Origin of the sequence: Colwellia sp. 75C3, from assembly GCF_002836255.1 — a bacterium.
GTDB lineage: Bacteria > Pseudomonadota > Gammaproteobacteria > Enterobacterales > Alteromonadaceae > Colwellia.
The window spans coordinates 115343-173013 of the sequence record NZ_PJAU01000047.1 but is presented as its reverse complement, the minus strand read 5'-3'; the positions used below and the strand labels follow the sequence as shown (position 1 = coordinate 173013).

The 57671-nt window shown below is 37.9% G+C and carries 48 protein-coding genes (1 of these 48 cut by a window edge); 31 read left to right on the top strand and 17 right to left on the bottom strand.

What is annotated here, in order from left to right; all coding sequences use genetic code 11:
- Positions 1–88: 88 nt before the first annotated feature.
- The 4 genes from CXF85_RS10060 to CXF85_RS10045 form a co-directional block, all read right to left on the bottom strand.
- Positions 89–697 (bottom strand): YqiA/YcfP family alpha/beta fold hydrolase, encoded by a 609-nt coding sequence (locus CXF85_RS10060; RefSeq protein ID WP_101228392.1) that lies wholly within the window; start codon positions 695–697, stop codon positions 89–91.
- 115 nt (positions 698–812) lie between these two features.
- Positions 813–1628 carry a metallophosphoesterase gene (locus tag CXF85_RS10055; RefSeq protein WP_101228391.1) on the bottom strand — a complete coding sequence of 272 codons (816 nt, stop codon included), beginning with the start codon at positions 1626–1628 and terminating at the stop codon, positions 813–815.
- Positions 1629–1646: 18 nt separating this feature from the next.
- Positions 1647–2141 (bottom strand): DUF1249 domain-containing protein, encoded by a 495-nt coding sequence (locus CXF85_RS10050; protein WP_101228390.1) that lies wholly within the window; start codon positions 2139–2141, stop codon positions 1647–1649.
- Between the two features lie 59 nt (positions 2142–2200).
- Positions 2201–2848 (bottom strand): NUDIX domain-containing protein, encoded by a 648-nt coding sequence (locus CXF85_RS10045; RefSeq protein WP_101228389.1) that lies wholly within the window; start codon positions 2846–2848, stop codon positions 2201–2203.
- Between the two features lie 184 nt (positions 2849–3032).
- Here CXF85_RS10045 and tolC point away from each other — a divergent pair, with 184 nt between their 5' ends.
- Positions 3033–4391: an outer membrane channel protein TolC gene (tolC, locus tag CXF85_RS10040; protein WP_101228388.1), complete on the top strand. Its 1359-nt coding sequence runs from the start codon at positions 3033–3035 to the stop codon at positions 4389–4391.
- Positions 4392–4582: 191 nt separating this feature from the next.
- Here tolC and CXF85_RS10035 read toward each other — a convergent pair whose 3' ends face one another.
- Positions 4583–5677: a glycosyltransferase family 4 protein gene (locus CXF85_RS10035; protein WP_101228387.1), complete on the bottom strand. Its 1095-nt coding sequence runs from the start codon at positions 5675–5677 to the stop codon at positions 4583–4585.
- A gap of 147 nt (positions 5678–5824) precedes the next feature.
- On the opposite strand from CXF85_RS10035, the gene lpxL reads away from it, so the two are divergent.
- Both lpxL and CXF85_RS10025 read left to right on the top strand, forming a co-directional pair.
- Positions 5825–6763 (top strand): LpxL/LpxP family Kdo(2)-lipid IV(A) lauroyl/palmitoleoyl acyltransferase, encoded by a 939-nt coding sequence (lpxL, locus tag CXF85_RS10030; protein ID WP_101228386.1) that lies wholly within the window; start codon positions 5825–5827, stop codon positions 6761–6763.
- 168 nt (positions 6764–6931) lie between these two features.
- Positions 6932–7630, top strand: coding sequence for a TcpQ domain-containing protein (locus tag CXF85_RS10025; RefSeq protein ID WP_101228385.1), 699 nt, complete (start codon positions 6932–6934; stop codon positions 7628–7630).
- 142 nt (positions 7631–7772) lie between these two features.
- Here CXF85_RS10025 and glnE read toward each other — a convergent pair whose 3' ends face one another.
- On the bottom strand, positions 7773–10619 hold the full coding sequence (gene glnE / locus CXF85_RS10020) for a bifunctional [glutamate--ammonia ligase]-adenylyl-L-tyrosine phosphorylase/[glutamate--ammonia-ligase] adenylyltransferase (protein ID WP_101228384.1): 2847 nt from the start codon (positions 10617–10619) through the stop codon (positions 7773–7775).
- Positions 10620–10760: 141 nt separating this feature from the next.
- Between glnE and CXF85_RS10015 the strand changes: the two genes are divergently transcribed.
- The 8 genes from CXF85_RS10015 to CXF85_RS09980 all read left to right on the top strand — a co-directional run bounded on the left by CXF85_RS10015 (position 10761) and on the right by CXF85_RS09980 (position 17501).
- Positions 10761–11738, top strand: a complete 978-nt coding sequence (locus CXF85_RS10015; protein ID WP_101228455.1) for a hypothetical protein — start codon at positions 10761–10763, stop codon at positions 11736–11738.
- Positions 11739–11780: 42 nt separating this feature from the next.
- Positions 11781–12683: a DUF350 domain-containing protein gene (locus CXF85_RS10010; RefSeq protein WP_101228383.1), complete on the top strand. Its 903-nt coding sequence runs from the start codon at positions 11781–11783 to the stop codon at positions 12681–12683.
- A gap of 134 nt (positions 12684–12817) precedes the next feature.
- On the top strand, positions 12818–14539 hold the full coding sequence (locus CXF85_RS10005; RefSeq protein WP_101228382.1) for a polyamine aminopropyltransferase: 1722 nt from the start codon (positions 12818–12820) through the stop codon (positions 14537–14539).
- A gap of 205 nt (positions 14540–14744) precedes the next feature.
- The gene (locus CXF85_RS10000) at positions 14745–15158 is read left to right on the top strand and encodes a YjfI family protein (protein ID WP_101228381.1); all 414 of its coding nucleotides are present in this window, start codon (positions 14745–14747) and stop codon (positions 15156–15158) included.
- Positions 15159–15218: 60 nt separating this feature from the next.
- Positions 15219–15908, top strand: coding sequence for a PspA/IM30 family protein (locus tag CXF85_RS09995; RefSeq protein WP_101228380.1), 690 nt, complete (start codon positions 15219–15221; stop codon positions 15906–15908).
- A gap of 132 nt (positions 15909–16040) precedes the next feature.
- A complete protein-coding gene (locus CXF85_RS09990; RefSeq protein WP_101228379.1) occupies positions 16041–16682 on the top strand; it encodes a hypothetical protein in 642 nt (213 codons plus the stop codon).
- An 86-nt stretch (positions 16683–16768) separates the two neighbouring features.
- A complete protein-coding gene (locus CXF85_RS09985; RefSeq protein ID WP_101228378.1) occupies positions 16769–17107 on the top strand; it encodes a hypothetical protein in 339 nt (112 codons plus the stop codon).
- Positions 17108–17222: 115 nt separating this feature from the next.
- Positions 17223–17501, top strand: coding sequence for an Lpp/OprI family alanine-zipper lipoprotein (locus CXF85_RS09980; RefSeq protein WP_101228377.1), 279 nt, complete (start codon positions 17223–17225; stop codon positions 17499–17501).
- Between the two features lie 90 nt (positions 17502–17591).
- On the opposite strand, the gene CXF85_RS09975 is transcribed toward CXF85_RS09980, so the two are convergent.
- The gene (locus tag CXF85_RS09975; RefSeq protein WP_101228376.1) at positions 17592–18503 is read right to left on the bottom strand and encodes a L,D-transpeptidase family protein; all 912 of its coding nucleotides are present in this window, start codon (positions 18501–18503) and stop codon (positions 17592–17594) included.
- 5 nt (positions 18504–18508) lie between these two features.
- Positions 18509–20116 carry a CYTH domain-containing protein gene (locus tag CXF85_RS09970; RefSeq protein WP_101228375.1) on the bottom strand — a complete coding sequence of 536 codons (1608 nt, stop codon included), beginning with the start codon at positions 20114–20116 and terminating at the stop codon, positions 18509–18511.
- A 292-nt stretch (positions 20117–20408) separates the two neighbouring features.
- Between CXF85_RS09970 and CXF85_RS09965 the strand changes: the two genes are divergently transcribed.
- Positions 20409–21014, top strand: a complete 606-nt coding sequence (locus CXF85_RS09965) for a TIGR04211 family SH3 domain-containing protein (protein WP_101228374.1) — start codon at positions 20409–20411, stop codon at positions 21012–21014.
- A 244-nt stretch (positions 21015–21258) separates the two neighbouring features.
- Here CXF85_RS09965 and CXF85_RS09960 read toward each other — a convergent pair whose 3' ends face one another.
- Positions 21259–22386 (bottom strand): hypothetical protein, encoded by a 1128-nt coding sequence (locus tag CXF85_RS09960; protein WP_101228373.1) that lies wholly within the window; start codon positions 22384–22386, stop codon positions 21259–21261.
- 229 nt (positions 22387–22615) lie between these two features.
- Between CXF85_RS09960 and CXF85_RS09955 the strand changes: the two genes are divergently transcribed.
- The 8 genes from CXF85_RS09955 to leuD all read left to right on the top strand — a co-directional run bounded on the left by CXF85_RS09955 (position 22616) and on the right by leuD (position 33791).
- On the top strand, positions 22616–24157 hold the full coding sequence (locus CXF85_RS09955; RefSeq protein WP_101228372.1) for a capsule assembly Wzi family protein: 1542 nt from the start codon (positions 22616–22618) through the stop codon (positions 24155–24157).
- Positions 24158–24291: 134 nt separating this feature from the next.
- On the top strand, positions 24292–25185 hold the full coding sequence (locus CXF85_RS09950) for a glycosyltransferase family 2 protein (RefSeq protein WP_101228371.1): 894 nt from the start codon (positions 24292–24294) through the stop codon (positions 25183–25185).
- 33 nt (positions 25186–25218) lie between these two features.
- Positions 25219–26328, top strand: coding sequence for a glycosyltransferase (locus CXF85_RS09945; RefSeq protein ID WP_101228370.1), 1110 nt, complete (start codon positions 25219–25221; stop codon positions 26326–26328).
- 59 nt (positions 26329–26387) lie between these two features.
- Complete coding sequence (locus CXF85_RS09940) at positions 26388–28430, top strand: acyltransferase family protein (RefSeq protein ID WP_101228369.1); 2043 nt, start codon at positions 26388–26390, stop codon at positions 28428–28430.
- Between the two features lie 388 nt (positions 28431–28818).
- Positions 28819–30408 carry a 2-isopropylmalate synthase gene (gene leuA, locus CXF85_RS09935; RefSeq protein WP_101228368.1) on the top strand — a complete coding sequence of 530 codons (1590 nt, stop codon included), beginning with the start codon at positions 28819–28821 and terminating at the stop codon, positions 30406–30408.
- A 133-nt stretch (positions 30409–30541) separates the two neighbouring features.
- Positions 30542–31645 carry a 3-isopropylmalate dehydrogenase gene (gene leuB, locus CXF85_RS09930; RefSeq protein WP_101228367.1) on the top strand — a complete coding sequence of 368 codons (1104 nt, stop codon included), beginning with the start codon at positions 30542–30544 and terminating at the stop codon, positions 31643–31645.
- Position 31646: 1 nt separating this feature from the next.
- A complete protein-coding gene (gene leuC, locus CXF85_RS09925; RefSeq protein WP_101228366.1) occupies positions 31647–33062 on the top strand; it encodes a 3-isopropylmalate dehydratase large subunit in 1416 nt (471 codons plus the stop codon).
- 132 nt (positions 33063–33194) lie between these two features.
- Complete coding sequence (gene leuD, locus CXF85_RS09920) at positions 33195–33791, top strand: 3-isopropylmalate dehydratase small subunit (protein ID WP_101228365.1); 597 nt, start codon at positions 33195–33197, stop codon at positions 33789–33791.
- Between the two features lie 80 nt (positions 33792–33871).
- On the opposite strand, the gene CXF85_RS09915 is transcribed toward leuD, so the two are convergent.
- The 3 genes from CXF85_RS09915 to CXF85_RS09905 form a co-directional block, all read right to left on the bottom strand.
- Complete coding sequence (locus CXF85_RS09915) at positions 33872–36082, bottom strand: GGDEF/EAL domain-containing response regulator (protein ID WP_101228364.1); 2211 nt, start codon at positions 36080–36082, stop codon at positions 33872–33874.
- A complete protein-coding gene (locus CXF85_RS09910) occupies positions 36075–38105 on the bottom strand; it encodes a sensor histidine kinase (RefSeq protein ID WP_101228363.1) in 2031 nt (676 codons plus the stop codon). Before CXF85_RS09910 ends, CXF85_RS09915 begins: the two co-directional genes overlap by 8 nt.
- 143 nt (positions 38106–38248) lie before the next feature.
- Positions 38249–39922, bottom strand: a complete 1674-nt coding sequence (locus CXF85_RS09905; protein ID WP_101228362.1) for an AAA family ATPase — start codon at positions 39920–39922, stop codon at positions 38249–38251.
- 171 nt (positions 39923–40093) lie between these two features.
- Here CXF85_RS09905 and CXF85_RS09900 point away from each other — a divergent pair, with 171 nt between their 5' ends.
- From CXF85_RS09900 to CXF85_RS09885, 3 genes are all read left to right on the top strand, one after another.
- Positions 40094–42268, top strand: a complete 2175-nt coding sequence (locus CXF85_RS09900; RefSeq protein WP_101228361.1) for a TonB-dependent receptor domain-containing protein — start codon at positions 40094–40096, stop codon at positions 42266–42268.
- 155 nt (positions 42269–42423) lie between these two features.
- On the top strand, positions 42424–43761 hold the full coding sequence (locus tag CXF85_RS09895; protein WP_101228360.1) for a multifunctional CCA addition/repair protein: 1338 nt from the start codon (positions 42424–42426) through the stop codon (positions 43759–43761).
- 562 nt (positions 43762–44323) lie between these two features.
- Positions 44324–44899: a hypothetical protein gene (locus CXF85_RS09885; protein ID WP_101228359.1), complete on the top strand. Its 576-nt coding sequence runs from the start codon at positions 44324–44326 to the stop codon at positions 44897–44899.
- 57 nt (positions 44900–44956) lie between these two features.
- On the opposite strand, the gene CXF85_RS09880 is transcribed toward CXF85_RS09885, so the two are convergent.
- The 5 genes from CXF85_RS09880 to CXF85_RS09860 all read right to left on the bottom strand — a co-directional run bounded on the left by CXF85_RS09880 (position 44957) and on the right by CXF85_RS09860 (position 50463).
- The gene (locus CXF85_RS09880; protein ID WP_232771147.1) at positions 44957–45139 is read right to left on the bottom strand and encodes a hypothetical protein; all 183 of its coding nucleotides are present in this window, start codon (positions 45137–45139) and stop codon (positions 44957–44959) included.
- Positions 45140–45352: 213 nt separating this feature from the next.
- Positions 45353–45985, bottom strand: coding sequence for an alpha-ketoglutarate-dependent dioxygenase AlkB family protein (locus tag CXF85_RS09875; RefSeq protein ID WP_101228358.1), 633 nt, complete (start codon positions 45983–45985; stop codon positions 45353–45355).
- A gap of 79 nt (positions 45986–46064) precedes the next feature.
- Entirely contained in the window at positions 46065–46478 is a 414-nt protein-coding gene (locus tag CXF85_RS09870; RefSeq protein ID WP_101228453.1) for a VF530 family DNA-binding protein, read from the bottom strand.
- A 162-nt stretch (positions 46479–46640) separates the two neighbouring features.
- Positions 46641–48449 carry a NapC/NirT family cytochrome c gene (locus CXF85_RS09865; RefSeq protein ID WP_101228357.1) on the bottom strand — a complete coding sequence of 603 codons (1809 nt, stop codon included), beginning with the start codon at positions 48447–48449 and terminating at the stop codon, positions 46641–46643.
- A 385-nt stretch (positions 48450–48834) separates the two neighbouring features.
- Positions 48835–50463 carry a cytochrome D1 domain-containing protein gene (locus CXF85_RS09860; RefSeq protein WP_101228356.1) on the bottom strand — a complete coding sequence of 543 codons (1629 nt, stop codon included), beginning with the start codon at positions 50461–50463 and terminating at the stop codon, positions 48835–48837.
- Positions 50464–50882: 419 nt separating this feature from the next.
- Here CXF85_RS09860 and CXF85_RS09855 point away from each other — a divergent pair, with 419 nt between their 5' ends.
- From CXF85_RS09855 to cobA, 8 genes are all read left to right on the top strand, one after another.
- On the top strand, positions 50883–51449 hold the full coding sequence (locus tag CXF85_RS09855) for a bacteriohemerythrin (RefSeq protein ID WP_101228355.1): 567 nt from the start codon (positions 50883–50885) through the stop codon (positions 51447–51449).
- Between the two features lie 195 nt (positions 51450–51644).
- Positions 51645–52016, top strand: coding sequence for a c-type cytochrome (locus CXF85_RS09850; protein WP_232771146.1), 372 nt, complete (start codon positions 51645–51647; stop codon positions 52014–52016).
- 103 nt (positions 52017–52119) lie between these two features.
- Entirely contained in the window at positions 52120–53373 is a 1254-nt protein-coding gene (locus CXF85_RS09845; protein ID WP_101228354.1) for a cytochrome D1 domain-containing protein, read from the top strand.
- Positions 53374–53491: 118 nt separating this feature from the next.
- A complete protein-coding gene (gene ahbB, locus CXF85_RS09840; RefSeq protein WP_101228353.1) occupies positions 53492–54607 on the top strand; it encodes a siroheme decarboxylase subunit beta in 1116 nt (371 codons plus the stop codon).
- Entirely contained in the window at positions 54600–55157 is a 558-nt protein-coding gene (locus CXF85_RS09835) for an Lrp/AsnC family transcriptional regulator (protein WP_232771145.1), read from the top strand. The genes ahbB (CXF85_RS09840) and CXF85_RS09835 overlap by 8 nt, the downstream gene beginning before the upstream one ends.
- A gap of 138 nt (positions 55158–55295) precedes the next feature.
- Complete coding sequence (gene ahbB / locus CXF85_RS09830; protein ID WP_101228352.1) at positions 55296–55862, top strand: siroheme decarboxylase subunit beta; 567 nt, start codon at positions 55296–55298, stop codon at positions 55860–55862.
- Between the two features lie 59 nt (positions 55863–55921).
- A complete protein-coding gene (gene nirJ / locus CXF85_RS09825; protein ID WP_101228351.1) occupies positions 55922–57163 on the top strand; it encodes a heme d1 biosynthesis radical SAM protein NirJ in 1242 nt (413 codons plus the stop codon).
- Positions 57164–57275: 112 nt separating this feature from the next.
- A protein-coding gene (gene cobA, locus CXF85_RS09820; RefSeq protein WP_101228350.1) for a uroporphyrinogen-III C-methyltransferase crosses the window boundary here: on the top strand, positions 57276–57671 show its beginning. The gene runs 492 nt beyond the window's last position; the window shows 396 of its 888 coding nt (coding positions 1–396); it begins with the start codon at positions 57276–57278; its stop codon lies beyond the right edge, outside the window.

Sequence of the window (57671 nt, the reverse complement as noted above, 5' to 3'; positions counted from 1 at the left end):
ACTCAATTTAATCGTGGTTAAAAGGTCTAAATATTATTTTTCGTATTCGCGACAGCATATAAAACAGAGTTGAGTCGATTTGATGTGTCTAATCAAGTTGAAAATAGTCACTGATGGTAGGTAAGCAATTATCAAAGTTGATAAAGCTATGATCACCACCTTCTTGTACTATTAATCGACAATGTTGATATTTTTCCACAGCTTGTTGGTAATTTAACACTTCATCGCCCGTTTGTACCATAACTAGGTAATTATTTTTTTCTTTACCATCAACTGTTGGTGCCAATTGCTCAAGTGCTTTCAACTGCTGGATATGATCTTCAGTGACTTGATACACTTCTTTAGTATAAGGATTAACTTGCTCGCCAATATAGTCATGCAAGAGTTCATAAGGCCTTATTGCTGGATTCACTAATACCGCTGCACAGTTATACTTTTTAGCTAGATAACAAGAAAAGTAACCGCCTAATGAGGAGCCTATTAAATACCATTGTGTCTTTGAGCCATTTGCCTTCGAGCTATGTTTTTCAATAAGTTGCTCTAATTGAGTAATCGCTTTTTCTGGCGTTGATGCTAATTGTGGACAGAAGAATATAACCTCAGGATAGTGCTTTTCCAAGTATCGACGGGTTTGTTCTGCTTTTAACGACAGTGGCGAAGAGTTGAACCCATGAATATAGAGAATGTTTTTTTTCATTAGTAAGCTTTTATAATTATTATTTAAGTGAGTAATTTCAGGTGTTAAATCGATACTATTTAAAAACGATTAACAGTAACTGCTTATCTTGTTAAAAGTAACATTAAGAGAAATTTTATAGCGTTACAACGTCAGTGTTTAGTTGACCATCAGCATATAAATAGAAAACTCGATATCCGGGCCCTTTCGCTAACGCCGCAACCCCATCAACATTGGGGTCAAATTGTATTGATGTGGCGGGACATGTATATAAAACCACGGGTTCTTTTAGTTTTTGGTTTAGTGGCTTACTTAAAAGGTTACTGACAGGATTAGTCAACTCCATAGCACTATGAACATGACCACAAGCAATAGCTTTTATATTATTGTAGCCATTAATAGCTTGCCAGAAATCAGCTTTATTTTGTAAACCGTGTTTATCAATGAAATACCCTACATCTATGGGATGATGATGCATCATCAGTAACTGATGTTTACCTGGCATGATAGCACTTTGCAACTTTTCTAATACTGGTTCACTAACATAACCTGCAGGTGTCGCACTTTTACTGTCTACTAGTTGAACTTGCCAGTGAGATAAACTAATTTCTTTACCTGCGAGAAACGGCGACACTGAAAAATACTTAGCCAACAGCTCAGGTTCATCATGATTACCGGCCAAATAATAAATCGGCACAGTAATATCGCATTCATGCACACAATCGACAAAATTCTGATAAGACTGCTCAGTATGATCTTGTGTTAAGTCACCGGTAAAAACGACATAGTCTATTTGGGCGTTGTTACGAACACTCAGTAAAACGTTCCTAAGATTGTCGAATACGTTATGCCCGTGATGTAAGCCATCAAGAGATGAAAATAAATGACTATCAGTTATTTGTGCTAAAACAATTGGCTTGTGCTTTACAGGGTAAGACTCTGTCTCGTTCATAAGTTAATACTTCATAGATTAAGAATGTAACTCAACATTCACTTGCCCTAAACGCAAACATAGATGTAGCCATTCATTTAAAAACTGATTGGTTTGCTGCTTTTCATCTTGCTGATGCATTTGATTATTAGGGTAATCATAGCGAGGTTTCACTTGCCTGATGTCTTGTGTAGATAATACTTCAGCCATACGAGCATCATGATATAAACGAATAGTCATACGAGGATGTAACGCGCTGACAACAATGCCTGGAATGTTTTTAAGTGAATGACTTAAACTTTCTTGTTCAAAGCTAATGACAGAGGTATAGCGAGTCACTTCCTTTATCGTTACATTATATGCAAGGAAGTCACTGATAAAAAAATGACGCCTCTCTCCTAGCGCTGTTTTATCCGCTAATACTTTCAGCAATAACATATAGTTGTTAGCACACAAGGTCATTAAACTAACTAAGTTAGGTCGATAATTGTTTCTAGTACCATTTACTAATGCTTTATTAGGGAAAAAACTCATGGGTGCCTCTTAACCGTCATTTTTAGAACTAATAGCTTGAGTACTTGTATCTTTAATACTTATACCTGTAAACATATGGATTGATAGTTCAGTGCCAGCCATTGTAACCCGATAATTGTGGCCGCGTTAGTGATTTTACCCTGAGCCAATAATTCTAGAGCATGAGTTCGACAGACTAAATGCAACAAAATATCTTCATTTTCTTCAGGTAAACCATGAATAGTCCCATCATTTATTTTAGTACTATCAAAATGCGCTAAATACAGATGAATACGCTCACTCATGCCACCAGGACTAGAGAGGTATTGCATGATAGGGACTAAATCATTACTGCAAAGGGTTAAATCAGTTTCCTCTTTGGCTTCTCGTATCGCTACCTCAATGGGGCTTTCATTAGCATCAAACATACCTGCAATAAATTCTAATAACCAAGGACTATCATCCCCCCTTAAAGCGCCTGGCCTAAATTGCTCTATCAATAGTACCTTATCTAATTTCGCATCATAGGGCATAACAACCACAGCATCACCACGTTCAAATATTTCTCGGGTAAATAACTGACTTTGCTCTCCCGAGAAAAGTTTGTGCTGCAGTGAGTATTCATTCATCTTAAAAAAGCCCTGATACTTGGTCACAACTGAGTGTACAGATACCTGTTCATTATTGAATTTCAGCATTGATAACGGCTTTTTTTTAACATTTTTCATCAATTGTCTCTTTTTAATAATAATTTGTTACACTAGTAAACAGTTATTTTATTTGGTTAATTTAAAAATCCATGTAGGATACCCTACCAGTGAATATCAATAAATAAAGCATATACTCGCTCCAGCTGAATCCTGTATTTTCAACTAGAACGGGTATAAGAGTAATCCAAGGAATTCCTTACTCATGAATAAAACACTAAGCACACTAATTATAGCGATAACTGCAGCTATTAGCAGTACACAAGCCCAAGCTGATAATTTATTAACAGTCTATCAGCAAGCTTTATTAAACGATCCTGTGGTACTTAAAGCACAAGCGCAGTTTATGATAGTTAAAGAAGATATCGCACAAGCTCGTTCGGTCTTATTACCACAAATTACTGCAAGTGGTGGATATAACACCGGTGAGCAAGAGTCTTACCAAACCCCTGAGAACTCACCTGCTTATGTAGGAACCTCTGAGTTTTCCAGCTTAACGTATGGCGCCAACTTAAATATGCAACTTTATCATCATGATAGTTGGTTGCGTTTAGGTAATGCAGAAAAAGCAGCCCATCAAAGTGATTTGACTTACCAAGTAGCTAAACAAGATTTAATTACCCGTGTTGCCAAAGCTTACTTTGATTTACTCAGTACTAAAGATGACTTAGTTTTTGCTACTGCCGAAAAAGATGCCATTGCGCGTCAACTTGAGCAAACTAAACAACGTTTCTCAGTAGGTTTAACCGCTATCACTGACGTTTATGAAGCACAAGCGCAATTTGATAGTGCAGTTACTGAGGAGATTAGAGCGGAAAATGCTATTTTCCAAGCCGAAGAAGAGTTACGTGTTATAACGAATACTTACCCTAAAAATGTCAGTGTCTTAAATACTGACCGTTTTAGTACCAGCACTCCTATGCCAAATAGCGCCGATGAATGGCAAGTTACCGCAGAAGCTAAAAATCTAGATTTAATTACCGCTAAAGTAGGTATTGATATCGCGCAAGATAATATTGATATTGCCCGCTCTGGTCATTACCCTACTCTTGACCTTGCGGCTAATTATAACGGTAAAGATGAAGAATCAACATTCAATGATAACCCAACTGTAGATGCCCCTGGTGTTAATGGTTACTCTATTGGCGTGCAATTAAGTATTCCAATTTACTCAGGTGGTGCAATTCAAAGTTCAGTGCGTAAAGCACAAAATAGCTTTGTACTTGCCAGCCAAGACTTATCTTTAACACATCGTGGTGTGGTTCGTACTACACGTAATGCCTATAATACGGTTATTGCCGCGATTTCAGCCATCAAAGCGTTTGAGCAATCAGTATTAAGTGCTCAAAAAGCATTAGAAGCAACTGAAGCTGGTTTTGAAGTAGGTACACGTACTATTGTTGATGTATTAGATAGCACGCAGAATTTATATAACGCTAAACGTAATTTATCTACAACACGTTATGCTTATATTCAAAACGTTTTATTATTAAAACGTGCTGCAGGTACTATTACTGATGAAGATATAAGTGCTATCAACTCAGGTTTAATAGCCGTAAATTAGTTCATTTTATAACTAATTGATTACCGATTAAAAAGCCCTGAGCAATGATATTGCTTAGGGCTTTTTTGTTTCCACTTGCATAGCGTTTAACAATACTAAAAAATCTAGTTAATAAGATTAAAAATCTCAATGAATTAAACTGAATAGGTATCTTATGTTAATTATTGAGTAAGCTCACCTAGGTATGTGAATTAGACTAGAGTTTTAATGAAGGCGGTAAGCTCGGTAGCTTCACGTTCAGCAGAGTAATGCTCTTCTACACGTTGGCGACCTGACACCCCCATTTGAGCAAGCTTTTTTTCATCACTCAATAACAACGCCATTTTATCTTTTACTGCCGCTAAATCATTGACCGGCACGACGTAACCATCGATCCCTTGACGAATGACTTCAGGCCATGCGCCTGCTTCACTGGCAAGCACTGCCGCACCGCTGCTCATTGCTTCAAGAATAGTTAAACCAAAACCTTCCTTTTCACTTAAAGCGACGACAAGAGACAAGCTGCTAAATATTTTGGGGATATCAGAGAAATCCTGTTCCCCCACAAAAATGATACGCTCAGACAGGCCTGCCTGAGTGATGCTATCACGTAACTCTTGGGTGAATTTGTTATGTTTAGCAGCAATGCCACCAACAATAACTGCGGTGTAATCAGGGTAGTCATTTAATAGGGAAATACAGCTTTGAACAAAGAGGTGAACACCTTTTTGTTTTCTTACTCGTCCAAGAATAGCAATACCATGCTTACCTTTTTGTTGAGTAGGAGGCAATAAATCAAGCGCTTGCCAAGCTTGTTGTTTATCTTTATTAGCCTTATAAGCGGAGGTATTAACACCATGATAGATAACAGCACTTGGCGGATTTTCTAAATAACTGGCTGAAGCGTTACACATGGCAATAACCGCATCCATGTGTCTTGTTAACCAGTAGGTAAACTTAGCGCGTTTACGTTGAGCTGCAGAACTAAAAACCAGTTTTATCTTAGCTCTAAAAAAATATTTTAAGACCACGCCTTGAATCATTTCATCAACACGACGGGCATGAAACACACGAAATTTACCATTAGCAAGAGGACTTTGGCACATTTTTACTACTTGCCAAAAACCAATAGCTAAACTTGCATCTGTTAAGTTATTCTTCCCCATGACGCGCAAAGGAATCATATGCTTTTGGTAAGATACTACTTGCAACATTGTTGAGGTAATACCTGAAAAACTCCGTTTTGAATTTCCAATGATAAGCTCAATTTCTTTATTACTTACCTCTTGGTCAACCACTGCTTCCATCAAAAAGTCTCAAATACCGATTATTAATTTATTGGGCGCCATTCTACTGCAAAATAGGCCTGAAGGGGTAAATAACTTCATTGCCCAAGACAAACTAACTTGCGTATAATCAAGCATAGTTAAAATAAAGGTCTAAGAGAAAATACATTGAGCAAAAATAAAGTGTTACAAGCTAACTTTAAGTTATCTTTTTTATTACCCAAATACTGGTTAACTTGGCTAGGTGTTTTTATTCTCTATAGTGTTTCCTGGTTACCTTTCAAACTACAACTCGCTATGGGCCGCGTTTTAGGCCGATTAATATTCAAGATGGCTTCAAAACGAAAGCATGTAGCATTGACCAATTTACGCTTATGTTTTCCTAATAAAAATGAGGCTGAACTTCAAAGCATCCTAAAGAAGAATTTTGAAAATACGGGGATTGCACTGTTTGAAACCGGTATGGGTTGGTGGTGGCCAAACTGGCGTGTAGCGAGAAAAGTAAAGGTTACCGGAGCACATCATATAACTGATGCACAAGCACAAGGCAAAGGTGTACTTGTTTTAGCTATGCACAACTTAAGTTTGGAGATGTGTGCCCGTGGTGCAGGATTAGATAATCCATTGGTCGTTTTTTATCGACCTCATAACAACCCCTTAATGGAGTTTTTTCAACACCGAGGCAGAGCTCGTTCTAATAAATACATGTTAGGCAAGCGTGATGTTAAAGGTCTATTACGCGCTCTGCATGATAAAGATGCTTGCGCCTATTTACCTGATCAAGACTACGGTCGTAATAAAAGTCTATTTGTACCTTTTTTTGCGGTAAAAGAGACAGCTACCACAACAGGTACGTTAATTTTTGCTCGTAAAAAGAACACAAAAACTGTGATGATGATTCCACGTAGAAATGCCGATAATAGTGGTTATACTGTCGAGGTTTCAGCACCACTAGATAATTTCCCGACAGATAATGATGAACAAGATTTAATTAAAATAAATCAAAAATTAGAAGAAGCTATTATGGTACAACCTGAGCAATACATGTGGCTGCATAGACGTTTTAAGACCAGGCCTAACCCAGAAGATGCTTCATTGTATAAATAAAGTAACAATTGAGCTTAGATCTACAATAGATTTATTGATGTTCAAATAGCCGTGGTGAAGTTTTCGAGCAAAATAAAAGGGATAATTTGTATAAATATTATTCTTTGAGTAAAATAAGTTAACTTCCACTATAATTAAAGTGATGATAACCAAGGTATTAATTAACCGATGAACTTTTGGCTACGAAACATTATTTTAGCGATTTTTCTCACTTCATTAGCGGTGGCATTTTTAGCGAATCAAGACTTCTTGCTTTCACTAGATGGATCGTTAGGGAAAGTTGATGAAAGTACAATACAAGGCTCTCAGCTCACTTTGAAGGCATCATCTGAAGAAGCTAAAAATATAACATCAACGCCTAAAAAAAGCAGGACATCAAGTAATGCGGCAGCTATTGGCTTATCTAAGTTTTATGCCAATTTGCATGGTGATATGAATGGCAAGGGCCCAAAGATTCGTAATAATATCGTTTACCTTCCCGATCCTAAAGGTGACTTAGCTAAAATATTGCAAGCGAGAGAAATGGTAGTACGGCCTTATCGAGATAATTGGCGTGGCAGTATTGAGTCTAGGCCTTTTAGATCTGGTGAAACCTTAAATCAAAAACTAGCTGAGTATTCTGAAAAGGATGGCATAGATTTAATTTGGTGGCTAAATCGTGATTATGTAGTGAAAGACCCGTTTAGAATTGAAAAAGACATTTTAAAAACCTCTTTTCAAGTAGCTAAAGCCATTGAAGGACATTTTGAGTCAGGCCTTTCTATTTTCTTTTGTAATCGTCAGCGCGCTATCGTAGTCATTGAAAGTGCCCCTCACCCCTTTTTGGATGAGGAATGCATTTCTCTTGCAGGTGAAAATCCTTATTAATTGACTTTATCGATTATTTTCCTATTATCAAAAACATTAACCGTCCTAGTTAATTGTTTATACACATTACCAATCAAGAGGCATTTTTCATAGTGCTGAGCGATTTCAATGCTAGGCGCTATGATGAAATAAGGGTATATTACTAATCAATAAGGCATTTGTGCCAAATATCAGTAATAGCACTTTGCCCCGTTACCTTTTGCCTATCAATTAATTGACCTTCATTTTGCATTGTCGCTTGGTGCCCTAGCGCTCTTAATTTTTGATACATATAACTTAATTTCTGCTGTTCTACTGCTTCTAATAAATCCAGTTTCAATAAACGTTTAAATATTCCTAAATTATCACAAAAAAGCATCAAATCATGATGCTGATTCGCATAGGCTAGCACTAAAAACTGCGCAAGAAATTCAATATCAACTAACCCCCCCGTGCCCTGCTTAATATCAAAATGTGATTCACTGGATTTACTCAAATGACTACGCATTTTTTCCCGCATAGTAATAATATCGTTTTTGAGTTCAGTGAACTCTCTTGGTTGAGACAAAACGGCTTGCCGAACATTAATGAACTGCTGGCGAAGTTCATCATTACCAAATATCATCCGAGCTCTAACTAACGCCTGATGTTCCCACGTCCATGCATCTTCATGCTGATATTGAGCAAAGGTATTTAAATGAACTACCAACAAACCTGAGTTACCTGAGGGGCGAAGGCGCATATCCAGCTCATATAAAATACCGCTATTCATACGAGTATTAAAAATATGCATAATACGTTGCGCTAATTTCATATAAAACTGGCTTGCTGGTACTGATTTACTGCCGGTTGTCACTTCATCGGGCTGACTATGATGAACAAAAACGAGATCTAAATCTGAGCTATAACCCAACTCTACCCCACCAGTTTTTCCGTAAGCAATAACGCCAAATCCTTTTTCCTTTAAGCCATCTAAACAAGAAGTAGGTACGCCAAAACGTTCACTCACTTGCTGCCAAGCAAGGTTTATCACTTCTGATAAAATAGCTTCAGCTAAGGCAGTTAAGTGCTCACTGATTTGTGCTACTGGTAATACATCAGCAATTTCAGCGGCAGCAATACGTAATTGTTGCGATTGTTTAAACTGACGTAGCGCTTCCATTTGTGCTTCAAGGTCTTCCTCTGGAATTCTTAACATACGTTCACGCAACTCTACCGCATAAGACGAAAGTTGTGGTGGGTTATGCAGTAACTTAGGATCAATAAGCTCATCAAGTAAAATTGGATATTTAGCAATATAATCAGTTACCCAACTGCTAGCTTGGCATAAATGAATCAGCTGCTTTAACGCGCCTTCATTTTCAAATAGTAGTTCTAAGTAGGCGGTACGTGTCACTATTTTACTAAAGACTTGCAATACTCTAGCTAACACTTGTTCTGCCATTTCATTTTTCTGTAATCTACATAAAAGTAATGGGATTAATTTATCTAAAACCTGTCGCCCTCGGTTACCTAAACTACGCTTTCCGGTATCTTCTCGAAAATCATGTAGTATTTGCCAAACCTTATCACTCTGCCAAGCAAGGGCTTCTTGGTCCAACCAAGCAATAGACTCTTCATCACTCCATCGGCTATGCCAAAGCGTTACCCAGTGCTCGTCTGCTGCTTGATGATTTGGACTATCAAGCCCAATGAGTAAATCAAATTCTTGGTGAACGCCATTCATATGCTTGGCTAACAAGGCTAAAAAATCATGCCATGTTTCAATGGCGAGTACCGCTAACAATCGCTGCTGATCCAGTTCATTATCAGGTAATGTTTGTGTTTGTTTGTCAGCTAAAGCCTGAATAATATTCTCTACACGTCGTAAGAAGCGGTAAGCACTTTCTAATACGTCTTTGTTCGTCTCATTAATTTCACCCGACTCAACCAGTTTTGGCAAAACAATTAATAAACTACGCTGTTGCAGCTCTTTTACCCGTCCGCCCCGAATCAACTGAAAGACTTGTACAATAAACTCAATTTCGCGAATTCCCCCTGCCCCAAGTTTTATATTATTGATTAATTGCTTGCGGCGTACTTCTTGAGCAATCATCATTTTCATGCGGCGCAGACTATCAATGACACTAAAATCAATATAACGACGATAAACAAAAGGTCTGAGCATACTTGATAACTGCTCATGGTATTTGGATTCACCAATAACTCTGGCTTTCAACATGGCATAACGTTCCCAATCACGCCCTTGCTCTTGGTAATAATCTTCCATCGCATTGAAAGTAAGAACAAGTGGACCACTGTCACCAAAAGGCCGTAACCGCATATCTACACGATAGGCAAAGCCATCACAAGTAATTTGGTGTAGTGAAGCAATAAGTTTTTGCGCTAAGCGAGTAAAAAATTGTTGGTTATCAATACTACGACGACAACCTTGGGTTTCACCACTTTCAGGGTAAGTAAAAATTAAATCAATGTCCGAGGAAAAATTTAACTCTCTACCACCCAGTTTACCCATGCCATAAACCAGAAGAACTTGCTGCTCTCCCTGCTCATTGGTAGGAGTACCCCACTTTTTCTGACAAAAATCAGTAAGCCACTGTAAGCTTGCTAAAATAAGTTCATCCGCTAGCGAAGATAGTCGCTTTAACGATATGTCTAAACTAATATTAAAGACTAAATCATCAAGCGCTATTTTAACCATTTGTTGTAAGCGAAAGTGTCTGATAATTCGATGCAACTGCGCTTCATCAAGACAGCCTGATAATTGCTCGAGCAATAGGCTTTTATAGTCAGGTAGCTCTTCTTTATTAGGTTTTTTAAAAACATCAATAACAAGCTCCGGAGCTTGTAAGGCACTGTTAAGAACAAAGTCGCTTAATGTTATCGCTTGCTTAAACGCACTAAGTTGCTCTGCTGATAATACATCACATACTGTGCTATGTTGCTCGACAAAGTGTCGAAAACTGGTTGTTTGTTGTTGCTTCAACAGTGGAGAAAAGGATAACGTCACAAGAATTCCTATAATAAGCAGGCGCTGCCTATAGACATAATATGTCGTTAATGGTATTAATTGACAATTGTCTATGCTTAGTCGCTAATATTAATTTAATTATTTCGATAACATAGCATTTTTGAGGAGATGATGGCAGAAATGCACTTACTAAAAACACCTTTTTTATTACTCTTGATCATAATTACTACGCTTAGTTTAGCTGGCTGTGGCGATCCCGTGAAAGAGCAAATCGAGCAGCAATTACCAATAACTGAACAAAGAGTTACTCAGTTAGGTGATGCTTTAAATAATGGTCAGGTTCGCAATGCCAGCTTAATCAACCAATATGCTGATAAAGTCATGGTTAATAAAGCGCATTTAGCGCCATTGATTAATGAATTCCGTAAGGATGCTTCTACAAATGGCCCTATGTATAAAGCGCTATTAGATAGAATTAATACTGCGAAGACTCAACCACAAATGTTTGAATCTTCACAGGCACTTTATAATGAATTACTCAATATTTACCAAGCGGCAGACCCCGTTCTATATTCAGACGCATTAAGTGATCCTCTGAATGTATTAGCTGATATGTCTGATGGTCAATTACCACGTATAAACTCCTTATCGAAATCGCAAAGTCAGCAAGCTAACAATGCTCAAGATTTTGGTACCGGTGAGCAGTTAATTGGTAATCCAAGTTATGGTAACTGGCAAACAGGCAGTAATGGTATGTCTTTTTGGGCTTGGTATGGCATGTACTCCATGATGGGTGACATGTTTGGTCGACGTACCTCTTATAATGATTGGGGTAGACAGCGTAATTATAGCTACTACAACGATTATGGCAGAACACGTTACAGCTCTCCTAGCCAATTAAAGAAACAAACATCACTTGATACCCGCACTAAAAAATCGTTTAGCAGTCGCGGGCAAAAATTTACTAGTCCTTATAGTAAAAACCGAACGGGATCATCGAGTTTATCTGGCCAAAGTAAAACAGCGCAAACAAGTTCTAATCGCTTTCGTACTAATAGTGTGAAAAAAAGTAATTACGCCAGTAAGTCTAAAAGTAAGAGCTCTAGTTTTAGAAACTCAAATACCAACACATCACGCGGTTTTAGACGCGGGAAGTAATGAATAAGTCGACTATAAAAAAAGAATAGGAACAACAAAATTATGAACACATTCATCGAACTCGTTGGTGTTAATCAAGACTTACTCGCTTATTTGGCCATTGATGTTTCTATAGCCATTTTGTTATTAGGCGCTATGCGATTCCTTTCAGGCATTAGTGCAAAGGTAAACAGTACAGAAGAATTGGCAAAAGAAGATAACTTTGCTTTTGGTATCAGTGTTGCTGGTAGCGTATTAGCGCTTGGTATAGTTCTTACTGGTGCAATTACCGGAGAAGCAGCAAGTAGTTATTCTATGGAAGCTATTGGCATGCTTGCATACGGCGGTTACGGCTTATTACTTATAAAGATTGGTCGTGTTATCCAAGATAAAGTAGCGCTGCAACATTTAGATAAAAATGCGCTAATTATAGAGAAAAACCTGACCATTGGTATTATTGATGCTGCCGGCGCTATTGCAACAGCAATAATTATTCGTGCGGTATTACTTTGGGTAGACGGACTTGATTTCAGTACATTTATCGCTATCACCAGTGGTTTTATTGTTGCTCAAACCGTATTAGTTATTGTAACTAGGCTTCGCGAGAAACAGTACGCTAAAAACAACCAAGAGGATTGTTTACAAGAAGCATTTAGTAATGGTCAGCTTGCTTTAGCCATTCGTTATAGTGGTCAGGTGATTAGTACAGCTTTAGCAGTAACAGCCGCCAGTCATTTCTTAACCTACAGTCCTGAAACCTTGGTAGTTAACTTACTTGGCTGGTTAGTGTTTGGTATTGTTATGACGCTGATTGTAGGCCTACTTACCGCTTTAGCTAAACGTATTGTACTTTGGGGCATCGATCTAGTTGAAGAAGTTGATCAGCAACATAATATTGGTGTCGCAAGTATAGAAATGGCGACCAGTATTGCAATTGCCTTAATCTTAACGGCGCTTATGGCATAATTCATCTGCCAATTAAGTTAGTCGAATTCACCGCCATCGTGTTATCAAACACTGGCGGTGTTTATTTTTAAAGGCTCACCATTTCATATTTAATTTCTCTCCTTCTGATTACTACTTATTAACGACTAACTCACATGCCACAAAATACTTTACCTCAAAACCCTTTACCCCAAAAAAACGCCCACCTACTTGACGATATTTTACTTATTTTAACCATGGCGGTGCTCGCTGGTTGTGGGCTGATTTATGAGTATTTGCTTTCTCATTATGCTGGTCGAGTATTAGGTGTTATGGAAAGCACTATCTATACCATGATCGGGTTAATGATAGTATCGATGGGACTTGGTGCTTTTGCTGCCCGAAAAGTATCCTGTGCCTTTAATGGTTTTGTTTGGCTCGAGCTAATTATTGCCTTAGTAGGCAGTTCTGCCATTTTGATTATTGGCGGTTTAATCGCTATTACACAAATATTCCCACAGCTTATTGCTGATATGTTATCTCTGCCGCCAGATATGAAACCACAAGGCGGATTGTTCAAACAATTAAGTTGGTTAGCTTTTAAAAGCCCGTATTTCTTTGGCGTAATACTCGGCTTTTTTATTGGTATGGAAATCCCATTAATTGCTCGTATTCGAGAAAGTATCCATAAGCAGCATCTTGCTAATAACTTAGGTACCATTTATGGCGCAGATTATGTCGGTGCTGGTGTTGGTGCCGCTATCTGGGTTATCTTTTTACTCAGTATCGATATCAGTAAAGCCGCAGCAATAACGGCAAGTTTAAACCTTATTGCGGGTGCATTTTTTATTCTTCGTTATTGGCAGCATCTTAATTGGCGTAAAACGTTTGTTGCTTTACATTGTGGATTAGCCTTAATCATTGTTTTAATGTTTAGTTATGGCAATCAGTGGCTTAATCAGATGAACAGCTTACTATATCTCGATAAAGTGGTTCATACCGATAAAACGCGCTATCAACAGTTAACGTTTACCGAACGTCATATGGGGCTTGACCAGAACAATATAATCAATTTTTATTTAAATGGTCGCTTACAGTTTTCGTCCATTGATGAACATATTTATCATGATTACCTGGTAGCGCCAGTTATGGCCGGCTCAGCCCGACATGAAAACATTCTTATTATTGGCGGTGGTGACGGTTTAGCCTTACGGGATGTTTTAAAATACAACCCTAAAAACGTGACGTTAATCGACTTAGACAGTGAATTGATTGATATATTTAAGCAACCCAAAGATCTGGTAAATCCGCGTTTAGCGAGTCAAATTTTACAATTAAACAAAGAGAGTTTACAGGATGAACGGGTCACTATTATTCCCGCAGATGCTTTCATTGCCATTAATCAATTACTAAAAAATCGACAAGTGTTCGATGCCATTATTGTTGATTTACCCGATCCAAGTCACCCTGATCTGAATAAACTCTATTCGGTAAACTTTTACGCTCGCCTTAAGCTATTACTGTCTGGTGATGGTTTAATCGCGATTCAATCAACTAGCCCATATCACGCAAAAGATTCATTCATTTCTATTGGCAAAACGTTAGCCGCAGCTAAGTTTGCTCATGTAGAGCAATACCACGATAATGTGCCAAGTTTTGGCGAATGGGGATGGACCATTGCCTCTAAGAGGGGCGCGAGTCCTTTAACAAGATTAAACAAATTAACTAAGCTTCCAGTAGCGCATCCGTGGATAAATTTAGCTATATTAAAGGCGGCTTTTATTTTCCCAAATGATTTTTATCAAAACAAAGAAAATATTGGCATTAATATATTGGGTAGCCACACCATTTATCAGTTACATCAAAAGGCTTGGCAAGACCAACAAAACTTAAATTAAGCACCTAATTTAAAGGTTGAAATCAACATAATTAAGATAGAGTTAATAACTATTACTTGGTAATAAATATAATCACTATTTATAAAATGATTACAATTAGTTTATAAAAACACCTTGACATAATATGTCAGGGTGTTAAATTTAACTCAGACGACATAATATGTCATCTGGATTTTTCACTAAAGAAAGGAAGGATAGGAAATACATGAATATTCATACTATAGCCGATCACTTAAACAGTTTGGCAGATAATTCAGACACAGGAATGAGCTTTGATTGCCAACCAATATCTGGCGAAGTTGACGTCCTACAAATTAGTATTTTAGGCCGTGAAGAGTTACCCATTTTTGTTTCAGTAACTGAAGATCAAATTATTTGCATCAGCTACTTATGGGGAACGGAAGAAGTTAAACCAGACTGTATTAATGCGATGCATGAAAGCATGTTAGAAATGAATATCCCTATGCCCTTATCATCATTCTCAAAAATTGGTGATAAATATGTAGTCTTTGGCGCTTTATCTATTAGTTCTAGTTTTGACGATGTTGAACATGAATTAGCGGTATTAAGCAATAATGCCATCGAAGTGATTGATGATATGAGTGATTACTTACTTTAGTTAACGAACTAATTAAGAATCACCTACATTACCCCTAATTAGGAATAAGTGGAGTTAATAATGAGTATATTTAAAAAGATTATGACCGCAATTCGCGGCGGCGCATCAGAAGCTGGTGAAGCAATCATTGATGCTAATGCAACCCGTATTTTTGAACAAGAAATTCGTGATGCTGGAAATCACCTTACCAAAGCAAAACGTGATTTAACTGGCGTTATGGCTGAACAAATGGCAGCAAAACGTGAGATTGACCGCTTAACCCGTGAAATTACAGAACATGAAGGTTATGTAGCACAAGCGCTTGATAAAGGTGATGAAACATTAGCACTTGCTGTAGCAGAAAAAATTGCTAACTTAGAAAGTACTTTAGCTGATCAACAACAAGCCCATGATAGTTTCAGTGGCAGTGCTGATCGTTTAAAAGACTTAGTTAAGAAAAGTGAACGCCAAGTTGCTGAACATAAACGTCAACTTTCTATGGTTAAAACCACTGAAAGTGTACAAAAAGCGACGTCAGCAATTACCGATAACTTTTCATCAAGCAATTCTAAGTTATTAAGTGCAAAAGATTCATTAGAACGCATTAAAGCTAAGCAACAAAAGTTTGATGATAAAATGAAGGCTGCTGAATTACTTGATTCTGAAGACTCTGATTCTTCATTACAGGCACAATTAAAAGCCGCTGGAATTGGTTCACAAGACAATAGTGCTAATTCAGTACTAGAACGTTTAAAAGCTAAACAAAAGTAATATCAATCGCTGTATACTCTTATCGAGCATGGTTTTATGTATGGTATGAGTTCAGACAATATATGGGCACTATTATTGACCACTTTTTCAAAGTATCATTAATTAAGTGCCCATTTTTATTTAGGTAGCCTTATGAATTTTTTTAAAAAAATATTTAATAAATCATCTAACGAACCAAGAAAATTAACCACTGTTAATCAATTGTTGGTCGGTGATATTATTGTTTTAACGGACAGCTTTGCTCTACCTGAATCATTACGCGGGCAAGACTTTCAAGTAAAAGCCGTTAATAGTTATGAATTTGAAAACAAGGTGCAAACCGAATGGGCCTTGATCGGCACTAATGCCCTAGAGATCTTTTTATCATTGGAAGTAGATGATATTACCGAACTGAAATTATCATTAAAAATTCAGCATGAAGATGTCGAAACCTTATTTGACTTAGATAGCTTTTCCGAAGTATTTGATGAGCCTGGTGAAGCTTTTTTAGAGAAAAAAGTAGACTCCGAAATCACCGCTATGTGGAGTAGCGAACAATATAAACAAGGTGTATTCGCTAAGGTTGGCTTTTTTCACCGCAAAGATCACCGAAGTGAAAACCTATCAGTCTATGAAGGCAAAGACAGCGGCGAGCAATTTGAATTATACTGTCTTTATAATGAAGACCAAAGCAAAGGCGTTGATGTTGAAGTATGGCAAGATGGTGATACTGAAGTCTGTCTGACTTTATTTAGGCCGCTTAGTGATATCACGGATATGTACCCTGGAAGTTAATCATAAGGTTACTTACAACAGTTACTTACAACAGTTAATAGTATTTATTCGCAAAGAATACTGACCCTACAAATTCGGAAACTACTATGGCGAGAAAAATTCCCGAGAAATGGCAATCCTCAGTTAAAGCGATAAAAGCAGTACAAGTCGCTTTTGATATGGATGAAAAAATCCAATTATCTATTCGTAAGCAAGCGCTTGATGCTGGTTTAAGTCCTTCTGATCAAATTCGTGATATTTTAGGCCTACCGATAAACAAAAGACCTAAGCGCCCTCGATTAACAGTGAGCTTAGCTCCTAGTGACTACCAACTTCTTGCTGAAAAATATCAACTACTAGCCGAAGATCAACTAGAAATTAAGAAAAAACTGATGGACGATTTAATCAACCATATAAATTTTTCTAATAACGAAGAAAATGATTAGTAGTATCAATGCCTAGTATTGCTATGTAATCAATGGGTAGCTACTGTGTTACCGTTTTGTTTGTGCCATACTGCTATTTACTGGAACAAATAATAACTTCACATGGGATATCATTATGTTAAAAATAATTACCGCGATAACGCTAACACTCGCACTAACAGCTTGTGCCAACACTGATGCACTTGATGAAAGCATTAACTCACTGAATATGAAAGTTGATGTATTATCAGCCCAAATTAGTACTTTATCAGCCCAAGCAGCTGATTTAGCAGAAAAACAACAATCTACAGCAGCTGATGTTCAAACGGCTAAAGCAGCAGCAGAGCAAGCAGCAATAGATGCTAAAGAAGCGAATGAACGTATTGATAATGTTGTCGCTTCATATAAGAAATAATCACGATTACTTTCAAAATGAATAATATACATTAAAAAAGCACCTTCTGGTGCTTTTTTAATGTCACTTATATACCGTCACAATTTAAAATCATTTAACTAATTCAATCACTAACCCCTGCGGTTTTTCAATGATTGGCAGTAGTTGTTGCCAATGTTTACGCTTAGTACCCACAAATCGCTGCATCGCTTTAGTTAAAATAACATTACCTTTAGTTACTTCAAGGTCAGCTAATGGTTGATGTATTTCTATCAGTTGCTTATCACCATTTTCGTAGGACATTTTCACTGGCTGATTAATCACTCTCACTTTAGTATTTAAAGGGATATTATCAAACAGCCACTTAATATCATTGTCATACATTCTAATGCAACCTGAACTAGCGCGCATGCCTATGCCAAAACGTTTGTTTGAACCATGAATTAAATATTCACTGGTGCCTAATCGTAGCGCATATTTACCAAACGGGTTATTTGGTCCTGCGGGGACTTCTTTAGCAAGATATTTTCCATGCTCGGCATAGTGACGGTCTTGCATCTCTTGGGTTGGTCGCCAGATAGGATCCTTTCTCTTTTCACTAATTACACTACTCGTTAACGGTGTCGATAATCCTTGTCGACCAATGCCGACAGGAAAAACATGCACTTTATTTTCTGCGGGTGAAAAATAGTACAAACGTAATTCAGGCAGGTTTATGACTATGCCTGTATGTGTAATAAAGGGTAGCAACATTTGGTTAGGAATAACTATCTCTGTGCCAATCTGAAGTAAAAAAGGATCATGCTTCGGGTTAGCGGCTAGTAAAGCTAAAAAACCAACATCATATTGCTCTGCTAGTTGTTGGAAATAATCGCCTTGCACTACGTTGTGAACCTTAGTTACACCAATGAGGCGTTTGTTCACATCCCCTATATCATAGACAGTTGCCATCAAAGGCTTAATAGTAAGCAGTAAGATAAAAAGACTTAATAATGATGTTTGTAGTTTTTTGTTTTTTGCCATGATGACTATAACCAGTAAGGTTTCATTGTTAAGGCTTTAGCTTTAGATTGATCGAGTGCGGTGATTAAATTTTCGCTTTTATTGACTAACCACTGCGTTAATTTCTTTTCTTCATTTGGTAAGTGCACTAATTGCTGCTGTAATAAGTTCAACGATTGCAGCTCACTAATACCCTGCTTAATATCAAGCCAAGGCATGTTGAAACGCTTAACTGTGTCACTATCTGTCTCAGCAAATAAACAACTGAACCAACTTGTGGTTAACAATGCTCGAATCAATAAACTATGCGCAGTTAAATACAATTCAATTGTCGAAGCGTCTTGAGGCTTTTGCAATTGAGTTAACTCATTGCTCAATGCTTCAGTGCTATTTGTTAAGTGCTTAGCAGCAAATTCAATTAATGATAGATCGCTTTGGTTATTAGAGCTATTAGCACTACTTCTTTTAAGCAATAAAGAGAGCAAATCTAGTTGTAAATTATTAAAACGTTCGCTATGTAATAACGCTAATACTTGCGCCTCTCTCGGGTATCTATTTTGATCCAGTTGTAGCTTAGTGATCAACTCTTCATTAACTAATGTTTCTTTTTGATATGAGCTTTGCTTAACGTTTAGCGATTCAATATACCGAGCATTATCAACCCAATGAATCGTACGAATGAAGTAGCTAAGTTCATTGCGAAGCATTATTTCATCCTCCGATAATAGCTCACTGAAGAGCCAAAACCCCTGCCTGAGTAAAACAAGAAACTCGCTTACTTTATTTAGCTTAATTAACAAAGGAGCTTCAACATAACTATCAACACAGCGTTGTAACTGAGTTAAAGAAGACTCGATTCCATGGGTAAAGGCTGCATCTAATCGGAGATCTTTTGGTATAGTTATCATCGAGAGCGCTATTTGCTCAACAATGGCATAGTCATTGGTCGCATTTTTCTCAATATCAGCGCTTAGTTCTTGGCTCTCACGGTATAAAGCATAACCTCGAGCTGCCTTGGTTAATTGCCCTGGTCGTAAAGCTAATTGGCTAAATAGTATTTTAGTTAATACAAATAATGCTTGGGCATCACCGCTAACTAGTTCTAATTCTATTTCATAAATACGCGGCTTATTTGTATAACCCTGGCAAGCAACTTCACCACAATCAAAAGCAATTTCAACTTGCGCATCCGCTAAGCTAACCAGCCAAGTATGGCGGGTAAAATTTGTGGAGAATAGTTCAATAATCTGTTGCTGTAATTGACTTATATCAGTATTTGGCTGCCAAATAGAATGAGGAAACAGGGCTATAATAGGTTTGTCATCATCAATATCGACATTATATTCTGGTCTTTGATGTAGACCTGCAATGATGGTACCTGATGTTTTTATAGTTTGTTCAAAGCGCTCCGCTTCACCCAAACATTGAGTACCACGAGTACGTAAGGCAATTCTACTTTTGCGTAAGGCCAGATCCGCAGTATCATAATAGTGATTGCTCAGCTGCTTTTCTTGGTGAACAAAAGTTAACTCATGTTCAGAGAGTAACTGGCCTATAGTTGTCTTTATCTGCTTTGCTGTCGTCAGTTCATTGCTTTCAAGCAAAGAGTACTTTAATTCTATTTCTGTAACCATTATGCCCTAATTAAGTGTTTTACTAATCACTTAGCAAGCATACCGTTAGTACATCAATATGCCAATAGAGAGTTTTTCCTTATTTACGGCAAAGTTATATAGAATGAGACCCAACCTACGAAAGACTTACTACTGTATGACAAAAATCACCTTGTGCTCTTTCAAAAAAGATAACTCTTGCAAGACCTTAAGCTAATCTTTGTGTGGAATGAAGTCATTCTTAGCTTGCCATCAAAGCTGCAAACACATAATATCTTGTCCTCCTTGATTTATTTACTACATTGGTTTTTCTATGAATAACGTTATTAATGTCATAGCACTTCTTGCTATAACTTTATCTAGCTCGCTTTTTTTATCTGCCCAGGCTGCAGAAAACAATTACAAGCAGGGCTACATCTCAGATGAATTATCCATATATATGCATGCTGGCCCTGGTACTAACTACAGAATATTAGGTACTATTATCGCAGGCTCTGAAGTTAAAATTACTGGCGCGGAAGATAATGGCTATAGTGAAGTGATCGATGAAAAGAATCGAGCCACTTGGGTTGAAAGTAAATATGTAAGTACTAAAGCAGGACTTAAATTTGTTGTTGCTGAGCTAAATGGAAAAATAGCCAATAGTAGCGACTTTACTAGCCAACTCGATGGCGAAGTAAATGAACTAAAGAGTAAAGTTAACTTATTAACGAATGATAAGAAAAAACTGTCTGCTGAACTTAAAAAATTGACCAGTACATTAGCAGAGACTCAAACCAAAATTAAAGATCAAGATACCAATATTAAAAAGCAATGGTTTTTCAATGGTGCCTTAGTTTTGGGCATAGGTTTAATATTAGGTTTGATTTTACCAAGATTCTTCGCTCGTCGCCGCGGCTCTATGGAAAACTGGTCATAAATTTATAAGTATATAAAATGGCATACTTCAAAAAACACTTTAAAGTATGCCTAATAAATCTGATAATAAGTAAGTCTGCTATCCTGTTAGGTTTAAATACTGTAGAGCAATTTTACTTGTTGAGACCCTCCTAAAAACATCAGTTTCACCTAAATTAAATTAATTCAGTATTTGATTCCTGATTAATAGCTTTTATTAGCGTTCCAGGGGATTGGCCACCAAGATAAACCATTGATAAATAGCTCTATTCTACTCCCCTCCCCTGAATACGAAAACCCTTAATTTTATTTCCGTCGACACTCGAGAAAAGTAAAGCGATGTCATCAACAATGGTCTCTAATGCTTTTACTGGCGCTTGATTCTTCATATTACTAATCGCATTTTTACACTTTTCTTCATCAAGTATAAGTAGTGCCTGCTTTACTAAGCTATCGGAGTTAGGCGCTGCGGCAAGAACTAATTGCTTATTATGACATAACTTTAATCGCATGGGTTGATCCGGTGAAACTGGAGCCGCAACACAAGCTTTATGTAAAGCTATACATTGTAATAAAGTATCACCCGCACTAATAACACATGCTTTAGCATTAGATAATAAAGCAATAAAATCTTTATTCTCTATATTCCTTAAGCAAATAACATCGTTATTTTCAGGAAGGTTTTTCGGATAGTTACTACCAAAGAGAACAATACATTTCATTGTGATCTTGCAATCCAACATTGTTCTAGAAAACTCTTGTGCTGCTTGATAATAGATATCGGCAGCCAGTGCACCTCCGACCTTATGTCCGCCAGAGCCAGCATTAAAAATAAAATACCTTTCTGTACTTAAGTCATACTTTTTAAGTAGCTGTGCTTGGTAAGTATTATTAGTTAATTCAAAAACAGGCCCAATATTTTTAGGCTCTTTTTTACTACAAATAGTTAGTTTCGCACGTTGCCAATAACTTAAGGGACTAATACAGTAGTCAGGCTGTGCTACCCAGTGAATATCGGTATTGAATAATCTATTTAATTTCAAACCTCTACTCCGTTTTTTATTATGTTGGGAGATAAAAGCGACTTTCGCACCAACAATTTTTGCTTGTTTAAACTGTTTAGCACGACCTGATGCATCAAAAATCACCAAGTCAGGGTTAACTTCCAAAATAATATCGTTAACTCTCATTACCTCTTTTGTCGGTGAGTCTTTACAAGTATGAACGGTATAAGGGCAATCTTTTAAATAAGCGACATGTTCATTTAAAATAAAGTGAATATTGATTTTAGGCCAGCGCAGTTGCATCGCTTTAGCAATAATCATAGAACGCATATATTCACCAATACCAGAAGGTGAAGAAACAGGAATAAATAATACGCAGTTCGGTTCCATTAAAGAAAAGTACCTAAAATAATAGATGGATAAGACCCCGTATTTTACCCTAAAAGAGCGCACTCCTCTAATATCTATCGCTGTTTTTTTTTGTTACGAGATTCAAACAATAGATGAGTTAACCTGCCAACACTGGTACAATTTGCAAAATTTTTGTTATCGCAGTATCTCTACTCTTTTTAGTTGCAATATTTTGTTGTCAACGTACTGTACTTTTTAGGACATTTTAATGTTGTTAAAGCCTAGTTTGGCCCTTTTATCTTTACTTTTTTTAAACGCAAGTTTTGCCGCTCCTTGGGTTGAACCCAATGATCTCGCCTTAAGAAATGATATTCAATTACTTGCTGATAGCGGCATTATTACAGCTCCTGTAACCACATACCCATTGATGTGGAATGCCATAAAACATGACATTATGTCGGCTAATATCACCTTGCTTAATGATGAACAAGTACAAGCCCTCAACCATGTAAGATTTAACTTTAAATACGCTTCTAGTCACCAAAACATTACCAAAAAAAGCATTTACCTCGCTACCAATGCCAATCGATTTACTAGTTATGGTAATGATAATTTTGATAAAGGTAATGTTGAATTATCCGATGAGTTTTTTGTTGGTAACTTAGCGGGTAAATTACAAGTAAATTACCGTATGGATTTAGATGACAATCCTGAATTAAACCAAGGTAATGATCTCAATATGGATGGTAGTTACCTTGCCTATAAACTGGGTAACTGGGTATTAAGTGCTGGCGCTATAGAACGCTGGTGGGGCCCAGGTATTGATACCAATTTAATCATGACGACCAACTCAAGACCATTACCTGGATTAAGCATTACCCGAGATAATTCAGACGCTTTTAAAACACCTTGGTTAAGTTGGATTGGTCCTTGGACTCTTACCGCACAAATGGCGCAATTAGAAGGTGACCGCGAGGTTCCTGATGCATTAATGTGGAGTACACGTGCCACAATTCGTCCATTCCGTGGTCTAGAGCTAGGTACCGCTTGGTCATTTCAATGGGCGGGCGAAGGTCAACCTAGTTCGATAAAGGACTTCTTTAGTGTATTATTTGGGGATACTGATTGTATATATGGCCAAGCTAGTTGTGATCCTGACCTTCAGACTCAGCTAGGAAATCATCTAGCAGGTTATGATATCCGCTGGTCAGATACAGTATTAGATTTACCTTATGCACTCTATTATCAAGCCATAGGAGAAGATGCCTCACCTAATGGTTTAGTCACTGATAAAGCAACTATGTATGGTATTGAGGCGCGTTTTACCTTATTTAATCAGCGAGTTTTCGCAAATTTAGAATATACCGATACGCAAGCAGCCTGTGATAACTATGGTGGTACTCAACTCAATTGTTTTTATGAACATCCAGAAATTTATAACTCCGGTTATCGTTATTATCGACGCAGTATAGGTTCAACTTATGACAATGATGCACAAACCTTAGTGGCTACTGTTTTAATTCAAACAACCGCAGGTAATAGTTGGCAATTAAAGCTGAGAAAAGCACAATTAAATACTGACAATATTGACCTCTACCCTGATGATATAAACATGGGCAATACAGTATCTAAAGTCGCAGAAGACGTTTTACAGTTTGATGGCCAATATAAGTTTATTGCTTTTGATTCCCGTTTTACATTGGGAGTGATAGTGACTAACTCTAAATTTGAGAATAATATAATCGAAGACTCTAACTACGAAGATGGCACCGACTTTGATGCTTATATAAAATGGGAATATCGCTTTTAGTAGTATTCTAAATAACTTAGGCTGTTAGCGGTACTAACAGCCTAAGTAAATAATAATTAAACGCTAATTTAAAAAATAATAATAGTGATATACTTCTCTAATCAATGATAACTAACCAAAATGCGAACTAGCAAATGATAAAAACAAAAACTTATGCGCCTCGCTGGTATAATACTTATGCCATACACTTCTTCCGTCTAATCTTGACGCGAATTATGCCAACCTCTTGGTTTCGAGCTGCGCTACCAAAAATAAAAGACCGCACTGCTGTTGATGGTTTTTTCAAGTTAGAGATTGTTAGCCATTGTTGGGGTTATTCAAATATGCTCACCTATCAATTAAGCTCTTTTGTTAATTACCCACCGACAAAGTGTGCCCTGACAGTTACCGTTTTTTACGCTAAAGAAGATGTTAAAAGCCAAGCAGTATTAGATTTTTTTAATCAAAAAAGCGTGGATAATGTCACTTGGAATTTTCAAGCCTTATCAAAGGGTAAATTATTTAGACGTGGTATAGGCCGAAATTTAGCCGCTCGCTCAACAGATGCTGACTGGTTATGGTTTACCGATTGCGACATTATCTTTCATGAAAACTGCTTAGACTCATTAGCTGAACAACTTCAAGGTAAACAAGAAAGCTTGTACTATCCCCAGCAAGAACGCACTACCGAAATGTTGGCGCAAGATGATCCTATGTTACGTCAAGATAGTGAACCACAATTAGTCGACATTGATGCTGAAGGTTTTAGCTTACATTCTCGTGATAAAGCCAAAGGTGCTTTTCAAATAGTGCATGGTGATGTAGCACGCGCTATCGGTTATTGTGAAAAATTAAAAATGTTTCAAACAGAAGATGATCGCTGGCGTAAAACTTATGAAGATACCGCATTTAAGTGGTTAATTTCCAGCGAAGGTACCCCGTTAGATATCGATGGTGTATTCCAAATTCGTCATGTGCAAAAGGGTCGTTATACAAAAGACTCTAATGTATCGAGAGTCCGTAGTAAGATTAGACGTTTACAAGAATAAGCCCGAATAACATCATAAGACAAAGACTAAAGTATGACTAAAAAAGTACTAACCTTTACCAAGAAGGTTTTGCCAAATTCTAATACCTTTGTTGCTAGCCAAGCACTTAATCTTCCAAACATTAAACCAGTCTTTATCGGTTTTGAAAAAGATGTTACTGGAATATCATTAATTCAAGGCGCTGATTATTGTGTGATGAATGAATACTCGAAGTTACCACGAGTAGATAGGCTTGCTTTAGAGGTTTTTGGTTATGTGAATAATAACTGGAAGGAGGCATTATCATGCCAACAAGCTAGTTTGCTTCATGCGCACTTCGGCAAAGGCGGGTATTACTGTACCCCAATAGCTAAACAACTTGATTTGCCCTTAATAACAACCTTTCATGGCTCAGATATAACGCAAAAAGATAAACATTCATATAATAAAAAACACAGAGAAGTCGTTTTTCAAAACTCCGATATTATTCTAGCTGTTTCTAATTTTATTAAGAAAAAATTAGTAAGCCGTGGTTGCCCCGAAAATAAAATAATTCAGCATTATACTGGTATTGATACTCAGTTCTTTTGTCCTACCGGTGATAAAACAAAACATCCAAGTATTTTATTTATTGGTCGGTTAATTAAACAAAAAGGCTGCCAATATCTACTACAGGCAATGAAAACTATCAATAAAGCATCCCCTGAAACCGAATTAATTATTATCGGTGACGGTACTGAGAGTAAAGCACTGAAAGAACAAGCGAGTTCATTAAACAATGTAAGCTTTTTAGGTCGGAAAAATAAGGAACAAGTAAAAGCCTTAATGGCAAGCGCTTGGTTAATGTGTGCGCCAAGCATTACCTTATCTCGTGGTAATGAAGAAGGCTTGGGCACTGTATTTTTAGAGGCGCAAGCTATGGGTACTCCTGTGGTATCTTTTGATACAGGTGGCGTTGCCGAGGCTGTAGTTCATGAAAGTACGGGGATTTTAGTCCCCGAAAAAAATACCGCAATGTTAGCAGAAGCGTTACTTTTATTACTCACTTCAAACACAACAAGAAATAACTTCTCTGTTCAAGGGGTTGCACATATAGAGAGAAATTTTGATGTCGTTAAACAAGGTAAACGATTGGAAAATATTTATACTGACCTAATCAAGTAATAATTAGTAAACATCACACAGACTTCTTCCCGAGTAAAAACGTTAATGAGCACTACAATATGATCAAAAAGATATCTTACCGTGCAGAAATTGATGGCCTAAGAGCTATCGCCGTATTAGCTGTAATTATCTTCCATGCAGGTATCGAACAGCTCTCTGGTGGCTTTATTGGTGTAGATATCTTCTATGTTATCTCAGGCTATTTAATTACGAGTATTATTATAACCTCGGTAAAAAAACAACAATTTTCTTACCGCAATTTTTATGCTCGCAGGGCAAAGCGTTTACTACCTGCCGCACTAACTATGATTTTAGTCACAGTTGTATTCGCTGCTTTGATACTATCTCCTGACAAGTATTACCAATTAGCAAAAAGTGCAGAGTTTTCTACTCTATTCATGGCTAATGTTTGGTTCATGAAAAACTCAGGGTACTTTGATCTATCAACACAAATATCACCCTTAGTGCATATGTGGTCACTATCAATTGAGGAGCAGTTCTACTTTTTCTACCCCTTCATCGTACTAACTGCCTATAAAATAGGAAAAATAAGAGGCATATTTTGGAGCATAGTCATAATAATATTATCGACGTTCGTCCTCAATCTAAGTCTAATTAACACCCACCCCAACTTTACCTTTTACATGTTACCCACACGCGCTTGGGAGCTTGGTTTAGGCGCATTAATACATTTTATACCTTCACTTAAAACTAAACAAAAAACACTCGTTAATGTGCTTTCATTTACTGGCTTAACAGCCATATTTTATAGCTTATTTTTTATCACTGAACATGACGCCTATCCTGGATATTTAGCGCTAATACCTACTTTAGCAACAGCCTTGATTATTTATAGCTTATACCAGCAACACACCAGAATATCGCGACTATTAGCCAGTAAACCACTAGTATTTATAGGTAAGATTTCTTATTCATCTTACTTATGGCATTGGCCAATTATTGTCTTCTATCGTATATATATTAATGAAAGAGCCTTTAATACTATTGAGATTTCCATACTTATTTTAATCAGCTTAATTGCAGGTTATCTTTCATGGAGATTTATCGAAAACCGTTATCGCTATCAAGACTATAGCGATAAAAAAATATTAAAAATAACGGCGTATGCGACAGGAATTTCAGTCTTATTAATAGCAAGTGTATTGCTAACTAAAGGGTTTCCTATCCGTGTTAGTAATGACTTAGCAGCAATTAGTAATAATAAGCTAATGCGCGCGCTACCTTGCATCGAACAAATATCCCCGATAGCTGGCATTGATGAAAAATTCTGCGTGGTTGGCTCCCCTTGGGGAAATGCAAAATACAGAGCAATAGTTTGGGGCGATAGTCATTCATTACACTGGGGGCAAATACTTCACCAACTAGCAAAACAGCAAAATATTTCCGTCGTTATAGCACCAAGAAAATGCCCAGCTTATTTAAACTCAGCTTACATTAAATCGCACTACCCTAAGTACCCACAATTCAATGAAAACTGTACTTTTAGAAACAACGCAACACTTAATTGGCTTAAAGAAGACCGTTCGATTGAATTAGTCATACTTGCATCGGCATGGTCTGGGCAAATACGCATGCATTATACCGATGAGCATCAAGAGAACTTATCTAATACCAGCCTCGAAAATAAATTCCCAGAAATTGGCGCTAACTTAAGTAAAGTAGCTTTTGAGCCATTGTTAACTCAACTTAGTGATAAAACAATATTACTTTTATCAGATATTCCACGGCCTAATAAAAACCTAAATGAATGTGCTTTCGCTCAGAACACCCAGCTTTTCCGTCAGAAATGCGATCCTGAAAAATTTAAAGTATTAGATTCAAAAGCAGTTTATTCCTGGCATAAGTATAGCGATGAAATGATCAGAGAGGTTGCCAATAATCATCATAACGTTAATGCAATCATCCCAACTGAACACTTATGTGGGCCCGAATATTGTCAAACATATATTAACGGAGAGTTGATATATCGCGATGACAATCACATAAGAAGTAATCTAAAAAGAGCAACTGCAGAGGCGTTAGCTGAAAAAATCAAACTTAGTGATTATTTTTCACAACTTAAGATGGTGCATTATAACTAACAGCACTAGTATAGACAGTATTGCCATAGCTAATATCAAATATATATTTGACTAGCCATTGACACTTACAAGGCAAATGCGTTATTTTTAATGTATTGAATAGTTTTCACTTAAAAAGAATATTTATTAGCTTTTTTCGTATTTTTACACAGATGCTAATAACGAAACATATAATGACTAAATTGATTAAGCACATTAAGACTAACCTCCTCCTCCTCGCACTCAGCATGCGCGGCTAGGTTTTGTTGCTTCTTCAAAAGTTTAAATATTGAGAACTAAGTAGAAATAAAATAAAACCCGCGCTAACAATCGCGGGTTTTTTTATGTCCGCAGTTAATAGTGATAATTGAACCACTGACATCAGCAAAGATTTAAAGGACAGGCACATATGAGCAACCCACACGCTTCTAGCAATAAAGTGAACAATGACCAAGTTATAATTTTTGATACCACCTTACGTGATGGTGAACAAGCATTGAATGCCAGCTTATCGGTCCATGAAAAACTGCAAATAGCCTTGGCGATTGAACGTTTAGGGGTAGATGTAATGGAAGTCGGTTTTCCTGTTTCTTCTCCTGGTGATTTCGAATCAGTTCAACAAATTGCCCGCACAGTTAAAAATGCACGTGTATGTGGCTTAGCCCGCGCTGTAGAAGGAGATATCGATGCCTGTGCACAAGCATTAAAGGTTGCTGACCAATTTCGTATTCATACCTTTATTTCAACCTCTGATGTTCACGTTAAACAAAAATTACGTAAAGAGTTTAGCGATGTAGAAGCAATGGCAGTACATGCTGTTAAACACGCAAGAAAATTCACTGATGACGTTGAATTTTCTTGTGAAGATGCTGGTCGTACTCCTATTGATAATTTATGTCGCATGGTTGAAAGTGCGATTAAAGCTGGCGCTACTACAGTAAATATTCCTGATACCGTAGGTTATACCCTGCCCTTTGAATTCCAAGGCATCATTACTGACTTGTTTAATCGCGTACCTAATATTGATCAAGCGATAATTTCTGTTCATTGTCATAACGATTTAGGTTTAGCTGTTGCTAACTCTATGGCAGCAGTTCAAGCCGGTGCCCGTCAAATTGAATGTACTATCAACGGTATTGGCGAACGTGCGGGTAACTGCTCGTTAGAAGAAGTTGCGATGATCATGCAAACTCGCCAAGCCTTGTTAGGTGTAAAAACCAATATCAATCATCAAGAAATAGCACGCGTATCAAAGTTAGTAAGCACCGTCTGTAATATGCCTGTGCAATTAAACAAGGCTATTGTTGGCGGTAATGCTTTTAGTCACTCGTCAGGTATTCATCAAGATGGCATGTTAAAAGCCAGTAATACTTATGAAATCATGACACCTGAAAGTGTCGGTATCGCTAAAACAAAATTAAACCTTACTTCTCGAAGCGGTCGTCATGTGATTAAACACCGTATGGAAAGCTTAGGTTATCAAGAAAGTGAATATGATATTGAAGAACTATACGCAGATTTTTTAACTTTGGCGGATAAAAAAGGTCAAGTATTTGATGATGATTTAGAAGCGTTAGTCTTCAAGTTACAACAAAAAGATTTAAAAGACTTTTTCCAATTAGACACTATTAATGTGCAGTGTGGTGATGGCGAGTTTTCTACCGCTAGTATTAAGCTTATCTCCGGTGATGTAACAGAAGATAAAGAAAATACTAAGGTTCACGCAGCCACAGGTAATGGTCCAGTTGATGCGCTTTATCAAGCAATTAAACAAAGTGTTGATATAGAGTTTGAAGTCAGTGATTACAAAATATCAAACAAAGGCTCAGGTGAAGACGGTTTAGGCCAAGCCGATTTAGTGATCACTTGGCAAGGAAGAAATTTCCATGGTTACGGTCTAGAAACTGATGTTATTGAAGCGTCAGGACAAGCATTAATTAATGCACTAAACAGCATCCATAGAGCGATGACAATTGCGCAGTTAAAAGCAGACAAATAAACCGGCAAGTAATAATAAACATAACGCGATTAACATCTCGTCTTCATCATAAATAAAGTAGGCGGGAACTTGTTCGCGCTTATGTTAGCAGCGCGAACAAGTTCCCGCCTACATAATTAAAAAGGTTATAAACATGTCCAACATAGCAATTTTAGCCGGTGATGGTATCGGCCCTGAAGTCATGGTTGAAGCTAAAAAAGTATTAGCCTCAGTAGCAAATAAGTTTGATTTTGAAATAAACACTGAAGATTTTGATATTGGTGGTGCTGCCATTGATAACCACGGTAATGCCTTGCCAGATTCAACCATGGCAGGCTGTGAAGCTAGCGATGCTATTTTATTTGGCAGCGTAGGTGGTCCTAAATGGGCAAACTTACCGCCAACAGAGCAACCAGAGCGCTGCGCTTTATTAGGTTTACGTGGTCACTTTGATTTGTTTTGTAATATGCGTCCTGCGACTTTACAACCTTCGTTATCAGCACTGTCTACTTTACGAAGTGATATATCTTCACAAGGTTTTGATGTATTGGTTATTCGTGAATTAGCTGGCGATATTTACTTTGCTGAGCCAAAAGGTCGTCGCGGTGAAGGTGAAGAAGAAACAGGCTTTGATTCTATGTTTTATTCACGTCGTGAAATAAAACGTATTGCACACCTTGCCTTTCAAGCAGCACAAAAGCGCAATAACAAAGTAACTTCTGTTGATAAAGCCAATGTATTGGCTACTAGTCAATTATGGCGTCAAGTTGTCATTGAAGTTGCCGTTGAATATCCTGAAGTAGAGTTAGAACATCTTTATGTTGATAACGCTGCTATGCAGTTAGTACGCGATCCTAACCAGTTTGACGTAATGCTTTGTCCTAACTTATTTGGTGATATTTTGTCAGATATTTGCGCCATGATCACCGGCTCTATGGGTCTATTACCTTCAGCAAGCTTAAACAGTGACGGTTTTGGTATGTACGAACCTGCAGGCGGTAGTGCTCCAGATATCGCAGGCATGGGCATTGCTAATCCTATTGCACAAATCTTATCTGCCGCCTTAATGTTACGTTTCAGCTTAAATCAAGGCGCTGCAGCAAAAGCGATTGAAGATGCAGTATCTAGCGCACTAGATAATGGCATATTAACCGCTGATTTATTACCAGCAAACGAACGAAGCAATGCAAAGTCTACCAGTGAAGTAGGTGACTATATTTGTAAATACATTGATGCCCAGAAAGAAGAGAGCGCATAAGATGACAATAACTAGCCCGCAAACCATGTATGAAAAGTTATGGCAAACTCACTTAGTTGAAGAAGCTAAAGGTGAAACACCATTATTGTATGTTGACCGTCATTTAATCCATGAAGTGACCTCTCCACAAGCTTTTGCAAATTTACGTTTTCATAACCGCCCAGTACGTCATCCTGAACGTACTATTGCGACCATGGATCATAATATTTCAACGCGTTCAATTAAAATTGATGCTGCCGGTGAAGGCGCTGCCAACCAATTACGTGCGTTGGCCATTAACTGTAAAGACTTTGGTATCGAACTTTTTGATATGGGTCATAAAAACCAAGGCATTGCACATGTTATTGGGCCTGAACTAGGTTTAACATTACCTGGTACTATTATTGTTTGTGGTGACTCACATACCGCAACCCACGGTGCATTTGGTGCCCTTGCGTTTGGTATTGGCACCTCTGAAGTAGAACATGTTTTTGCGACACAGACTTTACGTCAAAATAAAGCAAAAACGATGAAAATTGAAGTTAAAGGTCATGTCGGTGCCGGTATTAGTGCCAAAGATATTATCTTAGCCATTATCGGTAAAACAGGTAGTGCTGGCGCAACAGGTTATGTAGTTGAATACTGTGGCGAAGCTATCGAAGCGCTAAGTATGGAAGAGCGCATGACAGTGTGTAATATGAGCATCGAATTTGGCGCAAAAGCAGGTTTAATTGCACCGGACCAAACAACTTTTGATTATGTAGAAGGTAAAGAGTACGCCCCGAAAGGTGACGTATTTGAGCAAGCTGTTATTGATTGGACCAACTTAAAATCTGATACTGATGCAACATTTGATGCCGTATTAACACTTGAAGCAAAAGATATTAAAGCACAAGTCACTTGGGGCACAAACCCGGGCCAAGTTATTAGTGTCGACGGCATTGTGCCTTCACCTGAAGACTTCAGTGACCCAGTTGAGAAAGAGTCTTGTATTAATGCACTGAAGTACATGGACTTAACTGCCGGTACTAAAATGACAGATATTCAAGTGAACAAAGTATTTATTGGCTCTTGTACTAACTCACGCATTGAAGATTTACGCGCCGCTGCAGGTGTTGTTCAAAAGTATGAAGGACAGCAAGTAGTCGATACTATTGATGCCATTATCGTTCCTGGCTCATATCGCGTTAAAGAACAGGCAGAAAGTGAAGGTTTAGATAAAATATTCACCGATGCTGGTTTTGAATGGCGTTTACCAGGTTGCTCAATGTGTTTGGGTATGAATGATGATGTCCTTGAAGAAGGTGATCGTTGTGCATCAACCAGTAACCGTAACTTTGAAGGTCGCCAAGGTCGTGGTAGTCGTACTCACCTAGTGAGCCCTGAAATGGCTGCCGCCGCAGCTATCACTGGTCACTTTGTTGATTTAAACGCGTAACGATGGACCTGTTTTAGGTAATTAATTCATGTAGGCGTGATTTTAATCGCGCTTTGCAGATAAAATTAACCCCCCTAGCGCGAACACTTTTGTTGAAAGTAAAGCCGCCTACGGTAAGGTAAGGAAAAGAAAATGGAAAAATTTAACACACATACAGGTTTGGTTGTGCCATTAGATGTTGCAAACGTCGATACCGATCAAATCATCCCTAAGCAGTTTTTACAAAAAACTGAACGCGTAGGGTTTGGCGTGCACTTGTTTCACGATAGCCGCTACTTAGATCATGATGGCACGCAGGAAAATCCTGACTTTGTTATCAACAAGCCAGAATATAAAGGCGCAAGTATCTTATTAGCCGGTGAAAACTTTGGTTGTGGTTCAAGTCGTGAGCACGCACCTTGGGCCCTACAAGAATATGGTTTTAAAGTTATTCTAGCGTCAAGTTTTGCTGATATTTTTTACGGGAACTGTATCAACGTGGGTCTTTTACCAATTAAATTAAGCGAAGCAGAGATAGAGCAATTATTTAAACTATCTCCTGATGCTCAATTAACACTTACCGTTGATTTACCAAATAATACCGTTACTTGTGGCGAATTATCTTTTAAGTTTAGCTTGAATGAATTTCAACAATATAGCTTAGAAAATGGTGTCGATAGTGTCGGTTGGACGTTAGATAAGCTTGATACGATTAAAGCCTTTGAAGCGAAAATGCCTGCTTGGCAATAAATTATTCTATCGTTACGCGATAACATAATTAAAAAGCCCCGATAAGTACTCACTTACCGGGGCATTTTTTTAGCTAATAATCACAATGCTTTCTTTAAAATATCTTCAATGGACATAGGTTTAAAATAGAAAAAACCTTGCGCTACATCGACATCGTACTGAGTTAATAAATCAACTTGTTCTTGCGTTTCTACCCCTTCAACCACAACCTTTTTATTTAAATCATGACAAATTTGCAGCATGCCTTTAAGTAATACTAAGGATCTTTTATCTTCAGTAATATAACTAATAAACGCCCGATCAATTTTAATAACATCAAGGGGTAATTTCACTAGATATGCCAAGGATGAATAACCTGCACCAAAGTCATCAAGACAAAGGGTAAAACCTAAATCTTTTAATGCATTTAAATGTTGAATAGCCATATCACTGCGGATTAACGCATTTTCTGTGATCTCTAACTCTATGTTTGTTAAGTCAGCTTGCTCCTCTTTGATGATAGCTTTTAGCTCGTCAATAAATTCATTATGATGTAAAGAATTGGCAGAAACATTCACTGATATCGGTTTATTGATTTGAGGATAGTTTTTGATAATATTTAAAGAATGCCTAAATACGTACATATCTAGCTCAAAATATAGTCCTGCTTGCTCTACAATAGGAATAAAAGCGTTAGGAGGAATTATGCCCTTATCTGGATGCTGCCAACGTACTAATGCTTCATAACCGACAACGTCGCCAGAAGACATCGATGTTTTAGGTTGTAGCACTAAAAACAACTCTTCCTGCACCAGCGCATTTCTAAATTCTGCCAATATATTCCGACGACTTAAGGTATCTTTTTCAAACTGTGGTTCAAACGCCTGTGCCATACCTCGTTTACTTTCTTTAGCAACCTTTAATGCCATTTTAGCCTGACGTAACAGTAACTCAATATCCAAGTTTTCTTGTTTAGCCTCACTGTGCGATTCACCTAAAGAAACCCCTAAACGCATAGAATTTCCCGCGAGCATAAACGGACGCGAACATTCAGCGATTAAGTTGTTTAATGTCCAAGTAGAATCGGCAACCAATACGGCAAAAACATCAGAATGTAATCGCGCTATACTGGCCTTTTCATTAAAAATACGTTTTAAGGTAGAGGTCATTGCCAGCAAAACATCATTAGAAAACTCATAACCTAAGCTATCGGTAATATCATGAAAGTAGTCTATATCAATGATATATAAACTCACTGATTGATCAGCTTGCGTATTTATACCTGCTGAAAATTGTACTAAGCCTTCTCTATTATATAAATCAGTCAATTTATCATAATAAGCAGAGCGATTAAGGTGACTAAAGTATTTTGCATTCTCTAAACCAACGGCAATATTTAAACAAAATACTTTTAATAACTCTTCATCGACCTCACTTAAATTTAACCCGCCTTCGATAACGACAACGCCCTGCCACTTAGACGGCGTACTCAAATATAGTGCGGTAAAGTTTGCCTCTAAAACATGTTTTTTATCTGCTAGTGCTCGCTGAGCAATATTTGCAGCAATACCAGAGGAAATATCATGGATATCTTTCCCATAAATGTCATTATATTCTGGAGTAGCGGCAACGACTAAAAATGAGTTTGTGGTACTACTCTTAAATTCATGAGGTCCTTTAAACGGACGTTGCGATACACAGAAAATCCCTTGCGCAGATAAATTAAATAAAGCATTAATTTGTTGTAACACACCACTGGCAAATTCATGAATAGATCGCTCTTTCATTAAGTTTGCTGAGGCATTGATGACATTTCTCAAACCTTCTTTACTACTTTCCAGTGCTTCTAAGTGACTGAAAGAACGAATCGCGGTAGCCAGAGACGTGAACAACTTATCACGGGTTAATTCACTTTTGGTCTTATAATCATTTATTTCGTATTTTGATATAATATCTTCTTCTGGGGCATAACCAGGCTGACCTGTTCGTAAAATAATTTGTAAATTGGTTTGCTTGAGTTCACTGCGAATACGTTGAGCTAAAAGCAGACCAGCATCTGACGACTCCATAACTACATCAAGCAATACCACTGCGCAATCAGGGTTATTCTGCAATAAAGTAAAGCCTTCTTCTCCAGAGTAGGCACTGATAAACTCTAATTTTTTTCCTTGAATGGTTGTATTGGATAAAGCCAGTTTAGTCACATCATGGACCGAGGCTTCGTCATCAACAATCGCTACTTTCCAAAGTTGACTATTGGTGATTTCGTCTTCTTCTTCATCATCAACAAGATTTAAAATAAAATCACTCATGATTACTTTCCCTCTGATGTGGTGCGACTAAAGGCAGCTTAATTTCAAACGTTGTGCCAATACGGCTTTCAACATGTATATCTCCGCCCATCAAATTGGTGATAATGCTATGTACTATATTTAGTCCTAGTCCCGATCCACCTTTACCTAACTTAGTGGTAAAAAAAGGGTCAAATATTTTTTTTAAACTATCTTCTTTCACACCAACGCCATTATCACTAAAGAGTAATCGCACCTCATCACCTAAGAGGTTAAAGCGGATTTTAATTGCGCCCTCTTCTTTGCCATCAAAACCATGTAACATGGAATTATTAAATAAATTAGTGATGACCTGCCCTAAAGGCCCGGGGAAGCTATCTAAGTAAATATCTTTAGGTCCTTCTATTTCATAGTGAATATTGGTGCGCTTAATTTTATGATGCAAGGTTTGTGTTATTTCATTCAAGGTATCGAGTAAATTAAACTCTCTGCGTTTACTGCTTGTTTGGTCGACGGCAACCTGTTTAAAACTGTGAATGAGTTGGGCTGCGTGCTGAAGTGAACTTTCCAGTAACGCTAAAGACTGTATCGACTCACTTTCAAAGGTTTCTAATTTAGAGCGACTCAATACACCCGTTTTAACATCCGTTAAAAAATGCATTATATTAGATGAAAGGGTACTTGCCATAGTGACGCTCACCCCTAGCGGTGTATTTACCTCATGAGCGACACCGGCAACCAAGGTACCTAGTGAAGCCATTTTTTCGGTGGCGATTAACTTACCCTGAGTTTCTTGTAATTGTTGATAAGATTGGGTGGCATTATCACGTTCAACTAATAATTCTTCTTGAATTTTTTGTTGATTATCACGTAATCCATCTAACTCACTTAACTCTATTTGAAATTGTTCTAGGTTAGATAAAATATCGGTTAGTTCATCATTACGATTATAAGTCGTTAACTCAAAATTTCGTTCGCCTCTACGAAGCTTTTCTATCGCATTGGTTACTTGAGCAAGAGGAATAAAAATTGTTCGCCTTGTATTGATAATCATACTAATCACTAAGCCAATGATCAGCAAAGTAGAGATGATCAAAACGATGGAGATATTCTTAGATATGTTCGAGAGAATAGCCATTGATTTTTTCACTTCCCGGCGGGCATTATCTGACAAGGTATCAAGTACTTTTTCTGCCTGGGTGAAGGTTTGATGTTCTAAATCATCAATCGCTTTAGTGGCGGATATTTTATTGTGGGTACGATATTCTTCAAAAATGTTAGCACCACCCGATTTTAATTCACCGAATAAGCGCTCAATTTCATTAATACGAATAATTTCTTGTGGTTTTTGTTCTAACGGCTTTAACTGCGCTAAATAGGTTTCAAACTGTAAGGCATTATTAAAAAATGACTTTTTAGCATTAGTATCATCTAAAACAAATCTGTCTAAATCAGCAAGCATATCCCCCGCTTCATCAACAAGTTCTAAATAAAAGCGTACGCCGGGTAAATCATCATCGATAACATCTTGCGGATCGTTTGCCGAGCCCACATCCGCTATCTCTTCATCCTTCATTTCATCAAGCAATATTTCTAATGGTTTGCCGACATTAATAATTAAATTATTTATTTCATTCGCTGCTTTACGCTCTTTTTCTGGCGAGTAAACCTCAAATACTTGGCTAATGGCTTTACTTTTATGGCCTTCAACTAAACGAACTACCTGTTCGATAGTATTTTGTTCTTTGATATTTGTAGGGATTAGCTCTCGAAAACGAATAAACTCATCAAAATTGCTAAAGTATTCCTGCTGTTCCTCCTCCTCACCTAATAAATACTCCAGTAAGTTAGAGTTCATATCACCTAACTCTTCCAACATAGCCAAGGTATTTAGCGCCTCAGGTAAGTCATAATCAGCAACGCGCTCCGTGGCATTACTAATTTGGGAACTAAGGTATATGACAGTGAGCGAGAAAACGAGGATAACAACAGAGATAAAGGCAAGAATTATATTAATTCTTGTTGATATGGATTGGCGTTTCATGACGTTGGTAGTCCTAACTAAACTGAGATGATGGCGTTAGACTTAAGTTTAGTTAGCTTTTAAAATTTTGCGCGAAACGATACATTTTTGGTATTAAAATAAGAAAATAATTTTTATTTATTAGATGATTAGCCTCTTATGGATCACCAGTTAGTTAATGCGGGTAAACTGAATTTTTCACCTCGAAAAGAAAGAATAACTTGCTGAGGTAATATTTTATCAACAATCAAGTTATCGCCTATCGAATCACCTTCATAACGATCACGACCATTCACCTTTACCCAACCCTCACCATCAGATGCATAAATATGTTGTTCAAACTGTAAGCTAGGTAATGCATTTTGTAGCTGTTGTGACATTTGAGATAATGGTTTAATGCTTGCCGCCTCATTCATATCAAAAGCTAATGTATTAGCATCACTTAACTCATTTGATGATTGTTCATCTGTAGCAGAAAAGTCACCTTGATAATCATTCGTTGCTTTATTGTTCGTTTCTGTCTCATCAATTGCCGCTTGAAAACGAGCTAATAAATCATTGGAAACACCTTCAACTTTAGTTACTTGATAGTTCACATCAGTATTAGTTACCGCTTGGCTAGTTTTATTCATTAACCTTGGTTTATCAGCACTGACGATTAGCGCCTCATCTGTTTTACTTGTATCAACTGTCTTTGTTACAGCTGCCACCTTCAGCGCTTTATTCTGAACTTCAGCATTATTAATCGTCTTTTCGGTAACAACTTCTTTAGCTAAAGTAGCCGCTTCTTGAAGCGTTTTTTCTGGATAAACAGCAGTTTGTGCAATAATTTTTTTATCTCGCACGGGTTCTATTTCTTCTTCGGTATTACTCACTTGTTCTTGTTGATTAGTTACCACTAATTCATTAATTGGTGTCGGCGTTTGTCCCCACCAAAAACCCGCTAAAGCAAAAAAGGCGGCAAGGCTTAATCCAGTAGCAAGCATCAAAGCACGGTTATAATGGCCGTGACCTTGTTTACTAGTTAGGTCTTCTCCTAATGCACGGTCTGCTGCCGCAATAACCGTCTTTTTATTTACCACACTGTCATTTTGGTTATACGCCAGCATCAATGCGCTATGGCATAATAAGTTAGTAAGTCGTGGGATGCCTTGAGAAAATTGATGTATTTTGTTCAACGCTGCTTTATCAAAAAGTGGCCTTGCGCAATCAGCAACCATTAATCGATGTTGAATATATTGGCTTAGCTCTTGTTTTGTTAACGGCATTAAATGATATCTAGCGGTTATACGCTGTGCTAATTGACGCAAATCACGACGCTGCAATAATTGCTGTAATTCTGGCTGACCAATCAAAATCACCTGTAATAATTTTTTAGTATTCGTTTCTAAATTGGTAAGTAAACGTAATTGTTCAAGTACTTCAGGCTGTAAGTGCTGAGCTTCATCAATAATTAATAAGGTATTGATATCATTTTCATGATTTTTCAACAGCTTTTCTGCAATTTTATCGGTTAGAGTTTTTAAACTGGCATCTGTTTTTCGATAACGAATCTTTAATTCATCACACAAAGTAGCCAAAAGCTCTTTACTAGAAAGTGTTGGATTTAAAATAAAAGCCGCTTGGGTATTTTCAGGTAATTGCTCCATTAAACAACGACTAATAGTTGTTTTACCGGTACCAACCTCACCTGTTAATAGCGCAAAACCGCCAACCTCACCTAAACCATAAGTTAGATGAGCCAGTGCCTCTCTATGGCGATCACTCATAAACAAATATTTAGGATCAGGAGATATTGAAAAAGGTAATTCACTTAATGAGAAAAAATTGCGATACATGGCGTGTGCTAGGAAGGAAAAGTAGGGTACAAAATTAACTGCTTGTTTGATGGATGTCAAAGAGTAGATGTATTTAGAGTAAATGCGTAACATTCAATTGCAAATGATAACAATTATCATTAAGATACATTCAATTAGTTACTTACCTTAAATATTTAGAAGGAATACACGGTGTTAAAAACATCCCTAACCCTATTGGCACTTATTATCAGTGGCCAAGTACACAGTCAAGCTCTGCAATCTGATGCAAACAAAATTCAACAACAATCTAAAGAACAGTCTAAAGAGAAAGATATTGAGCGAATTATAGTTACCGGCAGTCGCATTGCTGAAAGCATTGATGAAGTACCCGCTTCCATAACCGTTATCACCCAGAAACAAATTGCCGCGCAGTTAAAAGTTTCTTCTGAAATCCAAAGCTTATTAGCAAACCTTGTCCCTGGCATGGCGCCTAGCACCGGTACTTCAAGTAATTCAGGACAAACTCTTCGTGGACGTTCCCCATTAGTGATGATTGACGGCGTGCCACAATCAACACCATTACGTAATGGCGCCTTAGGTATTAGAACACTTGATGCTAGTGTTATTGAGCGTATAGAAGTGATTAAGGGTGCTACTTCTATTTATGGCAATGGCGCGGCGGGCGGTATTATTAATTACATCACTAAAAAAGCAAATAGTGATAAAGCGTTAAGCGGTCATGCGAGTGTTTCAAGTCGCTTTAGTGCGATAGAAACAGAAGACTCAGTCGGTCAACGTTATGAAGGTGGTATTAACGGTGAAGTAAATAACTTCAACTATGTATTGAACGCCAGTTATGAAAAAAATGGCTTACAACGTGATGCTGACGGCGATATTTTAGGGCTAAAATACGGTCTTTCTGATGCCGTTATGCAAGATTATTTTGCTAAAGTGGGTTATCACTTTGACGATGAAAAATCGTTGCAATTCACTTATAACTACTACCAATCAAAACAAGACGTTGATTTAATCGATCAAATTGGAAATATCAATACGGGGGACAAAACTCAAGCGATCCCTGTTCCTGAAGGTAAATCAGTCTTAGGTGATCCACAAGGTCCTACCAATCAAAACATAATGCTCAAATATGTAGATGATGAAGTTTTTGAACAAACACAGCTAATGGTCGACCTTTATAGCCAAGAGGTTGAAAATATTTTCTTTTATTCTCCAACATTAGCAAATCTAGATGGGGGTTATACTGGCGGACAGTCGTTAATAAATTCAGAAAAGACTGGTTTACGCGTCACCTTAAATACCTTAGTAGATTTCAACTTTGATAATGGTGGCTCCCTTGAAGCAACCTTTATTTACGGAATCGATGCCCTCAATGATGTTACGTCTCAGCCCATGGTAGATGGCAGGATTTGGGTGCCCGAAATGGATATGAAAAACCTCGCTGGATTTTTACAAACCAAACTTATTTACAATGATGATCTTGTGATTAAATTAGGTGTCAGACAAGAGGATATTGATTTAACGGTTAATGATTACAGTACGCTCAAGTTATGTAAAAAAATAGACCAATGCTCAGTACCTGTTGACGTTACTGGCGATACCTTAAATTATAAAGCCACCACCTATAATATCGGCATAAAATATAATGCACTGCCACTTTTTAGTCCTTTTGTCAGTTACTCACAAGGTGCTGATATTTCTGATACCGGTCGTTTGTTACGTACCGCCAGCGTCACTGATATTTCACTTATTCGCACTGAAGCCTCGGTAATTGACAATTATGAACTCGGTTTTAGTTCTGATTTTGAACAAGTACACTTCGAGTTTGCGACTTATTTCAGTACTTCTGAGTTAGGCACGACTAATAAATTTAATGAAGCTACCGGAGTTTATGTACCTGTTCGCGCACCACAAGAAATCTATGGTTACGAAGCGTTAATCAATTATGAAATTAATGATGCATGGGCCGTAAATGCCACCTATAGCTGGGTTGAAGGTAAAAATACCGAAGCCGATGTTTATTTAGGAGCAAAACAAATCAGTCCACCTAAGGCAACGTTCAATGTGAACTGGACCCCGAATAATGATATCAGTGTCGCTATTAATTATTTGTATGTCGGCGACCGTAAACGCTTTGAGGCCGTTGATGGTGAGTATGTTGGCGATCAAGGCCCTATTGATAGCTATCAAATTGTAAACTTAAGCGGCAGCTATAACTTCGCGACTGATTGGTCGACTTTTATTGGGGTGGAAAATTTATTCAACCAAGATTACTATCCAACCAAATCTCAAGGTTACACCTATGGCGGTTACAATATCAAAGGTTTAGGAACCACGGTTAATCTGGGTGTTAACTACCAATTTTAACGATCTCCTTTAACTATCAACTTTAGATATTGATTCTAAAGACCTAGGGTGAAAACAAAGCAGTATTCATTACTGCTTTGTTCATTGACTACCTCTGAACTTATCACGCTATTATGATACACTTTAGTTAACATTCGCTTCATTTTGGTCGTACTTTGCTAACCAACAACTCTGAAATTAAAAATAGCCAACTTAACACTTATTTAGTCGGTGGTGCGGTACGCGATAAGCTGCTTAATCGTCCCATCAAAGACAAAGATTATTTAGTGGTTGGTGCCAGTGTTGAACAAATGAAAGCGCTCGGTTATCAGCAAGTCGGTAAAGATTTCCCTGTATTCTTACATCCCAAAACCAAAGCAGAATATGCCCTAGCCCGTACTGAACGTAAACAAGGCCAAGGTTATACCGGTTTTAGCTGTTACTTCGCCCCTGATGTAACTATTGAAGAAGATTTAAAACGTCGAGATTTAACTGTTAATGCCATGGCTATGCATGACAACGGTGAAATAATTGATCCCTACAATGGCCAAAACGATCTTAACGATCGTATTTTACGCCATGTCAGTGATGCTTTTGTTGAAGATCCTTTGCGTGTGCTTCGCGTAGCACGTTTTGCCGCCCGTTATCATAAATACGGCTTTACCATTGCCGATGAAACACTCAAGCTAATGCAGGAAATAAGTGCCAGTGGCGAGTTACAAAGCTTAACGCCTGAACGTGTTTGGCAAGAAATGCAATTAAGCTTGGCTGATGGGGGCGCTAGTTCTGACACTCATTCAGGCAGTCCTGAAGTATTTTTTAAAGTGCTAAAACAATGTAATGCCTTAAAAGAGTTATGGCCAGAGCTGGACGTTTTGTGGGGTATTCCCAACCCTGCGCTTTGGCATCCTGAAATATGCAGTGGTATACACACCATGATGGTATTACAACAAGCCGTTTTGTTAACACAAGCCTTGCCTGTTGAGCAAAGTGACCATAAAACGGCAGTGCGTTTTGCTGCCTTATGCCATGACTTAGGTAAAGGCATAACCCCAGATAAATTATGGCCCAGCCATAAAGGCCATGAAAAATCAGGTTTACCTTTAGTTGAGAAAATCTGCCGACAACTCAAAGTACCTTCACACTACAAACAACTTGCACTAAAAGTCTGTGAATTTCATTTACATTGCCATAAAGCGTTTGAACTTAAAGCCAGCACCTTGTTGAAAATGTTCGACCAACTCGATATTTGGCGCAAACCAGACGAGTTTGAATTGTTTCTAATGGCCTGTAAGTCTGATTTTTTAGGCCGTTTAGGTTTTGATAACCGCCCTTACCCACAAGAACAATATTTACAAGCAGCAGTAAAGGCAGCAAGACAAGTCACAGCAAAGGCCTTTGTTGAACAAGGTTTAAAAGGACCTGCTATAAAAGAGGCGATGGCGACAGCAAGGTTAAGCGCTATTGTAAAAGTTAAAGCAGACTCTGCGCATTTAAGCCCGACTGCGCACTAACACAACAGAGGCTAATGGATATATACCCGTTCCACTTGAAGATGCAGGATTCAGCTGGAATTAGAAACGCCTTTAAGCAAGGCATTGATTGAAGAGAATAGTTATTCTATTGTCGAAATCAATAACGCAGCATAAAGCGTTTATAAACCAGCCCTTTGGGGAAACCTGAGTAAACCATACTCGTCGTTACATTTGTTTTAAGGACGCTACATGGATGTAGCTTATTAGAGAATGCAGGAGCACATTCTCCTGAGTGACCCTTAACAAAAAAATGTGCCTTGATTATGATTCACTCAGGTTTCCTGAAACGAGCATCTTCAAGTGGAACGGGTATAACTACTTAGTAATACTTCTAAGTCATATTTCGAAATGACGATAATACTAAGTAGTGTTATACAAAACACCCTCAACAAAACTCATCGTTAATCGTACAAAATACCGACAACAATTTATTGCAGAGTGTTTACAAACGACAACAACTTCTTAGCCCTACTTTCACTATCATCTTTATATCAAGTCAGTCTTTGGTTTGCGTAACGCTTAACTCATTAAGCAAGGTGATATGACAATGCAAATAGCTTCTTCTGGTATCTCTACATCAGCTTATACCATTCAACCTGTTATGCCGATCAGACCTGAACCAAAGCCACGCCCTGACTTTAGCGATATTTTAACACCTGAACAAAAGAACACAGTTCAACACGGTGCTAATGACAAAATAGCTGAGCAAGTTGAAAAGGTAAAATCGAACTTCCAAACCGCTAAAGATATTGATTTGATGCAGTCTTATTATCAGCAACAGCAAAAACTCTTTGATATTTATTTACAAACAAGTACTGATGGCGATACAACATCAAGCTCAGCCCAAACGAGTGAAAATAGCAGTGCGGTATCAGCATTAACGAATACCTATGCTGAATTATATGAATTACATCAGACTGTCAAAAATGGCGTAGGCTCATTACCTAGTATTGATAATGAACATGGAGGCATAGCAACCTTACCCGCAAATTCAGCTACTAATACTAATGAGATGGCAAAAAATTCTAGCAATCAATCATTAGCACATAAGCAAGTAGATGCTTATAACAGTTTAATGATGCCAAGTACTGCGTCTTACGTCCACCTAAGTGCTTAGCAATTTTCAGTTTTGATTGCACTTTGAACCTTGCAATTTGCAACTTGCCTATTAAAGTTAATGCTTTATCGCTTTGAGTAAATTCAATTCCAGTAATAAGCACTGTGGTAGCCATAACCAAAGGGTTAACGCGACTACATAAGCGATATTTACATCAAAATAAAGCCCTATCAGACTCGCCACATAGATTACCGTGCGATTACCGTACAACAGGTAATGCCGTTTCTTTTCAATTGTCATAATGCTCACCATTAATATGATGCACAAACTCAGTTAACAATGCTTGTGATGCAGGATATTCCTTTAACTCTTTATCGGCTAAAGCGAATAAATAATAAGCGTTAATTATCGTGGTATGTGCTTTTTGACACTCGTTGGTCTTCAATGCTCTTTAAAGAATATTGTGCATTTTTTAAGCCAGAACACTAATGTATTTAAGTCAGAAAACTAAAACTACTTAAGCTCTGGCTTATCTATCGTTCTAAAGGTGAGGTTTATTCGCGGTTCAGAAACTTTTTTGGTAGGGGGTAAGCGGTGCAACCAATGTTGTTGGGTAGTACCTTTCATCACTAACAAGCTGCCAGGTTTAAGTTGTAAGGGAACAACTTGTTTAGAAGACTTATGTTTAAAGGCAAATTTTCTCTCTGCACCAAAGCTTAATGAAGCAATAGCGCCATGCTCTTTTAAATCAGCCTCACCATCACTATGCCAGGCCATACCTTCTTCACCTGAGTGATAAAGGTTTAATAGGCATGAGTTATAGGTTTCATTGGTATGTTGTTCAACTAACTGTTTGAGTATTAATAGCTCGTTAGTAAACGACATAGAGTGCCTAGTGACACCAGAGTAGCTATAGGCAAAAGGTTTGCCGTCAATCGTATCCGCGCACCATGCAACTTTTCTTTTCGTTTCAATGATCTTACCTAACACAAAAGCTTGGTCGCAACGCCAAGCAATGGTGTTAAATAGCCGCTCAAAGTAATAATCGCTATCACTAAGTGGCATAATTTCGCCGTAGTAATTAACGATACCATCGGCGGGTAAAATATTAATCGGCTCATCGAGCAAAGAAGAAAATAAATCCATTATTAGAGTAAAGAACCTTAACGCTGATTATTAGATTGAGAACAACTTAACTCATAAATGGGGGCAGTTAGATAATAAACTATCTACTACCCCAAGGATTAGTAGGTCCTGTTCTAGCAGAACGCTCTCGGGTTTTCTCTGCAGTTTTCACACGAATTTCTTCAGCATTTTCAAGGCTCAACTCTTTCGGGGGTCTTTGCTCTAATCCTGCAGGCACAATACGATCACGTGGTGGTAATTCAAAGTTAGCATCATCAGCTTTAGGTAAGCTGTTATATTGATACATATAAAAGGCTTCAACTTTTTCTTGTGCCCATGAGGTTTTTTTCAAGAATTTTAAGCTCGACTCAATGCTCGCATTTTGCTTAAAGCAATTTAGGTTCATGTAAGCTGATAAGATTTCAAAACCGTAATGGTCAACTAAGGTCGTTAACACAGTCTCTAAACTGGTGCCGTGTAATGGGTTTGCTTTGTAAATATCTGAGTTACTCATTTTTTGTCCTAACATTTCTTCATCATTCAATCGTTAGATTATACCTTATCGTTGTATTTGAACAAACCGAATCAAAAATAAAAAAACCGTACAGCCTACATCACAAAATTAGTGACATTAAGCTATACGGTTTTATGCTTTACAGCGTTATGGTATTAGAAACTATTGCTTAGTAACATTTACTTCCGCATCAGCGTTATCAAGTGCTAATTTATAACCAAAAGAAACATGGTGATAACGAGCGCTTGAGTAATCGTCATGTATTGCAAAACCAAAGTTATAAACTTTACCTGCTTCAATGCTGACATCACCAGCTTTATCAGACTTAAGTTTACGCTTAACAATGACCGACCAAGTACCATTTTTAAGTGATGCTTCAACCGTTGCGCCCACACCTTTATGCATATCACGCTCAGCTAAGATCTGGCCATCTTCAACTTCTTTAGTACCTGATTTATAGCGAACCACATCCATAAATTGGTTAGCCGATTGCGCTGCATCAATTTCGCTTTGATCTTTAAGTTTATCCCAGCCACCAAGCGCTTTACCACCGCGACCTTTAAGCTCTAACTTAGTACGTGATTCTTTAAGATACTTAGTTACGCCAGTACCTGACCCCGTATTAAAGTTCAAACGATTAGCTAAATCGCTGCCCTTCAAAACATCACCATCCGGTGCAAACGGCATAGAGTTAGCATCGGCATGACACGTCCCCCAACAACCTGCTCTGTCTGCGTATTCAACATCATCAGTTGCTAGCATAAAGGCTAATTTCATTGGATTTTCTGGGTCCATTTTACCGCCATCAACAAAGGGGACAGCAGCATGTTCACCTTCAGGCCAACTAAATCTTAAATATAGGTTTTCAGCATCATGGGTTGAATCAATTGTTACATCGATATGACCACGTTTTCCAGGGATAACATTAGGTTCAAGTTTCTTATCACTTTCACCTGTGACTATATTGTTACCAATATCTGCTATCTCTTCACCATGGCAGTCAATACAGCGGTCGCCTTTAGTAAATGCACGTTTACCACCATGTCTACGTCCTAAAATCCATTCAATAGAAGCAGTACCTGGATAGAAAACGCCAATGTCTTTTGAGCTTGCTTTGCCCCAATCAACATTAATATTACTTGCAGCAGGTGCAGCAACTTTCGAAGACTTGCTTGGAGTATTACTTGCTTTACTCGGTACTACGTTAGCCAGTGCTTCTTCAACAGCGGCCGCTATTTTCTGCTCAGTTTTTGCTTTGTCAGCCATTTTTTCAGCTTTGACTGTTGCAGCAGCTGCAGCTTCTTTTGCTTCAACACGAGCTAAACCATCACGATAAGCTTGTGGCACTTCACGAATATAATCCGGATTTGGTGCTTCTAACTTTTCTAATTCTTCATCAGAAAGCTTGTCGCGAACATTGTGATGCGCAATACCTTTATGACAATCGATACAGGTTTGTCCTGTTTCAAAAGCATTTAAATGTTGCTTACGTGCACGTGGTTTTTGAAATTCAGGATTCATCGATTCGAAGTTATGACAGTTACGACATTCTCTTGAATCAGTTGATTTCATCGCATGCCAAACACTTTGCGCTAATTCAAATCTGTGTTCATTAAACTTTTCTTTAGTATCAAGTTTACCTGTTAACCAAGAGAAAACTTCTTTTGACGCTTGAATTTTTCGAACAACTTTATGTATCCAAGGTTTAGGCACATGACAGTCAGGACAACCTGCTCTCACGCCTGTACGGTTAGAAAAATGAATTGATGGTTTGTATTCTTGATAAACGTTGGCTTCCATTTCATGACAGCCAATACAAAATTCTGTGGTATTGGTCGCTTCCATAGCAGTGTTGAAACCACCCCAAAAAACAATACCCACAACAAAAAATAGAACAGCACCTGAAACAGTGGTACCCCAAATTAGTCTGCGTGACCAAAAACTAGGTTTTAAAAAAGTGTTATTTGCCATAATTGACTCTTGAATTAACTCTTAATAAGTTCAGCTCTCTTCCCTTTAGCAATAAAGCTTGAGGGAAATTATTATCCACTGCCTTCCTTCTCTATTTATCAAGGAAGCTGCAATGCTTATAAGGCGTAGTAACCTGTTTAAAAATAAGGTTACAACCCTTTCTATTTTCACTACTAATAATCATTTAAAATGAAAATAAAAAGGGCACGGCATTAGCCATGCCTTTAATTACTTAATCTATTACATTTCAACTTGCCGCTAATTATTAACAAATCAGCTTTAAGCTGAATCGTTTTATTTAAAGGAAAGAGCACGGAGTTGACGATAGTCAATGAGTACTCTTGACGCCTAAATTGGACGATTCAGCAACAAGATGAAAAGTTAACTAGGTTTTGTGGTTCATACGGTTGTGCACGTTAAACTTACCTGTTGGGGTAGTTAAACCTTTAATGCGGTATAACTCTTTAAGCGTTTTTGCATCATAAACAACAATTTCACCTGTTGGATTTTTAGCATCTTTACGGTTCCAAACTGAAACCCAAACTTCAGAGCCATCGTTGTTAAATTCCATGTGAAGTGCCGCTTTACCTGGCTCTGTTGTTACACGGATAGTTTTAACAATTTCATGAGTATCTTTATCAAATACTTGCACTGACTGTTGAACTTCTGGCTCAGGATGCTTAAGTTGATCAGCCCAAACGTATTGTGAAGTTTCATGGGTACGGATAAATGCACCAGCACCATCTGTTTCAACTTCATAACAAAGTTTCCATGCTTGATCAGGATGACCCACTGGATCGTTACCCCAAACAGAAACTAGGCCGACACCTAAGTGAGTTGTGCCGCCAACAGGACCACATTTTTTATCAATCCAGTTAGCGCCAGGACCAGGATGTGGTAATGCGTCAACTTCAATCATCGATTCTAATTTGCGTTCGATAGTATCGATAACAACCATTTTGTTTGATGCGTTAGCAGCAATTTGGAAGTAACGACCTGAAGGGTCGAAGAAACCATCATGTAAGAATTCAGCTGAAGCTATGCTAGTAATCGTTAAGTTATCTAAGTCGGTATAATCAACTTGTAACATTTGACCTGTTTCTTTAACAGCAACGATAAATGAAGAGGTTAGAGGCGAAGTATAAATAGCCGCTACACGTGCTTCATTGATGAATTCACCTTTAGTATTGTAACCACGAGTAGATACAACTTTAAGTGGGTTTAACGTTACAGCATCCATGATAACGAAATGCGCAGGCCAGTAACCGCCAGCAATTACGTATTTTCCGTCACCAGAAACAGCGATATCACGAGCGTCATAAGCCATTTTAGTTTCAGCAACTAACATTTTGTCAGGTGTTTGCCATAAATCGATCTTGTTAACTTTACCGTCACGACCAATGGTGTACCAAAAACGACCAACATCTTTTGCATGGTCAATTTTATGATGCTCAGTACCTTTGATTACATGTACTGCGTAACCGGTATCGATATGAGTGATGATTTTCTTAGTGTCGCCATCAATAATTGCCGCAGTACCTGCGTCACGTTCGATAACAACAAAGAAGTTTTTCCAGTTTAAACCATGCATTGGCTTAGTTGGATAATCTTTTGGTGCAACATACTCTTTAGTATGTGAACGCATTTGCTCTAAAGACATTTCTGGTGGAACAGGTGGTTCCATTTGAATGAAAGTGGCCATGTTGGCAATTTCTTTCTTAGTGAACAAGTCATCAAAGTTGTTCATGCCGCCTTCAGTACCTAAAGCGATAATTTTCTCTAAACGCTTTTGGCCTTTTTTCATTGTGCTCTTAGGCTCTAAGTTTTTACCTGTAGCGCCTTTACGCAATGTACCGTGACAACCAGCACAACGCTGAAAGTATTGTAGTTTTGCTTTTTCATAATCAGCTTCAGCTAACGTCGGCTCAGCAGCAGATACTGTCATACTAAGACCAGTAGCAGCCATTCCGATTGCAAGTCCAAGTGCTGAAAGACCATAATTCACTTTTTTCATTGGGTACTCTCCAGATTTTAAAAATTATTTTTTTTGTTAAACAAGTTAAATAATGATTTACCTTCGTTTAACTGATTAATCATTTTCATTTAGTCGGTCAGAGTTATTAAGATCCAATCAACTGAAATTCTGATAAAAAAGGCATCTTCAGGAAATTTGTTAACACATAAATGTGTTAAACGTTGATGCGTCATTTATGTAACTAAATATTACTATCCGCACTATCATCTATATCTGCTTTTGAAAATGTGATGCAGATCAAGTTTAAAAAAAAATAATTGTTAATGAATACACAAGTTGATCAAGGTCAACAAATGACGCTTTCAATTATAAAAATACTACTTGTTCATCAGTATTAAGCGCTACTATTCAGTCAACGTTACAAACACTTAACCATATTTTTTTTAGGGGTATTATTCATGGAGAATCGCACTAAGTCTTTTATTTATGCGGCTATCATCGGCTTAATTATTGTTGCCATATTTTTAGGTTTTTTATCAAGTATGGCCAATCCCATCTCTTGGATCTTAATTGCGGTGTTAGTTATGATTCCTATACTTTACAAGAAAAAATCTAATCCAAAACAAGTAGAGTGGCGTGAGGAGTACAGTGTAGGGATAGCTCATATAGATGATGATCATAAAAAACTGATCAGTTTATTAAATAATTTCAGCATTGCTTACGACTATGCAATGAGTGAATCTTTTGAAAAAGAAGCGTTAAACGAATTAATTAGCTATACCAAATATCATTTTGAGCGTGAAGAAAAAATGATGGAAGATAATGACTACCCCGATGTAATCGCCCATAAAGCGCAGCATAAAGTGATGATTGGACAAGTTGAAAAATTTGTACAGCTATACAATGACAAAGGACATGATGCCTTGGATGAAATTGCCAGCTTCTTATCTGATTGGTTAATAAATCATATAAATGGTACCGATAAACAGTATTCTGAGCACCTACACAATAAGGGTATCTATTAACACTTAATCACACAATCTTCACAGCTAAATACAATAAAGAGCTTCCTTGAGGCTCTTTTTTTTGTTAATCCCTCTTTCGATGATTTAAATCAAAAAAGCCCCCGTACTTCCTTATCAAAGTATGATCTTTGACAAAAAACTATTCCCCTAAGCGTTATAAGGTTAAGCCAACTTAAAAAGCACAGTGGAAAACAAATGAGTTATTTAAAAATCACCTTAAGCTGCTTAGTTATGGCTACTCATTTATTAAGCCTTACCTTTGTTACAGAAGTTGTTGCGGTGAACGTTATCAGCAGTGAAGACGAATTACCTCAAGCACGTAAAGATCAACTGACCCATATCGTTCAACAAGATTGCGGATCTTGTCATGGCATGACCTTAAAAGGTGGTTTAGGCCCCGCTTTATTACCTGAAAACCTTGAAGGTAAACCTGTACTTTTTTTACAACATACCATTTTATATGGTCGCACTGGCACGGCTATGCCGCCATGGAAAACCCTATTAACCGAACAAGAAGCATTATGGATATCTCAACAATTAAAAGCAGGAAAAATAGCTAAGCCGTAATAACAAAATTAGTTACACAACGGCAAGCCGTTATTCCCGTAGTTACTCAATCGGGAATTCATAATTATTTAGAACAACTTTATAGCAAATTTTAGGAAAATCGATGAACACTAAATTAATAAAAATAGCGAGCGTTGCCATACTATCTAGCGTTATTGCAGCTTGCTCGAGTCAGACAACTAATGACATCGCTGAAGTACCATTACGCGCCACAGGTGATATGGGTGTTGTTATTGAACGCGCCACAGGTCAAGTGCAAATTATTAACCATACACATCAAGAAGTTTTAGCCGAAATAGATGGCTTAGGAGATTTATCTCACGCTTCTATTGTTTACTCACGTGACCAACGTTACGCCTATGTTTTTGGTCGTGATGGTGGTTTAACTAAAATAGATATTCTTAAAGATAAAATAGCCAAACGAGTGATGCAGTCAGGCAACAGTATTGGCGGCGCAATTAGTCAAGATGGTAAATTAGTTGCCGTATCAAACTACACACCAGGCGGCGTAAAAGTATTTAACAGTGAAACCTTAGAATTAGTCGCCACAATCGACAGCTCAATTTTAACCACTAAGCCTAAAAATAAAGATGGCAGCCCGGTACGTTCTAAAGTGGTTGGCTTAGTTGATGCGCCGAATAATAAATTTGTTTTTAGCTTATTCGACAGTAATGAAATTTGGGTTGCTGATTTCTCTGATATTGAAAAAAGTAAAACACTTAAATTTGCACCTAAGCTAACTAAATTTACCGATATTGGCTTATTCCCTTACGACGCATTAATGAGCCCCGACGGTCGCTACTATATAGCAGGTCTTTTTGGTGAAGACGGTATGGCATTACTTGATTTATGGCATATTGAAAAAGGCGTTAAACGCATTTTACCTAACTACGGTAAAGGCGAGCAGAAGTTACCTGTGTATAAAATGCCACATTTAGAAGGTTGGGCAATCGCTGGCGATTACGCTTTTATGCCCGCAGTGGGCCAACATAAAGTCTTAGTGGTAAACACTAAAACATGGCAACAAGTGACAGAGATCCCGGCTCATAGCCAGCCAATCTTTGTTATGGCGCAGCCTGATAACCGTCAAATATGGGTTAACTTTGCCTACCCTGACAACAACACTATTCAGATATTTAATACTGAAACTTTTGAGTTAGTAAAAACCTTAACTCCTGGTCCTGCAGTTTTACACATGGAATTTACCCCACGTGGCGAACACGTATGGATGTCAGTACGTGATAGCAATGAAATTCAAATATACGACACTAAAACTCAAACCTTGCAAAAAACACTTAAATCATCAAGCCCGAGCGGTATTTTCTTCACCAATCGCGCACATCAAATAGGCTTGTAATCATGATAACTTTAAAAATGCAGGTGCTTGATTTACATCCACTCACATTAGCAAAAATCCCAAGTGGTATTTTCTTCATCACTCCAAATAATCGCGCACACAAAATAGGCTTGTAACCATGTCTAAAAATATGACTAAAGACATCGCTGATATCTCACAATTACAGCAAGACATTATTAATAACAGCCAAAAGGGCTTCCCGCTTACTAGCCAGCCTTATAAAACAATTGCTGAGCAATTGGCAAAAGTTAATATTGTCACGAATGAGCTAAAAGTATTTCTAGCTATTGATGATCTCAACAACCAAGAAGTACTATCACGTGTTGGGCCAGTATTTGATCATAAAAAAGCAGGGGCAAGTACCTTGGCTGCACTTGCTGTGCCAGCAAAAGACTTAGACAAAATTGCCGGTATTGTGAACCAGTTTGATCAAGTAAATCATAACTACGGCAGAGAGCACGTTTACAACCTTTGGTTTGTTGTAACAGCTAGCGATATGGTGGCACTTAATAACACCCTAGCAAATATTGAATTACTCACAGGCTTAGCTGTTTTAGTATTGCCAATGGAAGCGTCGTACCATATTGACTTAGCGTTTAGCATTAATGTTACCGGTGTAGAAAGCGCTACCTCTAATCAAGAAAACCAACCTGTTACTTTTACTGATAGTGATAGTGATGTAACCAGCTTAACTAACATTGAAAAAGTAGCTTTACGTTGCGCCATAGAAAAAGGTCTACCAACGAGTTTATTACCTTACCAGGTGATTGCCCAGCAACTATCGCTGACAGAGCAGCAAGTGATAATGCAAATATCCCTTTGGCAAGAAGAAGGCTTAATTCGCCGTTTTGGTTTAGTCATTAAACATCGAAAACTAGGTTATGACGCTAATGCCATGGTCGTTTGGAATATTCCTAACGACGACATGGATGGCATTGCTCAGAAACTAGCAAAATGTGCCCCTGTTTCACTGTGTTATCAACGCCCTCGGCGTCTACCTGATTGGCCTTATAACTTATTCTGCATGATTCATGGCACTGATAGAGCCTTGGTTTTACAACAAATCGATCAGATAACAGAGCAACTAGGCCTTGAGTCAATCCAAAAAGATGTGCTGTTTAGCTTTAAAGCTTATAAACAACATGGCGCACGTTATGGCAAAACAAAGAGCGGTAAGGCAAAAAGCAGCAACAATGCTGTGAACAGTTCACAACAAGGACAAGCTCATGGATAACGCCACTTTAAGCCCAGCTACGGCTAACAAAATAGCGACTAAGGTAACAACTAACGTAATGAATACCGCAACCAATAATGAAAAGATTTGTCATGAGGTAGCCGAGCTCTCTGCCCTTGATAAAAGCCTGATCAACTTACTGCAACACGGTGTACCTGTTTGTGAGCGCCCCTTTGAGCAAATCGCTAATGAGCTTGGTAGCACTGAAGCTGAAGTAATACAGCATTTAACTGAATTAAAAGAAAGCCGAGTATTAAGCCGCTTTGGCCCAATGTTTGACGCCGTTTATTTAGGTGGCGCATTTACCTTAGCAGCACTCGCTGTGCCCGATGAAGATTTTGACCAAGTGACCGAGCAAGTAAATAGTTTCGAACAAATAGCTCATAACTACCGTCGTACACACAGATTTAATATGTGGTTTGTTATCGCGACAGAAGAAGCCGATGAAATTGAACGTGTTATTACAGCCATCGAAGAAAAAACAGGCCTGAGTGTACTCAACACTCCAAAACTTAAAGAGTTTTACGTGGGTTTATACCTACCCGTATAAGTTAGCAGATCTGATTAATGAGCGACGTCATCCTCGAAGTATCTGATCGAGGATCCATGTACTTTTACTCAAATTATTTAAACTGAGTTTTCGACTAAGTAATCTCGGGAATAGAATGAAAAACACGAGCTATAAATAATGATAGAACTAACAAGACAAAAACAAAATGCACCCACCAAACAGAAGCCCACTTTAACAGCAATAGAACGCCAATATATTCTGCTCACGCAAAATGGCTTACCCATTATTGAAAAACCTTATCATCATATTGCCGAGCAAATGGAGATGAGTGTTGAAGCTATTTTGGCATTAACCAATGACTTATTAGATCGCGGGGTTATCAGACGTATAGCAGCCGTGCCGAATCATTACAAATTAGGTTATCAATACAACGGTATGACTGTGTGGGATATTGATGATGAGCAAGCTGAAAGATTTGGTGACGCCGTTGGTCGGCTACCTTTTGTCAGTCATTGTTACCTTCGCCCGCGCCATTTACCTCAATGGAATTACAATTTATTTGCCATGGTGCACGGAAAAACCCCTGAAGCAATAGCCAAGTATCGGGGTCAGATCAAAGAATTGTTAAAAGAGGTATTGGTCACGCGCAACCATGATTTAAGTCAAGACTTCATGACTAAAAGTAATGATATGTTAACCAGCACAGCAATATTGAAAAAAACAGGTTTGCGTTTAAAGCGATAGCTAATTCAGCGCTACGCTTGTTCGCAACAAGAAAAACGCCAAGGGCAAGGTATAATATTATGTTTAGAATCTCACAACTTTTAAAAACATTGCATGATGATATGGCTGAATTTAAGCCAGTAAAAGCGGCAAGGAAAATGCCTGGTCCTGTAGTTATCTGGAACTTGATCCGTCGCTGCAATCTTCGTTGCAAACACTGTTATGCAACCTCATTAGACATTGATTTTAAAGATGAGTTATCAACCGAGCAAGTTAAAGCCACCATTGATGATTTGAAGGTTGCACACGTACCTGTGTTAATTCTTTCAGGTGGTGAGCCCTTAATGCGCCCTGATATTTATGAAATTACCGCTTACGCTAAAGAAAAAGGCTTTTATGTTGCCCTTTCGACTAATGGCACTTTAATTGATGAGTCAAATATTGCCCAAATCAAAGCAGCGAATTATCAATATGTTGGTATTAGTATTGATGGTTTAGAAGAATTTCACGATGAATTCCGCCGACAAAAAGGTAGCTTTAAAACCTCAATGCACGCCATTAAATTATGTAAAGAGGCAGGTATAAAAATCGGCATGCGTCTTTGTTTAACCAAGGATAACGAAAAAGATTTACCTGCGATGTTAGATCTAATGGAAGAAAATAACGTCGATAAATTCTATCTATCTCATTTGAATTACTCTGGCCGTGGCAAACGTACCGCTGAAGATGATGCCATGTTCAAGATGACTAAAGATGCAATGGAATTGCTCTATGAACGTGCTTGGTCTCATATCAGCCAAGGCATAGAAACCGATTTTGTCACCGGTAATAACGATGCCGACGGACCTTTTTTATTAAAATGGGCCACCAAACAATTTGGCGAAAGTCACCCTGAATGTATTGCCAATTTAAAGCAACGTTTAATTAATTGGGGCGGTAATGCCAGTGGCGTTAATGTCGCTAACATCGACAATACCGGCACCATTCACCCTGATACCTATTGGTGGAATCACCCCATTGGTAATGTAAAAACAGAAAAATTCTCTGACGTTTGGAAAAACACCCAAGACCCATTAATGCTTGGTTTTAGACAAAGTCCTCGTCCGGTTAAAGGTCGCTGCGCACAATGTAAGTTTTTAAATATCTGTGGTGGTAATACCCGCACTCGTGCTTTTGCACAATCTGGTGATGCTTGGGCAGAAGATCCTGGCTGCTACTTAGATGACAGTGAAATAGGTTATACCCCACCGCCATCAAAATTTTCCAACGAGTTAGCTAATGAGAACGATAAAAACAATGCAATTCAATTTGTCGAAGTTTAACAGCGAACAGCAAACTAATTCTTAACGTAAATGAACGTATATAAAACTAAAGAAACTAATTAAGCAACCGAGCCTGTCCTGAAAATGGGCTCAAGTGCAATAAGGCGAGAGCATGAATACATCATCATTAAATCAATCAAACCAGCCAAGCAGCATCATCTCTGTAGATAATGGAAAAATCTCCGCACGAGGAAAATCAGTATTAAACCAAGGCGAAGTTGCCTTAGTAGGATCTGGTCCTGGTGATGCAGAATTACTGACTATTCGTGCTATGCGTTTTATTGAACAAGCTGAAATAGCGATTTATGACCGATTGGTGAGTGATGAAATACTAGCGCTATTACCAGATAACTGTGAACGTTTTTACGTCGGTAAAGAGCAAGCCAAACATTGCGTACCACAAGACCGAATTAACGAAATTTTAGTAGAAGAAGCGCGCTTAGGTAAAAGAGTATTGCGCTTAAAAGGCGGCGACCCGTTTATATTTGGTCGTGGTGGTGAAGAAGCA

Excerpts from the sequence above, each read along its gene's own strand:
- CXF85_RS10060 (WP_101228392.1), bottom strand. The coding sequence starts at position 697 with ATGAAAAAAAACATTCTCTATATTCATGGGTTCAACTCTTCGCCACTG.
- CXF85_RS10055 (WP_101228391.1), bottom strand. The coding sequence starts at position 1,628 with ATGAACGAGACAGAGTCTTACCCTGTAAAGCACAAGCCAATTGTTTTA.
- CXF85_RS10050 (WP_101228390.1), bottom strand. The coding sequence starts at position 2,141 with ATGAGTTTTTTCCCTAATAAAGCATTAGTAAATGGTACTAGAAACAAT.
- CXF85_RS10045 (WP_101228389.1), bottom strand. The coding sequence starts at position 2,848 with ATGAAAAATGTTAAAAAAAAGCCGTTATCAATGCTGAAATTCAATAAT.
- tolC (WP_101228388.1), top strand. The coding sequence starts at position 3,033 with ATGAATAAAACACTAAGCACACTAATTATAGCGATAACTGCAGCTATT.
- CXF85_RS10035 (WP_101228387.1), bottom strand. The coding sequence starts at position 5,677 with ATGGAAGCAGTGGTTGACCAAGAGGTAAGTAATAAAGAAATTGAGCTT.
- CXF85_RS10025 (WP_101228385.1), top strand. The coding sequence starts at position 6,932 with ATGAACTTTTGGCTACGAAACATTATTTTAGCGATTTTTCTCACTTCA.
- CXF85_RS10015 (WP_101228455.1), top strand. The coding sequence starts at position 10,761 with ATGCACTTACTAAAAACACCTTTTTTATTACTCTTGATCATAATTACT.
- CXF85_RS10010 (WP_101228383.1), top strand. The coding sequence starts at position 11,781 with ATGAACACATTCATCGAACTCGTTGGTGTTAATCAAGACTTACTCGCT.
- CXF85_RS10005 (WP_101228382.1), top strand. The coding sequence starts at position 12,818 with ATGCCACAAAATACTTTACCTCAAAACCCTTTACCCCAAAAAAACGCC.
- CXF85_RS10000 (WP_101228381.1), top strand. The coding sequence starts at position 14,745 with ATGAATATTCATACTATAGCCGATCACTTAAACAGTTTGGCAGATAAT.
- CXF85_RS09995 (WP_101228380.1), top strand. The coding sequence starts at position 15,219 with ATGAGTATATTTAAAAAGATTATGACCGCAATTCGCGGCGGCGCATCA.
- CXF85_RS09990 (WP_101228379.1), top strand. The coding sequence starts at position 16,041 with ATGAATTTTTTTAAAAAAATATTTAATAAATCATCTAACGAACCAAGA.
- CXF85_RS09985 (WP_101228378.1), top strand. The coding sequence starts at position 16,769 with ATGGCGAGAAAAATTCCCGAGAAATGGCAATCCTCAGTTAAAGCGATA.
- CXF85_RS09980 (WP_101228377.1), top strand. The coding sequence starts at position 17,223 with ATGTTAAAAATAATTACCGCGATAACGCTAACACTCGCACTAACAGCT.
- CXF85_RS09975 (WP_101228376.1), bottom strand. The coding sequence starts at position 18,503 with ATGGCAAAAAACAAAAAACTACAAACATCATTATTAAGTCTTTTTATC.
- CXF85_RS09970 (WP_101228375.1), bottom strand. The coding sequence starts at position 20,116 with ATGGTTACAGAAATAGAATTAAAGTACTCTTTGCTTGAAAGCAATGAA.
- CXF85_RS09965 (WP_101228374.1), top strand. The coding sequence starts at position 20,409 with ATGAATAACGTTATTAATGTCATAGCACTTCTTGCTATAACTTTATCT.
- CXF85_RS09960 (WP_101228373.1), bottom strand. The coding sequence starts at position 22,386 with ATGGAACCGAACTGCGTATTATTTATTCCTGTTTCTTCACCTTCTGGT.
- CXF85_RS09955 (WP_101228372.1), top strand. The coding sequence starts at position 22,616 with ATGTTGTTAAAGCCTAGTTTGGCCCTTTTATCTTTACTTTTTTTAAAC.
- CXF85_RS09950 (WP_101228371.1), top strand. The coding sequence starts at position 24,292 with ATGATAAAAACAAAAACTTATGCGCCTCGCTGGTATAATACTTATGCC.
- CXF85_RS09945 (WP_101228370.1), top strand. The coding sequence starts at position 25,219 with ATGACTAAAAAAGTACTAACCTTTACCAAGAAGGTTTTGCCAAATTCT.
- CXF85_RS09940 (WP_101228369.1), top strand. The coding sequence starts at position 26,388 with ATGATCAAAAAGATATCTTACCGTGCAGAAATTGATGGCCTAAGAGCT.
- leuA (WP_101228368.1), top strand. The coding sequence starts at position 28,819 with ATGAGCAACCCACACGCTTCTAGCAATAAAGTGAACAATGACCAAGTT.
- leuB (WP_101228367.1), top strand. The coding sequence starts at position 30,542 with ATGTCCAACATAGCAATTTTAGCCGGTGATGGTATCGGCCCTGAAGTC.
- leuC (WP_101228366.1), top strand. The coding sequence starts at position 31,647 with ATGACAATAACTAGCCCGCAAACCATGTATGAAAAGTTATGGCAAACT.
- leuD (WP_101228365.1), top strand. The coding sequence starts at position 33,195 with ATGGAAAAATTTAACACACATACAGGTTTGGTTGTGCCATTAGATGTT.
- CXF85_RS09915 (WP_101228364.1), bottom strand. The coding sequence starts at position 36,082 with ATGAGTGATTTTATTTTAAATCTTGTTGATGATGAAGAAGAAGACGAA.
- CXF85_RS09910 (WP_101228363.1), bottom strand. The coding sequence starts at position 38,105 with ATGAAACGCCAATCCATATCAACAAGAATTAATATAATTCTTGCCTTT.
- CXF85_RS09905 (WP_101228362.1), bottom strand. The coding sequence starts at position 39,922 with ATGTATCGCAATTTTTTCTCATTAAGTGAATTACCTTTTTCAATATCT.
- CXF85_RS09885 (WP_101228359.1), top strand. The coding sequence starts at position 44,324 with ATGACAATGCAAATAGCTTCTTCTGGTATCTCTACATCAGCTTATACC.
- CXF85_RS09880 (WP_232771147.1), bottom strand. The coding sequence starts at position 45,139 with ATGACAATTGAAAAGAAACGGCATTACCTGTTGTACGGTAATCGCACG.
- CXF85_RS09875 (WP_101228358.1), bottom strand. The coding sequence starts at position 45,985 with ATGGATTTATTTTCTTCTTTGCTCGATGAGCCGATTAATATTTTACCC.
- CXF85_RS09870 (WP_101228453.1), bottom strand. The coding sequence starts at position 46,478 with ATGAGTAACTCAGATATTTACAAAGCAAACCCATTACACGGCACCAGT.
- CXF85_RS09865 (WP_101228357.1), bottom strand. The coding sequence starts at position 48,449 with ATGGCAAATAACACTTTTTTAAAACCTAGTTTTTGGTCACGCAGACTA.
- CXF85_RS09860 (WP_101228356.1), bottom strand. The coding sequence starts at position 50,463 with ATGAAAAAAGTGAATTATGGTCTTTCAGCACTTGGACTTGCAATCGGA.
- CXF85_RS09855 (WP_101228355.1), top strand. The coding sequence starts at position 50,883 with ATGGAGAATCGCACTAAGTCTTTTATTTATGCGGCTATCATCGGCTTA.
- CXF85_RS09850 (WP_232771146.1), top strand. The coding sequence starts at position 51,645 with ATGAGTTATTTAAAAATCACCTTAAGCTGCTTAGTTATGGCTACTCAT.
- CXF85_RS09845 (WP_101228354.1), top strand. The coding sequence starts at position 52,120 with ATGAACACTAAATTAATAAAAATAGCGAGCGTTGCCATACTATCTAGC.
- ahbB (WP_101228353.1), top strand. The coding sequence starts at position 53,492 with ATGTCTAAAAATATGACTAAAGACATCGCTGATATCTCACAATTACAG.
- CXF85_RS09835 (WP_232771145.1), top strand. The coding sequence starts at position 54,600 with ATGGATAACGCCACTTTAAGCCCAGCTACGGCTAACAAAATAGCGACT.
- ahbB (WP_101228352.1), top strand. The coding sequence starts at position 55,296 with ATGATAGAACTAACAAGACAAAAACAAAATGCACCCACCAAACAGAAG.
- nirJ (WP_101228351.1), top strand. The coding sequence starts at position 55,922 with ATGTTTAGAATCTCACAACTTTTAAAAACATTGCATGATGATATGGCT.